Annotated in this window: 65 protein-coding genes (2 of these 65 cut by a window edge); 43 read left to right on the top strand and 22 right to left on the bottom strand. The window is 64.5% G+C overall.

The features are described 5' to 3' along the window. Together mtaB and dapF are read right to left on the bottom strand one after the other, a co-directional pair. On the bottom strand, nt 1-750 hold the 5' portion of the coding sequence (gene mtaB, locus QQK18_RS08355; RefSeq protein WP_284339851.1) for a tRNA (N(6)-L-threonylcarbamoyladenosine(37)-C(2))-methylthiotransferase MtaB. Its footprint begins 516 nt before the window's first position; the window shows 750 of its 1,266 coding nt (coding positions 1-750); its start codon is at nt 748-750; its stop codon lies off the left edge, out of view. Further along, complete coding sequence (gene dapF, locus QQK18_RS08350) at nt 750-1,604, bottom strand: diaminopimelate epimerase (protein WP_284340002.1); 855 nt, start codon at nt 1,602-1,604, stop codon at nt 750-752. Before dapF ends, mtaB begins: the two co-directional genes overlap by 1 nt. A gap of 272 nt (nt 1,605-1,876) precedes the next feature. Here dapF and QQK18_RS08345 point away from each other — a divergent pair, with 272 nt between their 5' ends. The 6 genes from QQK18_RS08345 (at nt 1,877) to trmD (ending at nt 7,613) form a co-directional block, all read left to right on the top strand. Further along, nucleotides 1,877-2,836 (top strand): hypothetical protein, encoded by a 960-nt coding sequence (locus QQK18_RS08345; protein WP_284339850.1) that lies wholly within the window; start codon nt 1,877-1,879, stop codon nt 2,834-2,836. Then, nucleotides 2,833-4,053: a GNAT family N-acetyltransferase gene (locus tag QQK18_RS08340; protein WP_284339849.1), complete on the top strand. Its 1,221-nt coding sequence runs from the start codon at nt 2,833-2,835 to the stop codon at nt 4,051-4,053. The genes QQK18_RS08345 and QQK18_RS08340 overlap by 4 nt, the downstream gene beginning before the upstream one ends. A gap of 207 nt (nt 4,054-4,260) precedes the next feature. Then, nucleotides 4,261-5,859 carry a signal recognition particle protein gene (gene ffh / locus QQK18_RS08335; RefSeq protein ID WP_284339848.1) on the top strand — a complete coding sequence of 533 codons (1,599 nt, stop codon included), beginning with the start codon at nt 4,261-4,263 and terminating at the stop codon, nt 5,857-5,859. A gap of 29 nt (nt 5,860-5,888) precedes the next feature. After that, on the top strand, nt 5,889-6,293 hold the full coding sequence (gene rpsP, locus QQK18_RS08330; protein ID WP_284339847.1) for a 30S ribosomal protein S16: 405 nt from the start codon (nt 5,889-5,891) through the stop codon (nt 6,291-6,293). Nucleotides 6,294-6,399: 106 nt separating this feature from the next. Further along, entirely contained in the window at nt 6,400-6,933 is a 534-nt protein-coding gene (gene rimM / locus QQK18_RS08325; RefSeq protein ID WP_284339846.1) for a ribosome maturation factor RimM, read from the top strand. Next, the gene (gene trmD / locus QQK18_RS08320; RefSeq protein WP_284339845.1) at nt 6,930-7,613 is read left to right on the top strand and encodes a tRNA (guanosine(37)-N1)-methyltransferase TrmD; all 684 of its coding nucleotides are present in this window, start codon (nt 6,930-6,932) and stop codon (nt 7,611-7,613) included. Before rimM ends, trmD begins: the two co-directional genes overlap by 4 nt. 61 nt (nt 7,614-7,674) lie before the next feature. On the opposite strand, the gene QQK18_RS08315 is transcribed toward trmD, so the two are convergent. Genes QQK18_RS08315 through QQK18_RS08305 form a run of 3 tightly spaced genes read right to left on the bottom strand, consistent with a single transcriptional unit; the run spans nt 7,675 to nt 9,261 of the window. Continuing rightward, nucleotides 7,675-8,286 (bottom strand): SCO family protein, encoded by a 612-nt coding sequence (locus QQK18_RS08315; RefSeq protein ID WP_284339844.1) that lies wholly within the window; start codon nt 8,284-8,286, stop codon nt 7,675-7,677. A gap of 9 nt (nt 8,287-8,295) precedes the next feature. Beyond that, nucleotides 8,296-8,838 carry a copper chaperone PCu(A)C gene (locus QQK18_RS08310; protein ID WP_284339843.1) on the bottom strand — a complete coding sequence of 181 codons (543 nt, stop codon included), beginning with the start codon at nt 8,836-8,838 and terminating at the stop codon, nt 8,296-8,298. Nucleotides 8,839-8,895: 57 nt separating this feature from the next. Next, nucleotides 8,896-9,261 (bottom strand): hypothetical protein, encoded by a 366-nt coding sequence (locus tag QQK18_RS08305; RefSeq protein ID WP_284339842.1) that lies wholly within the window; start codon nt 9,259-9,261, stop codon nt 8,896-8,898. Nucleotides 9,262-9,486: 225 nt separating this feature from the next. On the opposite strand from QQK18_RS08305, the gene rplS reads away from it, so the two are divergent. From rplS to QQK18_RS08290, 3 genes are all read left to right on the top strand, one after another. Next, on the top strand, nt 9,487-10,059 hold the full coding sequence (gene rplS / locus QQK18_RS08300) for a 50S ribosomal protein L19 (RefSeq protein WP_284339841.1): 573 nt from the start codon (nt 9,487-9,489) through the stop codon (nt 10,057-10,059). A gap of 128 nt (nt 10,060-10,187) precedes the next feature. Further along, nucleotides 10,188-10,787 (top strand): hypothetical protein, encoded by a 600-nt coding sequence (locus QQK18_RS08295; RefSeq protein ID WP_284339840.1) that lies wholly within the window; start codon nt 10,188-10,190, stop codon nt 10,785-10,787. A gap of 89 nt (nt 10,788-10,876) precedes the next feature. Continuing rightward, nucleotides 10,877-11,599: a PadR family transcriptional regulator gene (locus tag QQK18_RS08290; protein WP_284339839.1), complete on the top strand. Its 723-nt coding sequence runs from the start codon at nt 10,877-10,879 to the stop codon at nt 11,597-11,599. A gap of 118 nt (nt 11,600-11,717) precedes the next feature. Here QQK18_RS08290 and QQK18_RS08285 read toward each other — a convergent pair whose 3' ends face one another. Then, the gene (locus QQK18_RS08285) at nt 11,718-12,359 is read right to left on the bottom strand and encodes a TetR/AcrR family transcriptional regulator (protein ID WP_284339838.1); all 642 of its coding nucleotides are present in this window, start codon (nt 12,357-12,359) and stop codon (nt 11,718-11,720) included. A gap of 106 nt (nt 12,360-12,465) precedes the next feature. On the opposite strand from QQK18_RS08285, the gene QQK18_RS08280 reads away from it, so the two are divergent. Next, nucleotides 12,466-12,891: a DoxX family protein gene (locus tag QQK18_RS08280; RefSeq protein ID WP_284339837.1), complete on the top strand. Its 426-nt coding sequence runs from the start codon at nt 12,466-12,468 to the stop codon at nt 12,889-12,891. A gap of 77 nt (nt 12,892-12,968) precedes the next feature. Beyond that, on the top strand, nt 12,969-15,854 hold the full coding sequence (locus QQK18_RS08275; RefSeq protein WP_284339836.1) for an FAD-binding and (Fe-S)-binding domain-containing protein: 2,886 nt from the start codon (nt 12,969-12,971) through the stop codon (nt 15,852-15,854). Between the two features lie 164 nt (nt 15,855-16,018). Here the strand turns inward: QQK18_RS08275 and QQK18_RS08270 are convergent, their stop codons facing one another. The 7 genes from QQK18_RS08270 to QQK18_RS08240 all read right to left on the bottom strand — a co-directional run bounded on the left by QQK18_RS08270 (nt 16,019) and on the right by QQK18_RS08240 (nt 24,487). Next, entirely contained in the window at nt 16,019-17,962 is a 1,944-nt protein-coding gene (locus QQK18_RS08270; protein WP_284339835.1) for a beta-N-acetylhexosaminidase, read from the bottom strand. A 71-nt stretch (nt 17,963-18,033) separates the two neighbouring features. Further along, a complete protein-coding gene (locus QQK18_RS08265; protein WP_284339834.1) occupies nt 18,034-18,900 on the bottom strand; it encodes a MurR/RpiR family transcriptional regulator in 867 nt (288 codons plus the stop codon). Between the two features lie 78 nt (nt 18,901-18,978). Next, a complete protein-coding gene (locus tag QQK18_RS08260; protein ID WP_284339833.1) occupies nt 18,979-20,058 on the bottom strand; it encodes an ABC transporter ATP-binding protein in 1,080 nt (359 codons plus the stop codon). 70 nt (nt 20,059-20,128) lie between these two features. Continuing rightward, complete coding sequence (locus tag QQK18_RS08255) at nt 20,129-21,349, bottom strand: extracellular solute-binding protein (RefSeq protein ID WP_284339832.1); 1,221 nt, start codon at nt 21,347-21,349, stop codon at nt 20,129-20,131. Between the two features lie 126 nt (nt 21,350-21,475). After that, nucleotides 21,476-22,318, bottom strand: a complete 843-nt coding sequence (locus QQK18_RS08250; protein WP_284340001.1) for a carbohydrate ABC transporter permease — start codon at nt 22,316-22,318, stop codon at nt 21,476-21,478. Nucleotides 22,319-22,428: 110 nt separating this feature from the next. Further along, nucleotides 22,429-23,316, bottom strand: coding sequence for a carbohydrate ABC transporter permease (locus tag QQK18_RS08245; RefSeq protein WP_284339831.1), 888 nt, complete (start codon nt 23,314-23,316; stop codon nt 22,429-22,431). A gap of 10 nt (nt 23,317-23,326) precedes the next feature. Continuing rightward, a complete protein-coding gene (locus QQK18_RS08240; protein WP_284339830.1) occupies nt 23,327-24,487 on the bottom strand; it encodes a Gfo/Idh/MocA family protein in 1,161 nt (386 codons plus the stop codon). A gap of 402 nt (nt 24,488-24,889) precedes the next feature. On the opposite strand from QQK18_RS08240, the gene QQK18_RS08235 reads away from it, so the two are divergent. The 11 genes from QQK18_RS08235 to leuB all read left to right on the top strand — a co-directional run bounded on the left by QQK18_RS08235 (nt 24,890) and on the right by leuB (nt 32,418). Continuing rightward, nucleotides 24,890-26,077, top strand: coding sequence for an MFS transporter (locus tag QQK18_RS08235; protein WP_284339829.1), 1,188 nt, complete (start codon nt 24,890-24,892; stop codon nt 26,075-26,077). Nucleotides 26,078-26,171: 94 nt separating this feature from the next. Continuing rightward, the gene (locus QQK18_RS08230) at nt 26,172-26,522 is read left to right on the top strand and encodes an ArsR/SmtB family transcription factor (protein WP_284339828.1); all 351 of its coding nucleotides are present in this window, start codon (nt 26,172-26,174) and stop codon (nt 26,520-26,522) included. Beyond that, nucleotides 26,515-26,973: an SRPBCC family protein gene (locus tag QQK18_RS08225; RefSeq protein WP_284339827.1), complete on the top strand. Its 459-nt coding sequence runs from the start codon at nt 26,515-26,517 to the stop codon at nt 26,971-26,973. Before QQK18_RS08230 ends, QQK18_RS08225 begins: the two co-directional genes overlap by 8 nt. Continuing rightward, nucleotides 26,970-27,437, top strand: a complete 468-nt coding sequence (locus tag QQK18_RS08220) for an SRPBCC family protein (protein WP_284339826.1) — start codon at nt 26,970-26,972, stop codon at nt 27,435-27,437. Before QQK18_RS08225 ends, QQK18_RS08220 begins: the two co-directional genes overlap by 4 nt. A gap of 6 nt (nt 27,438-27,443) precedes the next feature. After that, nucleotides 27,444-28,040 carry a uridine kinase family protein gene (locus QQK18_RS08215; protein ID WP_284339825.1) on the top strand — a complete coding sequence of 199 codons (597 nt, stop codon included), beginning with the start codon at nt 27,444-27,446 and terminating at the stop codon, nt 28,038-28,040. A gap of 133 nt (nt 28,041-28,173) precedes the next feature. Then, complete coding sequence (argC, locus tag QQK18_RS08210; RefSeq protein WP_284339824.1) at nt 28,174-29,124, top strand: N-acetyl-gamma-glutamyl-phosphate reductase; 951 nt, start codon at nt 28,174-28,176, stop codon at nt 29,122-29,124. 125 nt (nt 29,125-29,249) lie between these two features. Next, complete coding sequence (leuD, locus tag QQK18_RS08205) at nt 29,250-29,855, top strand: 3-isopropylmalate dehydratase small subunit (protein ID WP_284339823.1); 606 nt, start codon at nt 29,250-29,252, stop codon at nt 29,853-29,855. Between the two features lie 83 nt (nt 29,856-29,938). Next, on the top strand, nt 29,939-30,328 hold the full coding sequence (locus QQK18_RS08200; RefSeq protein WP_284339822.1) for a RidA family protein: 390 nt from the start codon (nt 29,939-29,941) through the stop codon (nt 30,326-30,328). A gap of 4 nt (nt 30,329-30,332) precedes the next feature. Continuing rightward, nucleotides 30,333-30,797, top strand: a complete 465-nt coding sequence (locus QQK18_RS08195) for a GNAT family N-acetyltransferase (RefSeq protein WP_284339821.1) — start codon at nt 30,333-30,335, stop codon at nt 30,795-30,797. Next, the gene (locus QQK18_RS08190) at nt 30,787-31,221 is read left to right on the top strand and encodes a GNAT family N-acetyltransferase (protein ID WP_284339820.1); all 435 of its coding nucleotides are present in this window, start codon (nt 30,787-30,789) and stop codon (nt 31,219-31,221) included. Before QQK18_RS08195 ends, QQK18_RS08190 begins: the two co-directional genes overlap by 11 nt. Nucleotides 31,222-31,317: 96 nt before the next feature. After that, nucleotides 31,318-32,418: a 3-isopropylmalate dehydrogenase gene (leuB, locus tag QQK18_RS08185; protein WP_284339819.1), complete on the top strand. Its 1,101-nt coding sequence runs from the start codon at nt 31,318-31,320 to the stop codon at nt 32,416-32,418. Between the two features lie 58 nt (nt 32,419-32,476). On the opposite strand, the gene QQK18_RS08180 is transcribed toward leuB, so the two are convergent. Next, on the bottom strand, nt 32,477-33,481 hold the full coding sequence (locus tag QQK18_RS08180) for an LLM class flavin-dependent oxidoreductase (protein ID WP_284339818.1): 1,005 nt from the start codon (nt 33,479-33,481) through the stop codon (nt 32,477-32,479). Between the two features lie 236 nt (nt 33,482-33,717). Here QQK18_RS08180 and QQK18_RS08175 point away from each other — a divergent pair, with 236 nt between their 5' ends. The 3 genes from QQK18_RS08175 to QQK18_RS08165 all read left to right on the top strand — a co-directional run bounded on the left by QQK18_RS08175 (nt 33,718) and on the right by QQK18_RS08165 (nt 35,428). Next, on the top strand, nt 33,718-34,272 hold the full coding sequence (locus QQK18_RS08175; protein WP_284339817.1) for an acyloxyacyl hydrolase: 555 nt from the start codon (nt 33,718-33,720) through the stop codon (nt 34,270-34,272). A gap of 189 nt (nt 34,273-34,461) precedes the next feature. Continuing rightward, entirely contained in the window at nt 34,462-35,016 is a 555-nt protein-coding gene (locus QQK18_RS08170) for an acyloxyacyl hydrolase (protein WP_284339816.1), read from the top strand. A gap of 16 nt (nt 35,017-35,032) precedes the next feature. Next, complete coding sequence (locus QQK18_RS08165) at nt 35,033-35,428, top strand: glyoxalase superfamily protein (protein WP_284339815.1); 396 nt, start codon at nt 35,033-35,035, stop codon at nt 35,426-35,428. A gap of 161 nt (nt 35,429-35,589) precedes the next feature. Here the strand turns inward: QQK18_RS08165 and QQK18_RS08160 are convergent, their stop codons facing one another. Next, on the bottom strand, nt 35,590-36,780 hold the full coding sequence (locus QQK18_RS08160) for a BaiN/RdsA family NAD(P)/FAD-dependent oxidoreductase (protein ID WP_284339814.1): 1,191 nt from the start codon (nt 36,778-36,780) through the stop codon (nt 35,590-35,592). Nucleotides 36,781-37,101: 321 nt separating this feature from the next. Between QQK18_RS08160 and QQK18_RS08155 the strand changes: the two genes are divergently transcribed. Together QQK18_RS08155 and QQK18_RS08150 are read left to right on the top strand one after the other, a co-directional pair. Continuing rightward, on the top strand, nt 37,102-38,142 hold the full coding sequence (locus QQK18_RS08155) for an aspartate-semialdehyde dehydrogenase (protein ID WP_284339813.1): 1,041 nt from the start codon (nt 37,102-37,104) through the stop codon (nt 38,140-38,142). Further along, nucleotides 38,142-38,438, top strand: coding sequence for a YciI family protein (locus tag QQK18_RS08150; RefSeq protein WP_284339812.1), 297 nt, complete (start codon nt 38,142-38,144; stop codon nt 38,436-38,438). Before QQK18_RS08155 ends, QQK18_RS08150 begins: the two co-directional genes overlap by 1 nt. A 201-nt stretch (nt 38,439-38,639) precedes the next feature. Here the strand turns inward: QQK18_RS08150 and QQK18_RS08145 are convergent, their stop codons facing one another. From QQK18_RS08145 to QQK18_RS08130, 4 genes are all read right to left on the bottom strand, one after another. Next, the gene (locus tag QQK18_RS08145) at nt 38,640-38,978 is read right to left on the bottom strand and encodes an EF-hand domain-containing protein (RefSeq protein WP_284339811.1); all 339 of its coding nucleotides are present in this window, start codon (nt 38,976-38,978) and stop codon (nt 38,640-38,642) included. 355 nt (nt 38,979-39,333) lie between these two features. Then, nucleotides 39,334-39,603, bottom strand: coding sequence for a hypothetical protein (locus QQK18_RS08140; RefSeq protein WP_284339810.1), 270 nt, complete (start codon nt 39,601-39,603; stop codon nt 39,334-39,336). Nucleotides 39,604-39,735: 132 nt separating this feature from the next. After that, complete coding sequence (locus QQK18_RS08135) at nt 39,736-39,972, bottom strand: EF-hand domain-containing protein (RefSeq protein WP_284339808.1); 237 nt, start codon at nt 39,970-39,972, stop codon at nt 39,736-39,738. 361 nt (nt 39,973-40,333) lie between these two features. Further along, nucleotides 40,334-40,975, bottom strand: a complete 642-nt coding sequence (locus QQK18_RS08130; protein WP_284339807.1) for a carbonic anhydrase — start codon at nt 40,973-40,975, stop codon at nt 40,334-40,336. A gap of 74 nt (nt 40,976-41,049) precedes the next feature. Here QQK18_RS08130 and QQK18_RS08125 point away from each other — a divergent pair, with 74 nt between their 5' ends. Next, nucleotides 41,050-41,256 (top strand): DUF1737 domain-containing protein, encoded by a 207-nt coding sequence (locus QQK18_RS08125; protein ID WP_284339806.1) that lies wholly within the window; start codon nt 41,050-41,052, stop codon nt 41,254-41,256. A 36-nt stretch (nt 41,257-41,292) separates the two neighbouring features. Here QQK18_RS08125 and QQK18_RS08120 read toward each other — a convergent pair whose 3' ends face one another. Both QQK18_RS08120 and QQK18_RS08115 read right to left on the bottom strand, forming a co-directional pair. After that, nucleotides 41,293-41,553, bottom strand: coding sequence for a YdeI/OmpD-associated family protein (locus QQK18_RS08120; RefSeq protein ID WP_284339805.1), 261 nt, complete (start codon nt 41,551-41,553; stop codon nt 41,293-41,295). A gap of 8 nt (nt 41,554-41,561) precedes the next feature. After that, nucleotides 41,562-41,966 (bottom strand): VOC family protein, encoded by a 405-nt coding sequence (locus QQK18_RS08115; RefSeq protein WP_284339804.1) that lies wholly within the window; start codon nt 41,964-41,966, stop codon nt 41,562-41,564. A 78-nt stretch (nt 41,967-42,044) separates the two neighbouring features. Here QQK18_RS08115 and QQK18_RS08110 point away from each other — a divergent pair, with 78 nt between their 5' ends. Further along, entirely contained in the window at nt 42,045-42,521 is a 477-nt protein-coding gene (locus QQK18_RS08110; RefSeq protein ID WP_284339803.1) for a MarR family winged helix-turn-helix transcriptional regulator, read from the top strand. Between the two features lie 3 nt (nt 42,522-42,524). Here QQK18_RS08110 and QQK18_RS08105 read toward each other — a convergent pair whose 3' ends face one another. Continuing rightward, the gene (locus QQK18_RS08105) at nt 42,525-43,091 is read right to left on the bottom strand and encodes an NUDIX domain-containing protein (RefSeq protein ID WP_284339802.1); all 567 of its coding nucleotides are present in this window, start codon (nt 43,089-43,091) and stop codon (nt 42,525-42,527) included. Nucleotides 43,092-43,279: 188 nt separating this feature from the next. On the opposite strand from QQK18_RS08105, the gene QQK18_RS08100 reads away from it, so the two are divergent. From QQK18_RS08100 to sucC, 14 genes are all read left to right on the top strand, one after another. Further along, the gene (locus tag QQK18_RS08100; protein WP_284339801.1) at nt 43,280-43,756 is read left to right on the top strand and encodes a hypothetical protein; all 477 of its coding nucleotides are present in this window, start codon (nt 43,280-43,282) and stop codon (nt 43,754-43,756) included. Nucleotides 43,757-43,922: 166 nt separating this feature from the next. Further along, complete coding sequence (sdhC, locus tag QQK18_RS08095; RefSeq protein WP_284339800.1) at nt 43,923-44,309, top strand: succinate dehydrogenase, cytochrome b556 subunit; 387 nt, start codon at nt 43,923-43,925, stop codon at nt 44,307-44,309. Further along, nucleotides 44,309-44,704: a succinate dehydrogenase, hydrophobic membrane anchor protein gene (sdhD, locus tag QQK18_RS08090; RefSeq protein ID WP_284339799.1), complete on the top strand. Its 396-nt coding sequence runs from the start codon at nt 44,309-44,311 to the stop codon at nt 44,702-44,704. Before sdhC ends, sdhD begins: the two co-directional genes overlap by 1 nt. A gap of 5 nt (nt 44,705-44,709) precedes the next feature. Then, nucleotides 44,710-46,521: a succinate dehydrogenase flavoprotein subunit gene (gene sdhA / locus QQK18_RS08085; RefSeq protein WP_284339798.1), complete on the top strand. Its 1,812-nt coding sequence runs from the start codon at nt 44,710-44,712 to the stop codon at nt 46,519-46,521. After that, nucleotides 46,521-46,967, top strand: a complete 447-nt coding sequence (locus QQK18_RS08080; RefSeq protein ID WP_284339797.1) for a hypothetical protein — start codon at nt 46,521-46,523, stop codon at nt 46,965-46,967. The genes sdhA and QQK18_RS08080 overlap by 1 nt, the downstream gene beginning before the upstream one ends. Then, nucleotides 46,964-47,395, top strand: a complete 432-nt coding sequence (locus tag QQK18_RS08075; protein WP_284339796.1) for a DUF3052 domain-containing protein — start codon at nt 46,964-46,966, stop codon at nt 47,393-47,395. The genes QQK18_RS08080 and QQK18_RS08075 overlap by 4 nt, the downstream gene beginning before the upstream one ends. Before the next feature lie 154 nt (nt 47,396-47,549). Beyond that, entirely contained in the window at nt 47,550-47,684 is a 135-nt protein-coding gene (locus QQK18_RS08070; protein WP_284339795.1) for a hypothetical protein, read from the top strand. 49 nt (nt 47,685-47,733) lie between these two features. Continuing rightward, nucleotides 47,734-48,516: a succinate dehydrogenase iron-sulfur subunit gene (locus QQK18_RS08065; RefSeq protein WP_284339793.1), complete on the top strand. Its 783-nt coding sequence runs from the start codon at nt 47,734-47,736 to the stop codon at nt 48,514-48,516. A 166-nt stretch (nt 48,517-48,682) separates the two neighbouring features. Further along, nucleotides 48,683-49,402 (top strand): class I SAM-dependent methyltransferase, encoded by a 720-nt coding sequence (locus tag QQK18_RS08060; RefSeq protein WP_284339792.1) that lies wholly within the window; start codon nt 48,683-48,685, stop codon nt 49,400-49,402. 19 nt (nt 49,403-49,421) lie between these two features. Beyond that, nucleotides 49,422-49,637: a hypothetical protein gene (locus tag QQK18_RS08055; protein ID WP_284339791.1), complete on the top strand. Its 216-nt coding sequence runs from the start codon at nt 49,422-49,424 to the stop codon at nt 49,635-49,637. 171 nt (nt 49,638-49,808) lie between these two features. Beyond that, nucleotides 49,809-50,447, top strand: a complete 639-nt coding sequence (locus QQK18_RS08050; protein WP_284339790.1) for an AprI/Inh family metalloprotease inhibitor — start codon at nt 49,809-49,811, stop codon at nt 50,445-50,447. Between the two features lie 14 nt (nt 50,448-50,461). Continuing rightward, the gene (gene zapE, locus QQK18_RS08045; RefSeq protein WP_284339789.1) at nt 50,462-51,610 is read left to right on the top strand and encodes a cell division protein ZapE; all 1,149 of its coding nucleotides are present in this window, start codon (nt 50,462-50,464) and stop codon (nt 51,608-51,610) included. A gap of 106 nt (nt 51,611-51,716) precedes the next feature. Beyond that, a complete protein-coding gene (gene mdh / locus QQK18_RS08040; protein ID WP_284339788.1) occupies nt 51,717-52,679 on the top strand; it encodes a malate dehydrogenase in 963 nt (320 codons plus the stop codon). Nucleotides 52,680-52,759: 80 nt separating this feature from the next. Next, nucleotides 52,760-53,218: the beginning of an ADP-forming succinate--CoA ligase subunit beta gene (sucC, locus tag QQK18_RS08035; RefSeq protein WP_284339787.1), read on the top strand. 735 nt of this gene lie beyond the right edge of the window; 459 of the gene's 1,194 nt are visible here — the first part of the coding sequence; the start codon lies at nt 52,760-52,762; the stop codon falls past the right edge of the window.

Genomic DNA, 53,218 nt, shown 5'->3' with positions numbered 1-53,218 from the left:
ATGCAGGTGCGGCATCAGCCGCGTCTCGCTTGCTATGGCGTCATAGAGTGCCGGATCTGCCTCGATGGAATCGATCGAGGAGATGCGCAGGCGCGGCAGGTCGGGCACGTGCTTCAATATCGCCTGGGTGAGCTTGCCGAGCGTCGGTGCGCCGGGCAGGTCCCCGCCATAGGAGGTGGTGTCGACACCGGTCAGCACGACTTCCTTGTAGCCGTTGGCGACAAGGCGCTTGACCTGCTCGACGACGGCGCCCATCGGCACCGAGCGCGAGGGGCCTCGGCCAAAGGGGATGATGCAGAAGGTGCAGCGGTGGTCGCACCCGTTCTGCACCTGGACGAAGGCGCGTGCGCGTCCGTCCATGCCTTCGATGAGGTGCCCGGCGGTCTCGCGCACGCTCATGATGTCGTTGACCTGCACCTTGTCGTTGAGGCGTACGCCGAAGACCATCGGCTCGTAGCTCGCGGCCTTCATCTTGTCGGCATTGCCGATGACGAGGTCGACCTCGTCCATGTCGCCGAAGGTACGGGCCTCGGTCTGTGCGGCGCAGCCGGTGACGATGATCCGGGTGTCCGGATTGTCGCGCCGCGCCTTGCGCACGGCTTGCCTGGCCTGCCGCACGGCCTCGGCAGTCACCGCGCAGGTGTTGACGATGATGGCGTCGGAAAGCCCGGCCTTTTCCGCCTCGGCCTTCATCACCTCGCTCTCATAGGCGTTGAGGCGGCAGCCGAAGGTGATGGTCTCGATTGCCATCAGGCAACCTCCAGACCCGTTCGCGACCAGGCGCCGGTTGCCGGATCGAAGGTGCCGGAAAATTCGAGCTCGGCCGGGCCGGTCATCATCACGTGATCGTCGTTGCGCCAATCGACGGCAAGATCGCCCCCGGGCAGGGTCACGGTCACCTGCCGGCCGGTCCGGCCGGTGCGCGCACCGCTGACGGCGGCAGCGCACGCGGCGGTGCCGCAGGCGAGCGTCAGCCCGGCGCCGCGCTCCCAGGTGCGCAGCACGATGGTTTCGCGCGAGGTGACGCGGGCGATCGAGATATTGGCGCGCTCGGGGAAGATCGGATGGTTCTCGAGCATGGGCCCGAAGCGCTCGAGATCGTAGCCCCAGACGTCGTCCTCGACCCAGAAGATGGCGTGCGGATTGCCCATTGAGGCAACAGAGGGCGAATGCAGCACCGGCGCATCGATCGGCCCGATCTGCAGCTCGATGGCGCGGGTGTCGGCGAAGGGTTCGGCCAGCGGAATGTCCTGCCAGGAAAAGCGGGGCTTGCCCATATCGACGGTCAGGAGCCCATCGGGACGCTCCTCGGCCGTCAGGATACCGGCAACCGTCTCGAAGACGAAGTTCCTCTTGCCGGTCTCGGCCGCCAGCATCTGCGTGACGCAGCGCATGCCGTTGCCGCAGGCCTCGGCCAGCGAGCCGTCGGAGTTGAGGATCTCGATGTAGTTGGCGGTGCCGGAGGTCTTGGCGTCGTGGATCGCCATGATCTGGTCGAAGTGCGTGGCGGGGTCCGTATCGAGTGCGATGGCGGCGCCGGCCGTCACCTTGTCGGTGCGACCGCGCATATCGGCAACGATGATCTCGTTGCCCAGCCCGTTCATCTTGAGAAACGGCGCGCCGCTCACGTCTATCGTCCTTTCGGGGTCGGAATGGGCCCTATATGGCGGAAAGATCACGCGAATGCCAGTGCCGCCTGCGGCAGGCGCGTCGGCGTTGCCCTTTATTCAATTTGCGCAGACCGGCGGAAAAACCAATAATATCAGTAGTCAGGGGTCCTTAACCAGCTTTGCATTCGCCAGACCGCAAACCTGCCTTGCCGCGCTATTGTGCGCGGTGAAAAGGTATCCTTTGCCCATTTGCGGACCGGCTCCCCATGAACATGCACCTCATGACCGACCAGATCATTACCGACTGGCAACCCCATTACGAGCGGCTCTTCGGGAAGTTCTCGCTGGAACTCTCCCATCGGCTGGCCGCCTCGCCACTGTTTTCGGACGACGCGCTCGCCATGCTCATCGAAAAGAGCCCCCGCGACGCCTACCACGTCAACTATTCGCAAAAGACCCCGGGCAATCCGCCCAAGCGCCGCGAGGGTGAGATCAAAGGGCTTTCCGGGCGCGACGTGCTCGACGTCGTCAAGAACGGCAATATCTGGATCAATATCGTCAAGCCCGCTGCGGTCGATCCGGCCTATGGCAAGCTGCTCGACGAGGTCTATGGCGAGTTCGAGGCCCGCGTGCCGGGCTTTACGTCCTATAAGCGCAACCTGACGCTGCTCATCTCCTCGCCCAACGTCTCGGTCAAATACCATTCGGATGTGCCCGGCCAGAGCCTCTGGCAGGTGAGAGGCACCAAGACGCTCTATGTCTATCCGAATTCCGCTCCGTTCATTTCGCAGCCCGCGCTCGAAAAGCTGATCCTCGGGCAGCTGCGCGAGACCGACATGCCCTACGAGCCTTGGTTCGACGATTATGCCGAGGTGCACACGCTCGATGCAGGCAAGATGATCCACTGGCCCCTCAACGGCCCGCATCGCGTGGTTAATGGCGACATGCTCAACGTCTCGTTCACCACCGAGCACTGGACCAACGAGCTGCGCCGGCACTACGCCGTTAATTATGCCAACGGCATCCTGCGCTCGAGGGCTAAGCTTTCGCATCTGAGTCAGCAGGTCACCGGGCTCTCCTATTACGCCAAGCTCGCGCTCGCCGGCGCCGTCAAGTTCACCCCGCTCAATCCGCAACGACAGAAAGTCTATACGGTGGATTTCTGCGTCGATCCTGCCGCCCCGGAAGGCGTGCGCGACATCGAGAGCTACCAGTTCGCCAAATGATCGGCCAAGCCGCCCCGTTCGGGGCTTTTGCCAACAGGCCCGAGCCCCTGGCCGCGGTTGAACGCGCACCGACGGCGGAAGCCACGGCCTGCGATGTGACGGTGGTGCGCACCCGCGAGGGACTCGACGAGCTGGCGCCCGGCTGGCAGGCGCTGGAGTCGGAGGCGCGGGGAGCGATCTTCTTCCAGAGCCTGGCCTGGTGTCGGGCCGTGTTCGACTTCGAGGCGGCGCGCGGCAACACCCGCTTCGAACCCGTCATCGCTACCCTTGCCGAGGGTGGCAGGTTGAAGGCGGTGCTGCCGCTCGAGCGGATCAAGACAATGGCGCGCCGCGTGCTGGTGCCGCTCGGTCACAGCTTCGCGCAATATTCCGATCTGATCGTCGCGGCGGATGTCGATCCCGCGGCGGCCGTGATGGCGCTGATGGCAGCGGCGGTCGCGGCCGTGCCCGCCGACGGCGCGAACTTCCTCAAGGTGCGCTCCGGGAGTGTCCTCGCCGCCGGCATGCCACCCGACAACATCGTCACCGGCACCGCCCAGGGGGCACCCTATGTCGCGCTCGCCGACTTCCCGGACTTTCCCGCCTATTTCCAGACCATCAAGTCCAAGACGCGCAAGAACATGCGCAACGCCCGCAACCGGCTGGAGCGGGAAGGGCCGGTCGTTCATCGGATGGCCGAGACCGAAGAGGATATCCTCAGCGTCATCGAGCGCACCCATGCCGGTCGCGCCGATCGGCTCAAGGACCAGGGGCTGACCTCGCGCGCCTTTGCCGATACGGGCTTTCTCGATTTCTGCCGGCGCCTGCCGGGAGCCGGCGACATCGATCTTCTCGCCATGTCCCTCACCCACAACGGCCAGCCGATCGCCGAGCAATGGGGGTTCGTGCACAACAAGCGCTACTATGCGTTCGTTGCCAGCCGCGATTTCTCCAACAGCGAGGAAAGCCCGGGAAAGCTGCATCTGGGCGAAGTCATCCGCGCCTGCGCCGACCGCGGGCTCGAAGGCGCCGACCTGATGGTGCCGGTCATGCCTTATAAACTCACCTGGGCCACCGAAGTTGTCGAGGTTACCGACCATGCCCTGGCGCTGACCTGGCGCGGGCGGCTCGTCACCCGCCTCTGGGACCAGTTGCTGCGCCCGATCTTGAAGCACGCGCTGCTGACGAGCCCACCATGGCTGCGTCCGGCGTTCATGCGGGTGCTGGGCCGCGCCTGACCGCCGGAAGGTTGACTCCTGCGCGCCAACGCGCCTATACACGCGCCGTTCTCTGCCCATTGCGATGAGCCGAGCCACTGGCTTTCCCGGGAGGAAAGCGGTCAACATCCGTCAGCGCGTTGCGCCCGCGGGTGCTTTCGGGCTTTGCGCATCGGGGGTCGGGGACCCATATCTCGACGGATACCCCGGAGAGACAAGGACGGATCAATGTTCGAGAGCTTAAGCGACCGGCTCGGTAAAATCTTCGACGGCCTCAAGGGCCGCGGCGCCCTTTCCGAGGGCGACGTCGATGCTGCGCTGCGCGAAGTGCGCCGGGCGCTGATCGAGGCGGACGTTTCGCTCGAAGTGGTCCGCGCCTTCGTCGAGCAAGTGCGCGACCGCGCCGTCGGCCAGGAGGTCACCCGTTCGGTGACGCCCGGCCAGCAGGTGGTCAAGATCGTCCATGACCAGCTGGTTGCGGTTCTGGGCGAGGACGCGGTGCCGGTCAGCCTCAACGCGCCGGCGCCGGTACCGATCCTGATGGTGGGTCTCCAGGGCGCTGGCAAGACCACCGTCTCGGCCAAGATCGCCAAACGCCTCAAGGAGAGGCAGGGCAAGAAGGTCCTGCTCGCTTCCCTCGACACGCGTCGTCCAGCGGCCATGGAACAACTGGCCGTGCTCGGCCAGCAGGTGGGGGTGGAGAGCCTGCCGATCGTCAAGACCGAGACCGCGGTCGAGATTTCCCGGCGCGCGGTGCGCGAAGCCAGGCTCGGCGGGTTCGACGTCGTCATCCTCGATACGGCCGGCCGCACGCATATCGACGAAGAACTGATGGCCGAAACCGCCGAGATCAAGGCGGTCACCAATCCTCACGAAGTGCTGCTGGTCGCCGATGCGCTGACCGGCCAGGACGCGGTCAACCTTGCCCGTTCCTTCGACCAGAGGGTCGACATCACCGGTATCGTCCTGACCCGCGTCGACGGCGACGGACGCGGCGGCGCGGCGCTCTCGATGCGTGCTGCGACCGGCAAGCCGATCAAGCTGATCGGCGTCGGCGAGAAGATGGACGCGATCGAGGACTTCCACCCCGGCCGTATCGCCGACCGCATCCTGGGCATGGGCGACATCGTTTCTCTGGTCGAGAAGGCGCGCGAGCACGTCACGGCCGAAGACGCGGCCAAGATGGCCAAGAAGCTGAAGAAAGGCGTGTTCGACCTCGAGGACCTGCGCGCCCAGCTCATCCAGATGAAGAAGATGGGTGGCATGGGCGGGCTCATGGGCCTGATGCCGGGGGCCGGACAGCTCAAGAAAGCCATGGCCGGCGCCAATATCGACGAGAAGGTGTTCGACCGGCAGATCGCCATCATCAACTCGATGACCAGGAAGGAACGGGCCAGCCCTGACCTGCTCAACGCCTCGCGCCGCAAGCGCATCGCCGCGGGCTCGGGCACTGAGGTGTCCGACATCAACAAGCTGATGAAGCAGCACCGCCAGATGGCGGACATGATGAAGAAGGTCAGCAAGGGCGGCCCCAGTGCGCTCGCCGGCATGTTCGGCGGCAAGATGGGCGGCATGGGTGGCATGGGCGGCATGCCGGACCTCTCGAAGATGGATCCCAAGCAGCTCGAGCAGATGGCCCGACAGGCCGGCATCGATCCCAAGCAACTCGAGCAGATGACCGGCGGCAGCGCTCCGGCGCCCGACCTTTCCCAGAAACTGCCGACCGACGTCGGCAGCCTGCTCAAATCCGCGCCCGGCGGCCTGCCGGGCCTGGGTGGTGCACCCCGCTTCCCTGGCCTGCCGGGCCTTGGCGGCAAGAAGAAATAACCCGTTCAGTTCAAAGACAAGGAAACCAGATGTCCCTCAAGCTTCGCCTCGCCCGCGCCGGTACCAAGAAGCGCCCGTTCTACCATATTGTCGTCGCCGACGCCCGCTCGCCGCGTGACGGCCGCTTCATCGAAAAGCTCGGCACCTACAATCCGCTGCTGGCCAAGGACAACGAAGGCCGCATCGTGCTCAACACCGAGCGCGCCCAGCACTGGCTGTCGGTTGGCGCCCAGGCGACCGATCGCGTCGAGCGTTTCCTCGACTCAGCTGGCTTGCTGAAGCGCGCACCGCGCAGCAATCCGGAGAAGGCCAAGCCCGGCCAGAAGGCCACCGAGCGCGCCGAGGAGCGTGCCGCCAAGGCCGCCGAGATCGAGGCTGCCAAGAACGCGCCGGCCGAAGAGGCTCCCGCCGCCGAGGAAGCGACCGCCGAATAAGCGCGTCTGCCGCCAAGCTTGCGGAAGGCCTCGATACGCCCGTATCGGGGCCTTCATCGTCTTGCGGCGGAAATTCCAGCTGATCCCAATGAGGCTTTATTGAGCCATGGCCAACGAGAACCACATCCTCATCGGCAAGATCGGCGCCGCCCACGGCGTCAAGGGCGAGGTGCGGATCACGCCCTATACCCAGTTTGCCGAGGATATCGCCGCCTATGGTCCGCTGATCACCGACCGGCCGGGCCTGACGGTGACCATCACGGACCTGCGGGTCCAGAAGACCGTGGCCGTTGCCCGCATAGAGGGCGTCACTGACCGTAACGCAGCGGAAACACTCAACGGCGTCTCGCTCTATGTCGAGCGCGAAGTGCTGCCCGAGCCCGAGGAGGAGGACGAGTTCTACCACGCCGATCTCATCGGACTTGAAGCACGGCTGGAGGACGGCACGGTGCTGGGCAAAGTCTCGGCTCTGCCCAATTTCGGGGCGGGCGACCTCATCGAGGTGCGCGATCCCCGCTCGGGCGACACCTACCTCTATCCCTTCACCCGCGCGGTGGTGCCCGAGGTCAACCTTGCAGACGGGTATGTGATCATCGTTGTTCCACTCGATGCCGAGATCGGCGAGGAAGAACCCGATTGAGCTTTTCGGCTGACGTCATCACGCTCTTTCCTGAACTCTTTCCCGGTCCGCTCGGCGCCTCGGTGCTGGGGCGTGGCCTTGCCGAAGGCCTGTGGTCGCTGAAGGCCACGCACCTGCGCGATTTCGCGACCGACCGGCACCGCACCGTCGACGACACGCCCTCGGGCGGCGGCGCCGGCATGGTGCTGAAGCCCGACATCCTTGCCCGCGCCATCGATGCGGTCTCGCCCGCGGACGATCCGCGCCCGCGCCTGTTGATGTCGCCGCGCGGTGTGCCGCTGACGCAGCGCAAAGTGCGCGAATTGGCGGCCGGTCCCGGCGCGGTGATCGTCTGCGGGCGCTTCGAAGGGGTCGACCAGCGGGTCATCGACGCGCGCGGGCTCGAGGAGGTCTCGATCGGCGACTATGTTCTGGCCGGCGGGGAAGTGGCGGCCATGGTGCTGCTCGAGGCCGTGGTGCGGCTGATCCCCGGCGTCTTGGGTGCTGCCGAAAGCCATGCCGAGGAGAGCTTTGAAGGCGGGCTGCTCGAATATCCGCACTATACCCGCCCGCACGTGTTCGAAGGCCGGGAGATTCCTACCGTGCTGGTCTCTGGCGATCACGCGAAAATCGAGAAATGGCGGCGCGAGCAGGCGGAGGCTTTGACGCGGGCGCGGCGGCCGGATTTGCTTGAGAAGTAGTAGCAGGAAGGCCCCTCACTCGGTCCCGTAAAGACCGGTGAGGGGCGCCTTCCTCCGTCTGTCAGCTCTTTGCCAAGAGATTGCGGATCTTGCCCAGCGCAGTGTCGCTCGCCTCGCGGTAGGCGATGGTGCCTTGGAACTCGCCCTGAGGTCCGACGAGGAAGACCGAGGCGGTGTGGTCCATGGTGTAGTCGCCGTTCTCGAGCGCGACCCGTTCGGCATGGACATGCCAGGCGGAGACGATCTTGTCGATCTCGGCCTTTTCGCCGGTTACGCCGGTGACCCGATCGGTCGGCGCCGTCACATAGGCCTTGAGCATTTCGGGCGTATCACGCTCTGGATCAACCGTGACGAAGAAGGCGTTAAGGTCATTGCCCTCCGGCCCCAGCGCTTCGAGCCAGGTCGCCATCTCGTAGAGCGTGGTCGGGCAGACCTCCGGGCAGTGGGTGAAGCCGAAGAAGACGAGGCTCGGCTTTCCGCTGGCGAAGGTCGCCTGGGTCACGGACAAGCCGTCATGGTCGACAAGGGTGTAGTCGCCCGCCCCATAGGCTTCGACCGGTTCGGCCGAAACGCGCGGCAGCAGCAGGGCGGCGAGCCCGGTGCCCACGGCCAGTACGCCGATGGCGATCCAGAGACCGAGGCGCAGGCTCTTCAATCCGGGATTATTGGCCATTGCCGCCTCCTAATGGCTGCCATGGGACGAATGGTCCGCCCCGTTGGCGGCCACCGCCGCGACGGGCATGCAGAAACCGACTTCACCGGCCTTCTCGAATGTCAGCCTCACCTCGACGCATTCGCCTTCGACGAAAGGTTGCTCGATCCCCATGAACATGATGTGGAGGCCGCCCGGAGCCAGGGTCACGGTCTCGCCGGCGGGCAGGGCAATGCCGTCTTCGAGCGCACGCATTTTCATGATGTCGCCGTCGAGCGCCATCTCGTGGATCTGAGCGTCGCCGGCGACATCGGCTGCCGCGCCGATCAGACGGTCGTCCTCGGCGCCGGTGTTGGTGATGGTCATGAAGCCGCCGCCGACCGGGGCGTTGGGGAGCGTAGCGCGGGCGAAGGCGTTGGCGATCTCGATATCGCCGAGGACGAGGATGTCGTGCTGGGCAGTCTCGCCGGAATGGTCGATGCCCTCATGGGCATGGGCGCGGGGGGCGAAGTGGATGAAGAGGTAGAGAACGGCAAAGAGCGCCATGACGGCGCGGATGATGATCTTCTTCATGTGTCTGAACCTTTTAAAAGGCGTCGGGTCCGGCAGGCCGGAGGCGAAAGCAAGAGTTCAGACGGCAGGCGGAGCCCTCGGTTCTCCCGAATGCGGCAGGACCGCGCGCACCAGGTGGTCGGTGCGAACCGAGTAGGCGACGATGCCGGCCATGCGTGGGGCGGAAAGGCAGGAGCCGGGCGCCGGCGGCAGGTTGGCGGCTCCACCGATGCGGCAGGCATGGCAGGGCGCGTGGGCAGGACCATCGTCCTCGACGTCGCCACAGTCGACGAAGGCGGCGCCCGCCGGCAGGAGATAGGGCTGGAGTTGCGTGTCGTAGCCGACAGCGGACGAGACCGGTGCGTGGGCGAAGTTGAACAAGACGAGGGCGAGCACCAGCAGCGCCTGCATTGCATCCTTCACCATTGTCCCGGTCACGCTCATCACGACACCACCTCTCTCGCCTTGTTTAGCCGAGACCGGTTCGCCCGTCATGCGGCAAAAGCACCGCACCCTTGCATGCGCTGGGAATTGGCGGTTTTGCGGTGGACTTCATGGCCTCATTGCTATATAGCGCGCCAATCCAAATCTCCGTGCAACCAAGACCGGGCGATCGGCGTGGACGAGTCCACCGAGACCGCCCCTTTGAAAAGATCAGGACGGACAGTCATGAACATTATCCAAGAGCTCGAGCGCGAACAGCTCGAAGCCCGCTCGGCCAAAGCCAATATTCCCGAATTCACCCATGGCGACACCGTCAAGGTGTGGGTCAAGATCCGCGAAGGCGACAAGGAACGCCTGCAGGCCTATGAGGGCGTCGTGATCGCACGCACCGGCGGTGGCCTGATGGAGAGCTTCACCGTTCGCAAGATCTCCTATGGAGAGGGCGTCGAACGCGTCTTTCCGCTCTATTCGCCCAACATCGACCGCATCGAGGTGGTGCGCCGCGGCAAGGTGCGCCGCGCCAAGCTCTACTATCTGCGCGACCGGCGCGGTAAGTCCGCCCGTATCTTTGAATCGACCAGCGCCCGCACCCGCAAGATCGAGGCCGGCGAGCGCGTTGCCGCCCAGGCCGCCCGCGAGGCGCGTGAGGCTGAAAAGATCGCCGCCGCCGAGGCTTTCGCTGCCGAGCAGGCCGCTAAGGAGGCCGAAGCGGCTGCAGCAGCTGCCGAAGCTGCTGCTGCCGAGGCTGCTGCCGCCGAGCAGGAGGCGCCCGCTGCCGAGGAAGCCAAGAGCGAATAGTTTCGCATCCCGCTAGAGGCGACATACCCGCCCTTGCTTCCAGACAAGTTTTGGAAAGCCCGGCCCCGCAAGGTGTCGGGCTTTTTGTTTGGCTACCGTTTTTGCGCATGGAAAAGGAGAAGATCACGATGAGCGATGCTCAATCCCGCGCCAACACGGCGCAAGCGCTCGAGACCGAGGCACGCGAGGTCCTTGAGCGCCTCGACTTGCTCGGCCTGCTGGCCGCCCGCTTCGGCGAGGTCGCAACCACCGGCAGCCTCTCCTATGGCCTGATGGTCTGGCGCGACATGGATATCCACATGCCCGTCGCACCCGAGGCACGGCTCGACTGGGTGCGGTTCGGGCTCGAGCTTGCCCAGCACATGGAGGCGGTCGGAATGCGCCTGCACAAAGGCCACTATCTCGACGACTATGTCGACCCTCACCCCCTGGGCGCCGGGCTCTACTGGGGCATCGAGTTCCGTGATCATCAGGACCGCGCCTGGAAGGCCGACCTCTGGGGTTGGGCACCCGACGATTTCGTTCGCCGCTGCGCCAGGGACGAAGCGCTGATGGCCGACCTTGCCCGAGCTGATAGCGACCTGATCCTTCGCCTCAAGACCGAGGCGCGAGCGCGGCCCGACTATTACGGTCGGATCGTTACCAGCTTCGACGTCTACGGCTTCGCCATCGCACGGGCGGGTGAAAGCCTCGACGAACTCGAAGCCTGGGTGGCGGAGCAGCGTTGAAAAAATATCGTACGATATATCTTGAATCGCCACAATCGCGGTCCAACCTCTCTGTTCAGGACTGAACCCGATATATCGGAGAGATGAACATGGGACGTTATTTCCGCGACGGCGAGCCGGACTGGCGGCGGCTCGAGGCCATGGCGCGCCGTAACTGGCACAAATTTGCGCGCATGGCTGGCGACGAAAGCTTCGGCAACTGGGGCGGCGGCTGGCGCATCGGGCGCATGCTCGCCTCGGGCGATCTGCGGCTCGTTGCCCTTTACCTCATCGACGAGCAGCCGCGCCACGGCTACGACCTTATCAAGGCGATCGAGGAGAAGTCGGAAGGCTTCTATTCGCCGAGCCCAGGCGTCGTCTATCCTGCCCTGACCTATCTCGAGGAAGCCGGGTTCGTCACCTCCGAAGCGGACGGCAACAAGAAGCTCTATACCATTACCGAAGAGGGCCGGGCGCACCTTGCCGACAACCGCGAAGCGATCGAGAAGACGCTCGAGTTCCTCGCCCGTGCCGGTGATCAGATGCGGCGCTTCCGCGAGTTCGCGCGCGGCGAATGGGCTTCGGGCCGCGAGCGTGACGAGGACGTCTATGAGGGCTTCAGGCGCTGGCGCGGCGAGGCGCCGCCGCGTCCGGACCGCGACATTGCCGACGTGCTGCCCGAGGTCAACGAGGCGCGCCGGGAGCTGAAGGCGGCCATCGTCAAGGCCGTTCGAGGCAATGAAGAGCACCAGCGGCGCCTCGCCGAGATCCTGCGCAAGGCTGCCGCCGACATCCGCGTCATCGATGCGGGCGACGAGGACATCGACCTTTAGGGCGCGTAGACCCTGAGCTAGGCAAAGTTGATCGAGGCCCGCCCCCGCCGCACTGGGCGGGCCTTTCGCGTTGCCACAAGTGCCGGACTCTCGGGGGGCTGGCGCCGTGTACCACAACTCAACGTTTGAGCGTTTCGAGCTCGCGCAGGATATCGTCGCGCGCGCGCTCGGCGCGGGCCCGTTGCTCGCTGGTCGAGGGCGCCGCCATCCCCAGCAGAACCCGCAGCATATCGGCGCCGACGATGCGGTCGACGAAGAGCCTGCCGAGCCTTTCCCTCTCGGCCTGCGCCAGGCCACCGGCTTCCGGGGTGTGCGCGAGAATCTGCGCCACGATTGCCTCGAGCCGCACGATGAAGCCCCGATAGGCGAGCTCGGCCAGATGCGGAAAGCGCGACGCTTCCGCCATCACCACCCGCATCAGCGCAACCGTATCCGGTCGGGTGAGGATCTTTTGCATATAGAGCGCGGATTCGGTCAGGAGATCGGCAAAGGAAAGTTCCGCCATGCGCGCAAACTCGGCCTGCTCGCGGGGGTCGTCCGGATCGCAGGCGTTGGCGATCACCGCGGAAAACAGGTCGTCCTTGCTTTGCGCGTGCCGGTAGAGCGTCATGATGGAGACGTCAGCGGCCTTGGCGATGCTTTCCATGCTGGTCCCGCCATATCCGCTGGTGAGGAAGGCGGTCTTGGCAGAAGCGAGAATTCCGGCACGCTTGCGCGCCATCAGCTTTGCCTTGGGATGATCGCCAGACCACTCTTTCATACCGGATTGACTCCTAAACGATAGTAGAGCATATCGTATCACACAACGATAATGTAGGTTATCGTACCATTTGGTGCCAGGGATGCTCAATGTGAAGGAGACGGCAATGGCGACGGATACGGTAGAGGTCAACCGGATCAGGTGGTGGAACATTACCCTCTGGCTGGTCCAGGGGTTGCTGGCGGTCTTCTTTCTCTATGCCGGCATCATGAAGGTTACCCAGCCGCCGCAGGCGCTTGCCGAGATGGGCTGGGCCTGGGCGCTGGCCATGCCGCCGGCCTTTATCCAGTTCCTGGGCGTGATGGAGGTTCTCGGAGCCATCGGCATCATCGCGCCCGCAGCAATGCGCATCCTGCCGTTCCTGACGCCGCTCGCGGTCGTCGGCATGGCGTTCGTCCAGGTTTCGGCTATTGTCCTGCACGGCATTCGGGGCGAAACGGCTTTCACATTGCCACTCAATCTCGTTGTGCTGGCGCTGGCGCTGTTCGTTATTTGGGGACGCTGGCGCAAGGCGTCGGTCGCCGCCCGATAGGCTGCCAGAGTGACCGAAGGCGGGTGAATGCGAGAAGTCGTTTGCCCGCGAGCCAACTAACATGTTAGTTAGGAGGCATGCAGCAAGCTCTCGTTTCTTCCCAGACCCGCCCCCTTCAACCCCTTGACCGGCAGGCCGCCGGCGAGCGGGTTGTCGACCGACTCAAGAGCGTCATCGACCCCAAACGGATGATGACTGATCCGTTGATGACCTATGCCTGGAGTGGGGACGCCTCGTCCTACCGGCTGATCCCGGCAGCGGTGGTGTTCGTCGACAGTGAGGACCATGTGCGCGCGGTCTTCGAGGCGGCGAGGGCCGAGGGGTTGCCGCTCACTTTCCGCGCCGCCGGCACGTCGCTTTCTGGCCAGGCGGTGACCGACGGGGTGCTCGCCGTCCTCGGCGACGGCTGGCGCAAGATGAGCGTCCATCCCGGCGCCGACCAGATCACGCTGGGGCCGGCGATCATCGTCGCCGAGGCCAACCGGGCACTGAAGCCCTTCAACCGCAAGATCGGGCCGGATCCGGCAAGCCAGGCGACCTGCAAGATCGGCGGGGTCGTCTCCAACAATTCCTCTGGCATGTGCTGCGGCGTGGCGCAGAACACCTACCACACCATGACGCGGCTGCGGATGGTGCTGACCGACGGGACCATGCTCGATTCCGGCGATGCGGAAAGCTGCGCGCGTTTCCGCCGGACCCATGCCGCCATGCTCGCCGCGCTCCACGACCTCCATCACGAAGTCATGGCCGACGAGGAGCTCGTTGCGCTCATCAGGCGCAAATACGCCATCAAGAATACGGTCGGCTATTCGCTCAACGCCCTCGTCGATTACCACGACCCGCTCGACATCCTCATCCACTTGATGGTCGGATCCGAAGGCACGCTGGGGTTCGTGTCCGAGGTCACCTACAACACGGTGCCTGAGCACCCGTTCAAGTCGACGGCGCTGGTGCCGTTTCCCGATCCGCAATCGGCCGGTCGGGCGATCATCAAGCTCGCCAACAATGGCGTGCAGGTGACGACCGGGGTGACGGCGGCCGAATATATCGAGCGGCGGGCGCTGGCGACGGTCGAGCACCTGCCGCCGATGGCGCCGCTCCTGCCCTACCTCACCGATAATTCGCCGGCTGTGCTTATCGACGTGACGGCGCCGACGGAAGAGGAACTGGCCGTCGAGGTCGAAAAGGCCGTGGCGATCCTCGCCGGCGAAAACGCCACCCATATCGACTTTTCGACCGACGAGACGCGCTCGCACGCGCTCTGGGACATCCGCAAGGGGTTCTTCGCCTCGGGCGGAGCCATGCGCCCCAAGGGCACCTCCATGCTGACCGAGGACGTTGCCGCGCCGATCGACCGGCTCGCCGACTTCGTCATCGAGATGCGCCAGCTGCTCGACGACCATGGCTATGAGGATGCCATCATCTTCGGCCATGCGCTTGCCGGCAATTTGCATTTCCAGATGAGCGACGACTTTTCGGCGCCGGGCGCAGACGTCAAGTTCGACCGCTTCTCGCATGACCTGTCGCAACTGGTTTCGGTCAAGTATCAGGGATCGCTCAAGGCCGAGCACGGCACCGGCCGGGCCATTGCGCCTTTTGTCGAAGCCGAGTGGGGCCCCAAGGCCTATGGCCTGATGCACCGCATCAAGGCCCTGTTCGATCCCGAGGGATTGCTCAATCCGGGCGTGCTGCTCAACGCAGACCAGCATATCCATATCAAGAACCTCAAGGTAATGCCGCTCGCCGACGACCTTGTCGACATGTGCATCGAGTGCGGCTTTTGCGAACCGGCCTGTCCCAGCCATCATATGACCCTGTCGCCGCGTCAGCGCATAGCAGTCACCCGCGAGCGGGCACGGCTCAAGCGAAGCGGCGAGGACCCGGAGCGCCTGAAACGGCTCGACGAAGATTTCCGGTTTGCCGGCATGGACACGTGCGCGGGCTGCAATCTCTGCTCGCTGCGCTGCCCGGTCGGCATCGAGACCGGCACGATGATCCTCGGCGAACGGGCGCGCCGGCGGGGCGGCCTTTCGCAGCGGATCGCGCACATTGCTGCCGACCACACCGGTGCCATCGAGACGGCGATGCGCCTCGGCGTCGGGGTGGCCGATGCGGCCAAGGCGGTGGTCTCGGCGCCGGTCGTTGAAGCGGCGACCGAGACGGCGCGGCGTCTTTCGGGCAAGCGCGTGCCGCGCGTCTATGAGGCGCTGAAGCCAGGCCCGAGCGTGCCGAGGCCCGCGGCGCCCGCGGCCGCGCCGCGAGGTCCCGTCGTCTACTTCCCTTCCTGCGCCACGCGCATGTTCGGCGCGCCCAAATCTGCCTATGACCTGCTCCCGACGCCCGAGGCGATGATCGCGCTGCTGTCGCGGGCGGGCTATGCGGTGAGCGTACCCGAGCACCTTTCCGGCCAGTGCTGCGGCCAGCCCTTCCATTCCAAGGGGTTCCCGGAGGAAGCGCGCCGGGTCGGCGGGCGGCTGAAGGACGGGCTTTCGGCGCTCTCGCATCGCGGCGAGGTGCCGGTCCTGACCGACGCCTCGACCTGCGCCAAGCATCTGCGCGAGTTCCCGGGCGAGGCTCACGTTGCCGATTCCAGCGAATTCCTGCTGGCCGAGGTGCTGCCACATCTTGCCATAACGCGGCGTTTGCCGACCGTTGCCGTCCACCACAACTGTTCGGCCCAGCGCATGCGCGAGCAGGGGGCGACGGAAGCGATCGCCAGGGCCTGCGCCGGGGAGATCGCGGTCATTTCCTCGGTCACCTGCTGCGGCTATGGAGGGGACAAGGGCCTGTTCGTTCCCGAGCTCAATGAGCATGCGACCCGGTTTGTCAGGGGCGATATTCCGCAAGGGTGCGATCTTGGCGTGTCGACGGTTTCGACCTGCGCCTCGGGATTGTCGGAACAGGCGGGGATCCCGTTCGTGTCGCTGGTGAGTTTGCTGGAGTATACGAGCCGGCCGAACTAGCGGTGTATAACGCGATCCCGTCCACCCCCTCCCTGCCCTCCCCACAAGGGGGAGGGTGAACGCTGTGGTCCTGGCAAGATCGTGCCAAGCACACCAGACCGACACCTCCCCCATGATGGGGGAGGTTGGGAGGGGGTGGTCCGAGCTCTCAGATCTCCCCTGAGTTACTCGCTCCAATAGCCATAAAGGTTGGGCAGCAGCCCGGCCATCGACTTGAACCGCTCCCAGGACTTCTTGTCCTTGGCCGTCCAGCCGGTCTCAGCGATGGCCGAGAGGCGCGGGAAGACCAGGCGGTCGAAGATGGCGCGGTCGGTCAGGTGCTCGGACCAGATGCAGGCCTGGACGCCCCAGAGGTGCTCTCTCTGCGCCTCGGTCCAGCCTTCGCCCGGTTCGAAGGTATAGGTCTCCTCGGGGCCCGACCAGCCGGCCCAGGAGGCGCCGGGCTCGGACCATTGGGCGCCATTGGCCATGTCGAGATAGTAGCGTTGGCCCGGAGCCATGACGATGTCATAGCCTTCCCCGGCGAGCTCGGCCGAGACCTCGACCGATTTCCAGCCGACGAGATAGGCGTGCGCCTTGTCGATGCCGCCGCCGAGCGCGGCCTCTTCCCAGGCGCCGGTGATGCGCCCGTTCTGCGTCAAGAACGCCTGCACACGCCGCAGGAATGCCGCCTGCAGCTTTTCCGGACCTACGCCCCCGATCTTCTCGTTCATGGCGCGGGCGAGGGGCGAGCCTTCCCAGGCCCCCTCGGGCACTTCGTCGGCGCCCACATGGAACGTCTTTGAAGGGAAGAGCTCCAGAAGCTCGCCGAACATCTTCTCGACGAACTCGTAGACCGGCTCGTAGGCCGGGTTGAGACAGGCATTGGGGAAGTTGTCGTGGAAATAGTAGGCGCCGGTCTCGTCGGGGTCCGAGAGCCAGGGCAGCGCGACGATGGCGGCGAAGGAATGGCCGGGTACGTCGATCTCGGGCACGACGTCGATGGCGAGCGTCTCGGCGAGGCTGACCGTCTGCCGGATCGCCTCCTTGGTGTAATAGCCGCCATTGCGGGCCGCGCCCGTACCGAAGAGCGGAGGTAGAGGCAGGCCATGGCCGCGCCAGGCGCCGATATCGGTCAACTCCGGATAGGCGTCGATCTCGACGCGCCAGCCCTCGTCATCGGTCAGGTGCCAGTGGAAGCGGTTGAGCTTGTTCCAGGCCATGATCTTGAGGAACTGCTGCACTTCGGCGGTGGAATAGAACTGGCGCGAGACGTCGAGGTGGCTGCCGCGCCAGCCGAAAGCCGGCGCATCGGTAATCTCTCCGGATGTCGGGAAGCCGAAAGTCAGTGGGTGCCGGCGGGCGCCGCGCAGGATCTGGCCGAGGGTGACGAGCCCGTAGAGCCAGCCGGCGTGGCCGCCGGCGTGGACGGTGACATGGTCGGCGGCAAAGGCGATGCGGTAGGCCTCGGGCTTTTGGCCGGCATCGGTCGCGAGCGAAACCGGCAGGCCGCCTTCGGCCACCGGACGGATGAGCCCGTCGGCGGGAAAGAGCGATTGGGCGAGATCGGCAAAGACCGACGCGGCCTTTGCCGCTTCTCCCGTCGCTTGGACGGCGAGGCCGGCGGGCGTGTCGCCGATGGACTCGATGGCGACCAGATTGGGCCAGGGCACGACGGAAATGGGCGCGGGCGCCTTGCCGGGTCCGGGCACGGGGAAAGGTTCAGTGCCACGCTTCAGCGGCGCATTGTCGCCGGTCAGCGTGGTAGGAACGCTTTCTATGGGCACTGTCGAGCCGTCGGCGAAGGCGAGATAGGCGGCGTTGGCGCCATCGCTCCAGTGCTGAAGGTCGCGTCCGAGGCTCGCGGTCGCGGTCTTCCAGCGCCCGCCAGGCTCGAGCACGAACCCGTCGGGCGGTGCGATCTCGACGAAGTTGGAGGAGCGGCGCTTGAGGGTGGCGTTGTCGAACGTCGCTTCGAGGTCGACGCGGGTCGGGGCGATAAAGCAGAGGGTGAAATCGCTGACGGTCGTGTCCGACTGGTTGGTCAACTCGAGCCCGTAGGTTGCGGGCTTGCCGTCGGCGGCTTTGGTGAACGTGGTCGCAAGGGTGAGGGCGGGCCGGATAGCCATGGCTTGTTTACCTTGAGGTTGAAAGGTGGTGGGCGATAGCGATCGCGCTGGCGCGCGGCCGCCTGAAATGGTCAGTCGCCCAGTGGCTGGGTGTCGTCGCCGTCGCGATTGATCACGAGCTGGTGCTTGATCCGGCGCATGGCATTGACGGCCGGCGCGCCAAGGCGGGTGGCGACGGTCTGGGCGAGGATGTCGATGAGGGCAAGATAGGCATAGCGGGTCGTCGAAGGCTTGAGGATGTCGGTGTGCTCGGTCCGGTCGACGGTCAGCAGGATATCGGCGTGCTCGGCAACCGGTGAATCGGAACGGGTCACGACGATGCGCTTGTGGCCATATTCGCCGGCGATGGTCAGCGCCTTGTCGAGCGGCAGGTTGTTGCCGGACATGGAAAAGGCGAGAACCACAGTGCCGGGCGGGGCGCCGGCCGCGCGCATCATCTGGGCCTGATGGTCGAGGGTCGAGGAGACCTTGAGGCCGAGGCGGAAGAGGCGGGTCTCGGCTTCGCTCGCCATCATCGACGAGCCGCCGCCCGAGCCGAAGGCGACGATGTAGCTGGCCCTAACGATCGCTTCGGCCGCCGCCTCGAGGGCGGCGATGTCGATGCGGTCGAAGGTGTCGTAGATGGTGGACTGTATGTCGTTGATCACCCCCTGGGCGATGTCGCGGGCGGTCTGCGGGCCGGCGGGCGGCACCAGATAGCGCGAACCAATGAAGCGCGACTGGGCAAGCCGGACCCGGAACTCGGCATAGCTCTTGCACCCGAGGCGCCGGCAGAAGCGGGTGACGGTGGGCGGCGAGACGTCGGCGATGCGGGCAAGGTCGACGATCGACATGTTGAGCACCGCATCGACATCGGCGAGCACGATGTCGGTCAGGATCTGCTCGGAACGGGTGAATTCGTCCCTTTCGTTGTGCAGGAGGCCGACGAGGTCAGACATGGAACCGTTCTTGGCTTGCCCCTAGCGGGGGTTTCACTGGGGACGGGCACCGACCATCGGCACCCGGCGCATCCCGCTCTAGCGGACCGCTTGGCCGGCGGCGTCGAAAAGGTGCACGTCCGCGCGGGCAAAGCCGATGTCGACAGGCCTGCCCTCGGCGACGTCCGGGTCGCCCTCGAAGAGTGCGATGAAAGATCTGGCGCCCGGCACCTGCGCATAGAGTACCGTGTGGATGCCGAGGTGCTCGATGAGGGTCGGGGTGATCGACATGGTAAAATCGCCCCCGGCGAGCTCCAGGTGCTCGGGCCTGATGCCGACGGTTACAGTCTCGCCGGCAAGGTGTGGCGCGTCGCGGTCGAGCTCAAGGGTGCCGAGCGGCCCGAGGTCGATGGCGACCTTGCCATTGGCGGCGCTTGTGCAGGTGCCCTCGATGAAGTTCATTTTGGGCGAACCGATGAAGCCGGCAACGAAGAGATTATCGGGCTTGTGGTAGAGCTCGAGCGGCGAGCCCACCTGCTCGATTTCCCCTGCCGAGAGCACGACGATCTTGTCGGCCATGGTCATGGCCTCGATCTGGTCGTGGGTGACATAAATCATGGTCGAGCCGAGGCGCTTGTGCAGCTCCATAAGCTCGACGCGCATCTCCGAGCGCAGCGCCGCATCGAGGTTGGAAAGCGGCTCGTCGAAGAGGAAGATCTTGGGTTCGCGAACGATGGCGCGGCCGATGGCGACGCGCTGACGCTGGCCGCCCGAAAGCATGCCGGGCCGATGCTGCAGGCGGCTTTCGAGCTGCAGGACGCGGGCGGCGCCGTGGACGCGGGTGTCGACCTCGCTGTTAGGGAGCTTCTCGACCCGCAGCGGAAACGCGATGTTCTCAAAGACGCTCATATGCGGATAGAGCGCGTAGCTCTGGAACACCATAGCGATGCCGCGCTTGACCGGCGGCAGCTCGTTGACGCGGTTGCCAGCGATGACGATGTCGCCGGAGGTGACTTCCTCGAGGCCGGCAATCATGCGCAGGAGCGTCGATTTCCCGCAGCCAGAGGGTCCAACGAAGACGATGAACTCGCCCTGCGCGACGTCGAGATTGACGCCCTTGATGATCTCGGCGTTGACGAACGACTTCCTGACATTGGCAAGGGTTAGGGCGCTGGCCAAGGTGACCTCCGGATCGGGTTGCAGGCGCCGCCGCCCGACTCTTCAGGGCGACGGCGCGGTTCGGTTGGGCTTACTTGTACTGCTCGAGCTCGGACGCAGCCCTTTCGAGGGCGGCGGCGGGTTCGGCCTGGCCGGTCACCACCGACTGGACCAGCTCGATCATCACGTTCTGCAGGCCCTGGTAGTCGGTGAACAGCGGCTCGGGACCACCATACTCGATGCCGTCGATGAACGGCTTCCAGGTCGGATTCTCGGCGACCATCTCCTCGACCTCGGGCAGCGGGCGCAGCGGAGTGAGGCCGGCTTCCTTCTCATAAGCCCACTGCCGCTCGGGAGTGGTCATGAACTTGGCGAGTTCGATGGCCTTCTCCTCGACGCCGCTGCCCTTGAAGACGGCGAGCGAGTCGGTGATCAGCAGCGTTCCCGGGCCTTGCGCGTCGGGGCCAAGCGGGAGAGGAGCAACGCCCCAGTTGATGCCGGCTTCCGTTGCAAGATTGCCCGTCGAAATGGCGCCCTGCACCATGCCGAGCTTGCCGTCGAGGAAGATGGCGCGTACTTCGTTCTGCTCGTAAGCGGTCGGGCCTTCTTCCGAGTAGGCGGTGATTTCCTTCAGCGCCTCGAGGGCGGCCAGCACCTGCGGCGAGTTGAAGGTGATGTTGCCCTCGGCGTCGATCACCTGGCCGTTGTTGGTGTACACCCAGTGCAGGAACTGGTGCATGGTGTTGTCGAAGGTCTTAGCGACGAGACCGAAGCCGTCGGCGTCGGTGTTCTCCTCGATCTGCTTGGCAAAAGCGATCTCTTCTTCCCAGGTCTTGGGCGCGACCTCGGGATCGAGGCCGGCTTCTTCGAAGAGGTCCTTGTTCCAGAACAGCGCCTTGGTCGAGAAGGCGACCGGGATGCCCCACTGGGTGCCATCGAAGGTCACAGTCTCGGGCACGTAGTTGTAGTAGCTTGCCTTTTCTTCCTCGGTCATCGGGATTTCGACGATGAGGTCGTTGAGGGCGAGCTGCTTTAAAGTACGCGAGCCGACATAGGCGAGAGCGACCGGGCTGCCGGCGGCGGCAAGCGTCGTCACCTTATCCTGGCATTGACCCCAGCCCACGACTTCCGGAGCGACCGGCCAATCCGGATTGGCCGCGTTCCACTCCTCGAAATATCCCGACCAGCTTGGTTGAACCTCGTCACCGCACACGATGAAGCTGATCTCTTCGGCCTGGATGGCAGTGGTGAGGCCGGTGGTGCCGGCCAGCGCCACAAGCGAGGCGAGAAGCACTTTGCTCGTTTTTTTCACGTTTTTAGTCTCCCTTGATTTGCGAACCCCGACTGGGTGCGCTCCCCGGACCGCAATCCTGAACTGCGGTCCAAACCTTTGTTCTGCCGCGCCGGACAACGTTTCCCTCTTGCCGCCCGACACGGTTCATTGCTTGACGGCACCGGCCGTCAGGCCGGCGACGAGATAGCGCTGCAGGAACACGATGACGATCATGACCGGCAGGATACCGACGAAGCTTGCCGCCATCAGCTCGTTCCAGAGCACTTCCTGGCGCCCGAAGAAGCCGAAGAGGCCGACGGGCAGGGGCATGAACTCGGTCTTGGAGTTGAAGGTCAGCGCGAAGATGAACTGCTGGGCGTAGGCGCCGATGAAGGTCATGATCGAGATCACCACGATGCCGGGCATGGCCAGCGGCAGGATCACGCGGCGCAGCGTGTAGAGGCGGCTGGCGCCGTCTGCCCAGGCCGCCTCGTCGAGCTCGCGCGGGATGCGCATGAGATAAGTACGCAGCAGCCAGATCGAGGAGGGGATGAGGAAGGCTGCGCCCGGTACGATCATCGCCCAATAGGTATTGAGGAATCCGACCGCCCGCATCAGGCGGAAGAGCGGGATCAAAAGTACGGCGCCCGAGAACATGTTAACCGCCAGGAACGCGCCGAGCAGCAGGCCTGATCCGGCGAACTCGAAGCGGGCGAAGGCATAAGAGGCCGGCACCACAATGACGATGACGATGAGGGTGACGACGCTCGAGATGAAGATCGAATTGAAGATGTGGATGCCAAGGGCGGGAACGCTTCGCCACATGTCGAAATAGGCCTGGAAGGAGCCGTTCTTGGGCAAGAAGCTGTAAGGAGAGGAAAACAGCTGGCTCAGAGGCTTTAAGGAGACAAGGAAGCCCTCGATGAAGGGCGCGAGCACGAAGAAGAGGAAGACCGCGATGCCGGCATAGAGGGCGACGACCTCGTACCAGCGGTAGCGGTCGATCATCGCCTTGTCGGCGCGCGGCTTCGCCCTTGCCTTGGTCGGCGCTGCGGTGGTTTCAGTCTCGGCACCCTCGGCTATGGCTCCGGATGCCGCGGCGGTGCGGGCAAGATGACTCATCTCACGGCTCCCTTGGAAAGCTGGCGCACCGCGCGGAAGTAGACGATGCAGAAGAGCGAGACGAAGATGCAGATCACCACCGCCCGGGCGGCACCCTCGCCGTATTTGTAGGAGCCGATGGCGGTCTTGTAGGTGTCGATGATCATGGTGGTGGTCGAGCCCGAGGGACCGCCCTGGGTGAGGATCCAGATGATGTCGAAGGAATTGAAGGTTGCGATCAGCGACAGCAGCGACATGGTCAGCATTGCCGGCACCATCAGTGGCAGGGTGATGCGGCGGAAGCGGTAAAAGCGTCCGGCCCCGTCGGTCCAGGCGGCCTCATAGAGGTCCTTGGGGATCGATTGGATGGCGGCCAGGAGATAGATCGTCACCATCGGCACGCCGATCCACACGTCCGTGACGATGGTCGCCCAGAAGGCGGAGTTGCCATAGGCAAGGAACGGGAAAGGCTTGCTGAGAATGCCGAAGTTCTGCAGGAGCCCGGAAATCATGCCGAACTGGCCGTTGTACATCCAACCCCACATGAAGATGCCGATGGCCATGGGCACCACCCATGGCGGCATGGTCAGAATGCGGAAGACCGTCTGGCCGGGGATGGTGGCATTGAGGAGCACTGCGCCGCAGGTGCCGATGACCATCTTGGTCGCCACCGAAAAGAACGTCCAGATGAAGGTGCGAACGATCACTTCGTTGAAGTTGCCGGCCCCGAAAATGCGCTCGTAGTTGGCCCAGCCGACCCAGTCGTAGGTGGGGCGCAACGCTGCATTGGTGAACGAGAGGATGATGGTGTCGACCAGCGGATAGGCGACGATGCCGATGATGTAGAGTGTAGCCGGAGCCAGAAGACCGAGGGCGAAGAGGGTGGCACTTTGCGTCCTGGTCATGGCGGTCTCCTCAGGCGGCCTTGGAGCGGGCGAGGGCGGCGTCGAACCGCTGCCAGATCGGCGCCATGTCGACGACGCTCCTTAAGCGCCGGGCCTCGTCCATGGCCAGCGCCAGGAGCCCGGCCTCCAGCGCGTCGACAACCGAAACGGGGAGCGGCGCGCCGCGCTCGATGTGCTTGCCGATATCGGCGGCCATCTGCTCGTCGGCGCCATAATGCTGGGAGAGATCGGAGGATTTATAGGTGGTCTCGACGAGACGCTTGCTGGTGCGCGCGTCGGTAACCCTAAAGAAGTTGCGGATGAAATCGCCCTCCGCCTGACCCTTGGCGCCCATCACGGCAAAGCGCCGGAAGTCGTCGGGCACGTTCATGTTGGTGTGGAAGGTGAGCGCGGCGCCGTTCTCGTATTCGACGATGGCGGTCTGGAAGTCGATGATGTCGCCGTCGCCGTCGAATACCCGGTCGCTGCCCTGCCAGCCCGAGGGCTTGCGGTGGTAGACCTCGAGGTCGTTGATGCCGGCTTTCTCGGGCGCGTTCTTCGGGACGAAGGCCTTGCGGCCGCCAAAGCTTGCAACGAAGGCCGGCCGGCAGCCCATGACGCCGTTGTAGAGGTCGAGGTCGTGGCAGCACTTCTCGAGCATGAACGAGCCGGCATACTTCTCGTAGCGCCGCCAGTCGCGCTGGAAGAAGGCGCCGTGATAGGGCGGGATGTGCTCGCTGGCCTCGATCGAGACGATGTCGCCCAAAAGCCCCTCCGCCTGGGCCTTCCTCAGGTCCACATAGAGCGGGGCATAGCGCAGTACCAGCCCGACCATGATCTGGTCGGCCGGGTGCCGGCCGATGAGTTCGGCGAGCGCGATGGTCTCCTCGATGCTGGTGACCACCGGTTTCTCGGAAAAGATCTTCTTGCCGTAGGCAAGGCCGGTCTTGATGTGATCGAGATGCAGGTGGTTGGGCGAGCCGATCATCAGGAGATCGATGTCCTCGGCCTCGAGCAGCGCCTCTGGCGTGTCATAAGCATTGCCGAGGTCGACGCCGCGATCCTCTGCATACGCCCGCCCGGCCGGGGCCGGGTCCACGAAGCCGGCAACCTCAAAGTCCTTGACCATCAGGTTGAAGACATGGGCAAGATAGCCGAGACGGTAGCCGAGCCCGACAATTCCGACGCGCATCAATTTCCTCCGGTGCCCTGACACCACCGATGCGACCCGTCCCCTACAAACGGCCTCGCATCGTGTAAACGATTTTCAAGGTTAGGATTGTCTGGCGGCGTCTGTCAACAGCAAATCGCGGCCTCGGCAATACCAATCTAAGCCGGGTCATGTGATCGGAAATTGGGCTGAAGCCGCTCAATTTCTGGGCCAATTGCGCGCTTTTGAAGCACGTAGCTCAGAAGGCGCGATGACGCGTTCGAGCCGGTCAGGCTTTACTTTGGTATGCAACTGGCGTTTACATAAACGCATGGCACTGCTGTCAGAAATGTAAATCCTGAACATTTATTCACAGACGATACAAACCCTGCGGTCCCCCGCCCTCCACGCCGCGCGCCCGCCCAACCCAGAGGGTCAACTCCCATGGCGCCTTCCGCCTCCCAGCGTCTCGTCATGCTGGTGTTTTTCCTGCAGCCACTGGCCTTTGGCAGCTGGCTGCCGCGCATTCCGGACGTCCAGGAGGCGTTGGGGTTGGGTCCCGCCGGCCTTGCCGGAGCGCTCATCGGCCTGCCGGTCGGCACGTTGCTGACGCTGCCTTTCGCCGGACCGCTTGTCGGGCGGATCGGGGCACGTCACGCCATCGTTTTCGGCTTCTTCTATTATGCGCTGGCAGTCAGCCTGCCGGCGTTCACGGGCGATGCCGTGTGGCTCTTCATCTCGCTGATGCTGACGGGCTCGGCGATCTCGTTCCTCGAGCTCGGCCTCAACGTCAAGGCGGACCGGGTGGAGAAGGCGACGGGAAAGCTGTTGATGAACACCGCCCATGGCTGCTGGTCGCTCGGCATCATGGCGGGCAGCCTTATCGGGGCGGGCATAGCGCTCGCGGGGCTCGAGGCGCGCTGGGCTGTGCTGCTCATGGCTTTGGTCACGCTTCCGCTCGGTGTTGCCGCAGGACTTGCGCTGCCGCGCTATCCAGCTGAAGCGAGGCCTGAGGGCGCGGTTGGCGAGCGCTCGGTCAAGCGCTCATCATGGAGCCTGCCGGGCTGGCCGCTCCTCGGCATCTGCCTCTTCGTCTTCGGCATCACCATGACCGAGGGAGCAATGGCCGACTGGTCGGCGGTGTTCCTGCGCGACGTGTTCAACGCGCAGGGATTGGCCGGCATCGGCTATACGGTCTTCGCGCTGATGGTGGCTGCCGGTCGCTTCGGGGGCGACGGCCTCAAGGCCCGGTTCGGTGCGGTGGCGCTGGCGCGCACGGCAAGTGCCCTTGCGCTTGCCGGCATCGCTGTTCTCTTCCTGTCGCCGTCCATGCCCGTCGCCCTTATCGGCTTCGCCATCGCTGGGCTCGGGGCTTCGGTCGGGTTCCCGCTGGCGGTCACGGCGGCGGCAAGCCTTGCCGACCGCCCGGCCTCGGCCAATGTGGCGGTGCTCTCGTTCGTGGCGCTCGTCGGGTTCCTCGTCGGTCCACCGCTCATCGGATTCGTCGCCGAATACGTCGACATGCGCGCCGGGCTCGCTGCGCTGGTGCCGGTGCTGATTGTCAGCTTCGCACTCGCCGGACGGCTCGCGCAGTCGTCCGCCTTGCCTTCGCCGCAGGAAAGCCCGGCCTGATCTCCAGCAGGACCGACGGTCTTGCTGCCCGCCCAAGGGCGGGTCGCTTGACTCAGGTTGCATCGCGGTTCATCATTCATCCAAAAGGATGAATATGCGCGCGATCGAAAATCCACAACTCGATCACACTCTCATTGCCCTTGCCGATCCCACACGGCGGGCGATCCTCAGGCGGCTGGCGGAGGGCGAGGCGCGGGTGACGGATCTTGCCGCCCCGTTCGCCATCTCGCTCAATTCCGTATCCAAGCACATCAAGCTTCTGGAACGGGCCGAACTGGTCGAGCGCCGCCGCGAGGGGCGCGAGCACATCCTGAGGTTCCGCCCGGAGCCGCTGACCGCGGCGCAGGCATGGATCGAAAGTCAGCAGACCTATTGGACCGGACGGCTCAGGGCGCTCGATGCGCTGCTGACAGCCGAGGGCGGAAAGGAGCGCGAGGATGAATGAGACCACACAGGCGCGCGCGAGCCATCGCTTCCGGGCCAGCGCCGGGCGGGGGTTCGATGCCTGGATCGACCCGAACCTCATCGGCAGGTGGCTGTTCGTCACCAGCCCTGCAGGCCTTGCGCAGGTGCATGTCGATGCCCGCGAGAACGGGCAATACATCCTTGTCGACCGGCGGGACGGCAAAGATGTGATCCATTGCGGCGCTTATCTGGTCATCGAGCGGCCGCGCCGCCTGGTGCTGACCGTCTTCGTACCGGAACATTCCCGTTTTACCGTGCGCGTCGAGGTCACCATCACGCCAGCCGAAGACGGATGCGTCGTCGATCTCGTCTCTGAGGTGGGCAATGATCAGCTCGAGCTCCGCGATCAGCTTGCCGAGGGCTGGCGCGACATGCTCGCTCATCTTGATACCGTCATCCCGGCCGCAGCCGTACAAGGAGATCCGCAATGACGAGCGAGAAGATCGAAGCCAAGGTCACCCATCATTTCCGTGCGAGCCCCGAGCGCGTCTATGATGCGATGACCGACCCCGAGAAGGCCCGGCTCTGGCAGGAGGCCTGGATGGTGCAGGCGGGGCTAAAGGGGCCGATCGTGCGCTTCGAGATGGACGTGCGCGAGGGCGGGAGTTTCTTTTATTCGGACATGCGCGACGGGGAGGAGGCCAAGCACTGGGGCACATTCCTCGTCCTCCACCGGCCGACCAAGATCCAGCATACCTGGTTCGTCGACGAGAGCGAGGAGGACCAACTCTCCCTCGTCACCATCATCATCGAGCCTGCGCCGGACGGACAAGGGTCGACGGTCACGCTCTACCACGAGATGAATGCCGAGTGGGAAGAGTATCTGGAGCGCACCGAGCAGGGTTGGATGAAAATGCTTCTGGCGGTCGAGGGACTGCTCGAGGCTGAGGGTTAGGGACCGGTGCCGGGCCAACGTCCCCTGGTCAGTATGGACGAGGCGATCCGCCGCGTTCTTTCCCACGGATCGGATCGGCTGATCGCCATCGATGGCTTGCCGTGCGCCGGCAAATCGACCCTGGTTGACCGCCTGGAGGCACTTGCCGGCGCACAATGCATCTATCTCGACGATTTCGTTCTGCCGCGGGGCGACTGGCGAAGCGAAGCGGCCGGTTTTCCGTTCGGCTACATCCGCTACGACGAGTTCGCCCAAGCTATTGCGGAGGTTGCGGCCAATGGCTCAACCCGCTACCGGCCCTTCGACTGGGCAACCGGCAAGGTCGGCGCTGAGTTCAAGGAAATCACCCGCAGCGCACAGGTCATCGTCGAGGGTGTATCCGCGCTCAATCCGGAATTCTGCACGCACTACGATGAGAAGGTGTTCGTCGAGAGCGATCCGGCAACCCTGCCCTCCGCGCTTGCCGAGCGCGGATACGGCCCATGGGAGGAGGAGTGGCAGACGATCTTCCTGCCCAGCGTCGAAATCTACATGCAGACGCGACCCAGGGATCGTGCCGAACTCCTGGTCGCCGGGCGCGGGATCGGAGCGCATCCGTCTTGACCTTGCCGCATGCCGGGTCCATCTAGCGGTGCCAGAAGGGCCGCCGTTCCGACGGAACAGGCGCTCCAGTTATACCGCGTTTGCGCAGGACGGTTGCCGCTCTTGCCGAGAACGCCCCGGACGGAGACGGGCGATGGTCGCGAAGGTTTTCATCGATGGCGAGGTCGGCACCACGGGCCTGCAGATCCGCGAGCGGCTCGCTGGCCGGCGCGATATTGAGGTTGTTTCGATCTCGCCCGACAAGCGCAAGGATCTCACCGAGCGCAAGCGCCTGCTGAACGCGGCGGACGTCGCGATCCTGTGTCTGCCTGACGATGCGGCCAGGGAGAGCGTTTCGTTGATCGAGAACGAGGCGACGCGGGTGATCGATGCCTCGAGCGCCCATCGCGTGGCCGATGGCTGGGCCTATGGCTTTGCCGAGATGGACGGGGCGCAGGCCGGCGCAATCGCTGCGGCTCGGCTCGTCTCCAATCCCGGCTGCTGGCCGCAGGGCATGATCGCAACACTGCGTCCGCTGATTCGCGCCGGACTCGTACCAGCCGATCATCCGGTCACCGTCAACGGAATCTCGGGCTATTCGGGGGGCGGGCGTGCAATGATCGAGGACTATCAGAGCAAGGGCGAAGCGGCGAGCAAGTTCATGCCCTATTCGCTCGGTTTCAATCACAAGCACCTGCCGGAGATGGCGAAATACGCCGGTCTTGCCGAGGCGCCGCTCTTCCAGCCGGCAGTCGGCAATTTCGCGCAGGGCATGGTGGTTGCCGTGCCGCTATGGCTTGGCACCCTGCCGAGAGTCCCGAAGGGCGCGGACCTGCATGCCGCCATCGCCGACCATTATGCCGGCATTGCCGGCGGCTTCGTCGAGGTGGCACCGTTCGAGGCCGTCGAGAAGACGCCCGAGCTCGATCCCGAGCGCCTCAACGACACCAACCGGATGCGGCTCCACGTCTTTGCCAACGACGCGCGGGCGCAGGCGGTCCTCGTCGCCATCTACGACAATCTCGGCAAGGGCGCTTCGGGCGCGGCGGTGCAGAACCTCAACCTGATGTTGGGGGTCGACGCTGCAACGAGCCTGGCGGCCTGAGGCAGGCTGTCGGCACCGCGGCGCCCCCGCTGATGTTCTGTGAGCGCATTTGCGGTCGCCGGACTTGACCCAAACCCGGCATTTGCGGCATTGAGACGCCAGCTTCAGGAAGGCGCAAAAGCGACATGGAAAAGTTCACGACGTTGACGGGTGTGGCAGCTCCCCTGCCGATCATCAATATCGACACGGACATGATCATCCCCAAGCAGTACCTCAAGACCATCAAGCGGACGGGTCTTGGCACGGCGCTGTTTTCGGAAATGCGCTACAACGAGGACGGTTCGGAGAACCCGGATTTTGTGCTCAACAAGCCTGGCTACCGGCAAGCCAAGATCATCGTTGCCGGCGACAATTTCGGCTGCGGGTCCTCGCGCGAGCATGCACCCTGGGCGCTTCTCGATTTCGGCATCCGCTGCGTGATCTCGACGAGCTTTGCCGACATCTTCTACAACAACTGCTTCAAGAACGGCATCCTGCCGATCGTCGTCACCCCCGATCAGCTCAAGCTCCTCATCGACGATGCCGAGCGCGGGTCGAACGCGACGCTGACGGTCGACCTGGAGAGCCAGACCATCTCGGGTCCTGACGGCGGCACCATCCATTTCGACATCGATCCGGCCCGCAAACATATCCTCCTCGAAGGCCTCGACGACATCGCCTCGACCTTGAAGCAGGATGCTTCCATCGGTGGCTTTGAATCGAAGATGGCCGCCGAGCGGCCTTGGCTCTAATTTTCACTGTAGCGGGATCCGGTTCCCACTGTTTCGCATCCCGCTCAGCCTGAAGCCGCATCGAGCCGCCTGAGGGAGGGATCATGGTCAAGCGCATTTCATCGGGTTCGCCGTTCGAGGCCAGGATCGGCTATTCGCGCGCGGTGGTCGACCGCGACATGGTCTATGTCTCGGGCACCACGGGCTACGACTATGCCAGGATGGAGATGCCCGAGGCCATCGGGGATCAGGTGCGCAATGCCGTCGGCACGGTCGAGAAGGTCTTGAAGGAAGCGGGCAGCGACCTCCACGACATCGTGCGCGTCGTCTATTACCTGGCCGACATTGCCGATTACGAGGCGCTGGTCGACGCGCTGGGGCCGATCTTCAAGGACATACGTCCGGCCGCCACCATGGTGGTTGCCACCCTCACCCGGCCCGAGATGAAGGTCGAGATAGAGGTCACCGCCCGTATCGGCGCGCATCAGAGCTGAAGCGATGCAGATCGCGCTCAAGACCGAGTACGGTGCCGAGGATGTCGACGTCGTCCGCCGCGGCCTGATCGCGGCCAACCGCGAATTGTCGGGGCGAGGGGCCGGCTACCATCCCTTCGTGCTTCACCTCGTCGACCCGGAGAGCGGCACTCCCGTCGGGGGCGCCGTCGGATATGGCGCGTTCGACTGGGTCTATGTCGAGCTCCTCTATGTGCCTGCAGAGCTGCGTGGGCAGGGCCACGGCACGCGCCTGATGCAGGCGGTCGAGGACTTCGCTCGCGCCCGAAACCTCGTCGGCATCCGGCTCGATACCTTCGACTTCCAGGCGCGGCCGTTCTACGAGAAGCTCGGCTTTACCGTTTTCGGCACGATAGAGGATCATCCCCGCGGCGGCGGCCGTCGTTATTTCATGAGCAAGCGTCTCGCGGACGCCGGCTCATCGGCACCGGAGAACATCGATGGCGCATGAACGACCGACCGACATCCGGTTCACCCTCGAGCCCACGGATGCCGACAACGACGTGCTCGTCCAGATCATCCGCTCCGCCAACACCGCCGCCGGGTCGGGGCCGGACGGCTACCAGCCGGTCGGGTTCCTCATCACCGGTCCCGAGGGCGAAACGATCGGCGGCCTCAGCGGCTACGTGCTCTTCGACTGGCTCTTCATCCAGTTCCTTGCGGTGCCCGAAAGCCTGCGCGGAGAGGGCGTCGGCACCGAGCTCCTCGAGCGGGCTGAGAGCTGGGCGCGCGAGCGGGGGCTCGTTGGCATGTGGCTCGACACCTTCGCCTTCGGCGCGCCGGAGTTCTACAGAACCCACGGGTTCACGCAATTCGCCGCGATCGAAGATCATCCTCGGGGATCGCGGCGACATTTCTTTCTGAAACGCTTGTAAGTCGGGCGAGCACCCCAAGCGCCAGTGCCTTGCCTTTAACCGGCAAATGACGATAAGTGCGGTCCAACCGTAACCACCAGTACGCAGGACCGCGAAATGGCGACGCATACACTCTTCCTCATCCCCGGCGACGGCATCGGTACCGAGATCATGGCCGAGGTCGAAAAGATCATCGCCTGGACCAATAGCGAGGGGTTGACCGATTTCGCCACCGACCAGGGTCTTGCCGGCGGAGCCGCCTATGACCGGCATCAGGTCGCCATCACCGAGGAGGACGTCGCCAAAGCCAAGGCGGCGGACGCGGTGATCTTCGGAGCGGTCGGGGGACCGAAATGGGACGACGTGCCCTATGAGCACCGGCCGGAGGCGGCGCTTTTACGTCTGCGCAAGGAACTGTCGGTCTTTGCCAACCTGCGGCCGGCCATCTGCTACCCGGCCCTCGCAGGCGCCTCGGCGCTGAAGCGCGAGCTCGTCGAGGGGCTCGACATCCTGATCGTGCGGGAATTGACCGGCGGGGTCTATTTCGGCGAGCCCAAGGAGATCGTCGATCTGCCCAACGGCCAGAAGCGCGCGGTCGACACCCAGGTCTACGAGACCTACGAGATCGATCGCATCGCACGGGTCGCCTTCGATCTTGCCCGCACGCGCAAGGGTCTGGTGCATTCGGCCGACAAGAAGAACGTAATGAAGTCGGGTGTGCTCTGGGACGAGGTAGTCCGTAGCGTCGCCAAGGACTATCCGGACGTCCAGTTCCAGCACATCCTCGCCGACAACGCGGCCATGCAGCTGGTCAGGAACCCCAAGCAGTTCGACGTGATGGTCACCGACAACCTCTTCGGCGACATCCTCTCGGACGCCGCCGCCATGCTCACTGGATCCCTCGGCATGCTGCCCTCGGCCTCGCTCGGGGCGCCCGATCCGGCGACGGGCAAGCGCAAGGCTTTCTACGAGCCGGTGCACGGCTCGGCGCCGGACATCGCTGGCAAGGGCGTCGCCAATCCCATCGCCATGATCGCGAGCTTTGCCATGGCGCTGCGCTATTCGTTCGGTATGACGGAACTGGCGGGGAAGGTCGAGGCGGCGATTGCCGGCGTGCTCGGCGACGGACTGCGCACGGCCGATATCGGCGAGGACAACCGCAGGACCGTCGGTACGCAGGAGATGGGCGCGGCGATTCTCGGCAAGCTCAGGGCGTAGACGCCGACGAGCTTCGGCTCCTTCGCCTCCCGCTCTGTTGGGGGGAGACAAGCACGCTCTACGGCTCCAGGCCGAACGCCTCCGCGATCAGCCGGTAGGATTCGCGCCGCTTGTCGTAGGCGTGCATCTGCGTGGTGATCATCACTTCGTCGGCGCCGGTCTCGGCTCGCTTTTCTTCGATCCGAGCCTTGACCGTTGCCGGGCTGCCGATGATCCACAGTGGGCGCTGGTTCTCGATGATGGCCTTTTCGCGCTCGCTGTAGTCGTGGGCCGTCGCTTCCTCGGGCGAGACGAGCTTCCTCTGCTGACCTGAGTGGAAGAGCGCCCAGGAGAGCGCCTGCGACCGGCTGAGGAACTCGGCCTCCTCGTCGCTCTCGGCACAGATCACCGACACGCAGACGACGGTCCTGGGTTCCGGAAAGGCGGGGCTGGCAACGAACGCGTCGCGATAGGCGGCGATCGCCGGGCCGCCCGGGGCCGGGCTGAAATGGGCGGCGAACGCATAGCCCACGCCAAGCTCGCCGGCTGCGGCCGCGCTCGCGCCCGAGGAGCCGAGCAGCCAGAGCGGCGGCAGACGGACGCCGCCCGGCGCCACCGCCACGCGCGAAAGCGGGTGATCGGATGGAAAGGTGCCGTCTTCGAATGCCAGGAGTTCGGCGAGGTAATGGGAGAACTCCTCGCTACCACCGGTGCGCAGCGCCCGCATGGCATAGCCGTCGCCGCCCGGCGCGCGCCCGAGGCCGAGATCGATGCGGCCGGGATTGAGCGCCTCGAGCGTGCGGAACGCCTCGACGATGCGCAGCGGCGCGTGGTTGAGGAGCATGACGCCGCCCGAGCCGACGCGGATGGTGCGCGTCGCAGCGGCAGCGCTGGCAATCAACACCTCGGGCGAGGCCGAGCCGATCGAGGGCATGCCGTGATGCTCGGCGAACCACAGCCGGGTATAGCCCAGCGCTTCGCCCGTCTGGGCAAGCCGGACCGTCTCGGCGAATGCCTCCTGCGTCGAGACGCCTTCGGGGATGGGGGCAAGGTCGAGGATGGAGAGGGGAAAGGGGCTGGTCATCGGGAAAAGCTTTCGGAGGACAAGGTCAGGCAATCAGGCGACACTGCCTGCTTTTATCGGTATTCGACGATGAAGGCGAGGCCTGCCGCCCCTGCACTCCCAAGCCGGGCTGTCACCCAGTGACCACACGAGCAGGGAATTTGCCCTCGCTGCATTGACTCGGCCAGCATCTGCAAGGCTTTATCTGGCCTTCGAAAAACGCCGTTGGGTTGCATATGCGTCGGACAAGCCTTGCATTGATCCTTGGGCTCCTCGGCGCAAATGTGGCCGAGGCGCAGGAAAGCTTCGTGCTGTCCGACATCATCGACGAAGTGCGTGTGGGCGTCCACGCGCACAATGCGCACTATTCGCTTTGGCCGGTCTATGTCGGCGAATGGGATCTCGGCAACATTCACGACGTCAGCTTCGACGTGCTGTTCCACTCCCCGCAGGTCGATGCCTTCCGCTGGATCGGCTCGCCGCGTCCCGAGCTTGGCACGACGATCAATTTCTCCGGCCTCGAGAGCACCTTCCATGCGGGCCTGACCTGGCAGGTGCCGGTCTTCGAGACGCCGTTCTTCCTTGAAGGCACGTTCGGTGCGGCGCTCCACAACGGCTATTTGACCAGCGCGCCGGAGGGACGCAAGAACCTCGGTTGCCGGATCAATTTCTACGAGCGCTTCGGCGTCGGGGTGAACATCACAGAGAACGCTACAGCGCTCCTGACCTATGAGCACATGTCAAATGCGGAGCTGTGCGAGGCAAACGGGGGCTATTCGAATTTTGGCCTGCGGGTCGGCATGAAGTTCTAGAGTTTCCCGTTCTAACGGACTCAGAAGGAGTCTCGATTATCGAATTGTTGCGCTTTCGAACCGCAAAATGGTTCCATCCCCGGATGCAAGTCCGGGAAAGGCTTTGCTGAAGGCGCTTTCGGCAGGACGTGACGGCGACCGGCTTTGAGGTTATGGAGGGTGCCGCCAATGCGAGCGGGGTGGGCGAAGATGTTGCGTAATCTGACAATTCTCATTCTGGCGGCGGTGCTCGCCGGCGCGGCGGCCGCGGGCGCGCAGGCGCAGCCGATCGTCTTTGACGAGATCCGCGGCGGGCTCTATGCGCACAGTGTCGACGAGGGCTCATTCGATGCGAGCCGCATTGAGGACGCCAATGTCGAACTGCTCTTTGCCATACCCTCGCTCGACGAGATCACCAATCTCGGCCAGCTGCGCCCGCATGTGGGCGCTACCGTCAATCTCGGCGGGCTCGAAAGCATGATCTACGCCGGCATGAGCTGGACCATTCCCCTGGGCGACACGCCGCTCTTCATCGAAGCCGCCTTCGGCGGTGCGGTCCATAACGGCGATCTCGACGGCGCCGCCTATCCGAGGCGCGACCTCGGCTGCCGGATCATCTTCCACGAGTCGGTAAGCCTTGGTGTCAACATCACAGAACAGGCGAGCATCATGGCGACCGCCGAGCACGCCTCGCACGCCTCGATGTGCGACGGCGACAATCGCGGGCTGACCAATTTGGGCGTACGCGTCGGCTGGAAGTTCTGACACGAAGGAGGCCGGCATGTCCCTCTCTTATCTGCGCACGGTACCGGTGCTGCGCAGCTTCGATGAAGTCAAGGCGCGCGAGTTCTACTGCGGTTTCCTCGGCTTTACCGTCGATTGGGAGCACCGCTACGAACTGGATCTGCCGCTTTACATGCAGGTCAGCCGCGCCGGCATCAACCTGCACATCTCCGAACATCACGGCGACGCCACCCCGGGCAGCGCCGTGCGGTTCGAGGTGAAAGGGCTTGAAGCGTTCCACGCCGAACTCCTTGCCAAGAGCTACAAGAACATGCGGCCGGGCATCGAGCGGCAGGAGTACGGCGCGTGGGAGGTCTGCGTCATCGATCCGGCGGGCAACAAGCTGATCTTTTGCGAATACGACGAGGGGCGCAAAGCCGGCGACAGCCGCTAGAGCTTTCCCGTTCTGACTGAATCAGAACGTGAGCTCTCTCATTGAACTGTGCGTTTTCGAGCCGCAAAAGTGGTATCCATCCCGGATCGTGTCCGGGACAGGCTTTTTGCTGAAAACGCTCTAACTTCCGAGACGGAGGGATGGCGCAACCCAGGCGACAATCAGATCGCCTGGCCTGCCGCCCAGCCGGAGGCCCAGGCCCATTGGAAATTGTAACCGCCGAGCCAGCCGGTCACGTCCACCACTTCGCCGATGAAATACAGGCCCGGCACCTTGCGGGTCTCGAAGGTTTTCGCGTCGAGCTCGCGCGTGTCGATGCCGCCCAGGGTTACCTCTGCGGTACGATAGCCCTCTGAGCCTACGGGCTTGAGAGTCCAGCCTTTGATGAACGTCGCCACTTTTTCGAGTTTTTTATCGGAAAAGTCGCCGACCATCCCGGGAAGGTCGAGCTCATCGCCCAGCATCTGAGCCAGGCGCTTGGGCAGGTGCTGGGCGAGCACCGTCTGGATGGCGAGCCTGGGGGTCTTCGCGCGCGCTTCGCGCAGCAGGTCCATGGCATCCCCGCCCGGCAGCAGGTCGACGACGATGGCGTCGCCCTCGCGCCAATAGGAGGAGATCTGCAGGATGGCGGGGCCGGAGAGCCCGCGATGGGTAAAGAGCAGCGCCTCCTCGAACCGCGTCCTGCCATGGCCGACGACGGCATCGGTCGAGATGCCGGCCATGGGCTTGAGCTTTTCGAGCGCTCCCGGCTCGAAGGTGAGCGGCACCAGCGCCGGACGGGTCTGCGTAACCGCGAGGCCGAACTGTTCGGCAATCTTATAGCCCAGGCCGGTCGCGCCCATCTTGGGGATCGACTTGCCGCCGGTCGCGATCACCAGCCTTTCACAGGTCACCCGTCCCGAGGAGAGGCGCACGGCAAAGCCGTCCTCTGTCTTCTCGACGGCCTCGAGGCTCGTTGAGAGCGCCACTGTCACCCGGGCACGCTTCAGTTCGGTCATCAGCATGTTGATGATCTCGAGCGCCGAACCGTCGCAAAAGAGCTGGCCGAGGGTCTTCTCGTGATGGGCGATCGTGTGCCTGTCGACCAGCTTGATGAAATCGGCGGGCGTATAGCGTGACAGCGCCGACAGGGCGAAGCGCGGGTTCTGGCTGAGGAACCGTTCGCGGGCCGTCTCGACGGTTGCGTTGGTGTTGGTGAAGTTGCAGCGCCCGCCGCCCGAGATGCGGATCTTCTCGCCGGGGCTGTTCGCGTGGTCGACGAGCAGTACCTGACGCCCGCGCCGGCCGGCTTCAATGGCGGCCATCATGCCGGCAGCGCCGGCGCCGAGGACGATGGCGTCGTAATGGGTCATCTATATTCTTTCGCTTGGGGCCGCTCCCATAGCGCGAACGCCGACGCCAGGCAAATTCATTGACTCTTTGCCATTTGGGCGTAAGAGAAACCCCGGTTGATCTTACGGATCGCAATCGATGCGCAGCGCCTTTTCGAGCTTTATGCTTGCCAGCGGCCTTCCGGGCCTGCCCGGTGCTGCCTCAATGACCACCAAAACGACCAAAACCGCCTGAGGCTTTCCCCGGGTCGTCTCCCGCCGGGGAGAGGCCTCAAAACGAGCCAGACCACGGCCAAGCGCCGTGCGGGAGCGGATCAGGTCAAAGGGACGGAGTTCCTCAAAATGGGTTATCGCGTAGCTGTCGTCGGCGCCACGGGCAATGTGGGCCGGGAAGTCCTCAACATCCTCGCCGAGCGCAAGTTTTCGGCCGACGAGGTGGTGGCGCTCGCCTCATCGCGCTCGGTCGGGCGGGAGGTGAGCTGGGGCGACAAGATCCTCAAGGTCAAGAACCTCGAGGACTACGACTTTACCGGCATCGACTTCGCCATCATGTCGGCGGGTGGGACGACTTCGAAGGAATGGGCGCCGCGGATTGCGGCCAAGGGCGCTGTCGTCATCGACAATTCGAGCTACTGGCGCTACCACTCCGACGTGCCGCTGGTTGTGCCCGAGGTCAACGCCCACGTCCTCGATGCCTTCATGGCCAACCCCCGGCGCACCAACATCATCGCCAATCCCAACTGCTCGACGGCCCAGCTCGTCCTGGCGCTGAAGCCCCTGCATGATGCGGCGACCATAAGGCGCGTGGTGGTCTCGACCTATCAGTCGGTCTCGGGCGCCGGCAAGGAGGGGATGGACGAGCTCTGGGGCCAGACCAAGGGTATCTTCGTCAACGACAGGCCGGCCCCGGCCAAGTTCTCAAAGCAGATCGCCTTCAACGTCATACCGCACATCGACGCCTTCATGGAGGACGGCTACACCAAGGAAGAGTGGAAGGTGCTGGCCGAGACCAAGAAGATCCTCGATCCCAAGATCAAGGTCACCTGCACAGCCGTGCGCGTGCCGGTGTTCGTCGGGCATTCGGAAGCGGTCAATATCGAGTTCGCGAACCCGATTTCGCCGGACGAGGCGCGCGATATCCTGCGCGAGGCGCCAGGCATCTCGGTCATCGACAAGCGCGAGCCGGGCGGCTACGCGACCCCGGTCGAGGCGGTCGGCGAATACGACACGTTCGTCTCGCGCATCCGCGAGGACGTGACGGTCGAGAATGGCCTTGCCATGTGGGTGGTCTCGGACAATTTGCGCAAGGGCGCAGCGCTCAACACCATCCAGATCGCCGAGACGCTGATCGAGCGTGGCCTGATGGAACGCAGGGCCGCCTGATGCGCTATATCGCCCTCTTCGAGGACATTGCCGACGGCTCGGCCATCCGCACCGATCTGACCGAGGCGCATGTCGCCTACCTCAATGCGCATCGCGGCAAGCTGCGGCTCGCCGGGGCGGTGCGCGAGGAGCACGGCGGCACACCGGTCGGGGGTGCCTGGGTGTTCGATACGGCGACCCGCGAGGAAGCCGACGCCATCGTTCGGGCCGACCCGTTCTTCGTTGCAGGCCTTCGGGCCTCCTACAAACTTCTCGCCTGGGGCACCGCCCCAGGTTACGAGGACGTCATTCTTTAAAAGCGCGATTTGACGGAATCAAAGCGCGCGCTCTGACTTTTGTCGTCGCGGGCCTTTTCGCGAACAATCGCTGGCGGGATCACGACCGTCGACATCGCCGGCGGCGCGGTCATCCTCGCGGGTCTTGCGCTGATCGTCGTGCGGCTCGGTTCGCGGCCGCAAAAGCAAAACTCCGGCCAAGGGCCGGAGCAAAGCTGAAGGCTATAGAGATTCGGAAGGCACTTCGTCGACGGGGGGCGCCACGTCTTCAGGGGCGGTCGTCGGGGGAGCCGCCGGGTCCGTCGGCGCTTCTTCGGGGGCCGGCGTAGCCGCCGCACCCTGCATGGTTGCCACTTCGTCGCCGGAAAGCCCGCCGCTTACATCGAGGTCGGCTGCGGAGAATTCTTCCTGGGTCAGTTGTGGCCACGCGACGGTGATCTCCTCGAACGAGAGCTCGCCATTGGCATCGGTGTCGAGCGAAGCAAAGCTCGTTTGCTCCTGGGCATAGACGGCGCCGGCGGCAAGGCCGACGGCGGCGAGGGAGAGCATAAATTTCTTCATTTGCAAAGTTACCTGTTGGGAGAGACGGGTCGCGCCGGCGTCAATGTCCGCCGGCGCTTGGGTTCAACACTCGGTTCAAACCCCGGGTTCAGCATATGGCTGAACGCTTGGCTAACGCCTGACTCACCACAGAGGTTTCAACACTCAGGTTCGACGCACGAGACGCCGCCGCGGGCGGTTGTCCACCGTGATCATGAAAACGGGTCTACATCGCCGCGGCGAGATCTAGAATGCGCTGCACACTTTCGGTCCGATGTTCCCGATTGCGATCCGGAACCGCAGATCAAAGAAGAACGAGCCCCGGCCTGAGGCCGGGGCAAACCATCGCTATACGGTCAGCCTCTCAGGGCACCTCCTATTGGGCGGGTGCGGCATCGGCCGGAGCCGTTGCTGCTGCCGCACTCTGCACGGCCGCGACTTCCTCGCCGGAAAGACCAGCGCTCACATCGAGATCGGCTGCGGTGAACTGTTCCTGGGTCAGTTGCGGCCAAATGACGGTGATCTCCTCGAAGGAGAGCTCGCCATTGGCATCGGCGTCGAGCGAAGCAAAGCTCGTCTGGTCCTGGGCATAGGCGGCGCCGGCGGCAAGACCAAGGGCGGCGAGGGAGAGCATCAATTTGTTCATCTGCATAATTACCTGTTGGGAGGGAATGGGGCGCCGGCGCGGATCGCCCGCCGACGCGCAGGTTCAACTAAGGGAGGTGGGCAGCAGGGACGGCCGCGCGAGCGGTCGTCCGCCGTGGCTATGAAGATGCACCTACATCGCAGGAGCGAGCGTGGCGTATTCCTCCTCCGAGAGCTCGCCGCTGACATCGGCATCGGCGGTGGCGAAGGCTTCGGCGGTGACATCCGGCATCGCCGCCTGCACTTCGGTCAGGCTCAGCCCGCCGCTGGCGTCAGCGTCGAGTGTGGCGAAGTCGGTCGCCGCGTCTTGAGCCATGGCCGCGCTCGAGAGACCGAGGGCGACGAGGACGGACAGGACAGTCTTCTTCATAGGATTATCTCCGGTTGTTAGACGCGACCCAGCAGCAGCCGGGCCGGCAGCCCGCTTCCTGCGGTCCGCACACAGGACCGTGATGGGCGTTTGTGACCCGTGAGAGCCGGAAAGCGGGTATTATTCTGGAGATTTGCAGGCAGCAGTGGCCCGACATCCTTGCAGGTATATCGCCAGTCAAACGCGGCGACCGGGCGTCACCCGGCAGTCGAAGCGATTGTGTGGCGCAGCCGCAAACTTGGCGACAAATCGCAAAGGGTACATTATTCAGGCATCGCAGTATTGCGGCGAGAAGCGGCGCCGCACGGATTGCCAGCTTTCGTCAAAGATGAAGTAATGGCCATCGGTGGTCGATCAAAGATCAGACTTGCGGGCGCACGAAGTCTCCGGTTTCGGCGTCCATCAGCCAGAGTTCGCCCGTCGAAATGTCGAACCACGCCCCATGTAAGGCAAGCTTTCCTTCCTCCTCGAGCCGGGTGACATAGGGGAACGTGCGAAGATTGCCGATCGAGTGGCGAATCGAGATGCGCTCGAGAGCGGTCTGGCGCTCGCCGGCGGTCATCAGGTTGTTGGAGCCGACCTGCGCGGAGACCGGAGCCAGCATGCTCATCCACTTGCCGATGAAATCGCCGGCATCCAGCGGCTTGGCGTTGGGTGAGAGCGCGGCATGGATGCCGCCGCAGCGCCCGTGACCCATGACGACGATGTTGGAAACCTCGAGCGAATTGACGGCGAACTCGATGGCGGCCGAGGTGCCGTGCTGGCCGCCGTCCGGCTGGTAAACGGGCACTAGGTTGGCAACGTTTCTCAAGACGAAGAGCTCGCCGGGGCCTGTGTCGAAGATCGTCTCCGGCGCAGCCCGGCTGTCACAGCAGGCGATGATCATCGTGGTCGGGCTCTGCCCGGTTTTGGCGAGCTCGCTGTAGCGGCTCTGCTCGCGGGCGAACCGGCCGGCGAGAAAATTTGCATAACCTTGCAGGAGGTGTTCAGGAAACCGGTGCATACGGCATCGAATAGCTGTAAGCAGCGGAGAGTTCAACATATCCCGGTTCACGGGAAAAGAGATTGGGGGTCTCTATGCTGATCTACCGGTTCCTCTCGGGGGAGGACGATTCGGCCTTCTGCCACAAGGTTACCAAGGCGCTCACGGAGGGCTGGCAGCTCTACGGCTCGCCCACCTACGCCTATGACGCGGTGACCAAGAAGATGCGCTGTGGCCAAGCGGTGACCAAGACCGTGAGCGAACAGCCTTACGATCCGGAAAAGAAGCTGGTCGATTATTAGCGACGCCGGGCGGCGCGTGCAGGCGACAGTCTTTCGTCACTCTCGCGGCCCGTCATAGGCCATGCGCATATAGGCATCGCCACGCTCGAGTTCGTCGAGCATCTGATCGATATGCTTTTGGCGCGTGTCCGGGCGCCTGGCCCGCGCGATCCAGCCGAGATAATCGTTGCGCTGGTAGGCCGGCCGCACGGCATAGGCACGCTCGAGGCCGCGCTCGGCAATCAGCCGGGCGATGTCGTCAGGCATCGGCTGGAGTGGGCGCTTGAGGTTCTCGGCCGAAGGGCTTTGCGTCGTCATGTCATGCCTCACCGGGGTGTGACGACCACGTCGGGCGCGCTGCGCGTCGACGGGCCATGATAGACAGCCTCGATATTGTTGCCGTCAGGGTCGAGGACGAACGCGGCATAGTAGCCGGGGTGGTACGGGCGTTCGCCCGGCTTGCCGTTGTCGCGCCCGCCATTGGCAAGCGCAGTCTCATGGAAGCGGCCGACAGTCTCTGGGTCGTCCGCCTGGAAGGCGAGATGCACGCGCGTCACGTAGTCGTCGGCCTTGTCGACGAAGAGTTCGTCCGAGGCAAAGGCGCCGTCGAATTCATGGGTGATCTCGCGCCCGAGCGTTCCGAGAACGGCGCTATAGAAGCGCTTGCTGCGCTCAACGTCCTCGACCCGCAGATGCACATGGTCCAAGAGCCGTCCCCGGTGAAATTCCATTGCCGCTCCTCCTTGGCAAAACAATATAGCTTTGCTAATTATGAGCTGTGCTAATTAATTGAGTCAAGAGGGAGAGCCATGCTCAGCAACGCGGATCGGCGCACCCTGCAGGTCTTCCATCGCATCGTCGTGCCGCTCGACCGCGCCGTGCAGGTTGCCGACCGCAAGAGCGGCTGCAGCGGTGCGCAGCTGCAGGCTCTCTCGGCCGTCGTCTTCTTCGGTGCAACGACCCTCTCGGCGCTCGCCACCCATGAGCGCATCGCCGTGCCCACCGCCTCGCGCATCGTCGAGAGCCTCGTGCAGGCCGGACTCGTCGAGCGGTCGCCGGCGCCGCGCGACCGGCGCGCCAGCCGGCTCGTTGCAACGCCCAGCGGACACGCGGCGCTGGGCGTTGCGTGCGACGCGCGCGTCGATGTGCTCGAGGCGGCCCTTGGTGAGCTCAGCGGCGAGGAGTGGGCGGCGCTGGCGGTCACGGCGCGCGCGCTCAACCGCGTATTCGGGCTAGAGCGCTCCATCACCCGAACCGGCGCGCCGGTGGACATGCAGACTGTCTGAAAGCTAGCCCTGCCGGTTGAGCGCCAGCCATTGCAGCATCAGGATGGTCTTGGCGTCGATGATCTCGCCGCGCCCGATCATGGCGTAGGCGGCCTCGAAGTCGAGTTCGATCACCTCGATGTCCTCGCCTTCATGGGCAAGGCCACCGCCGTCGGTGAGGCGGTCGTTGGGACTGTAGTAGCCGATGAAGCAGGCGCATTTCTCGGTCACCGAGCCCGGACTCGTGTAGACATTGAAGAGAAACGTCAGTGAGGAGGGGCGCACGCCCACTTCTTCCTCGGCCTCACGCCGGGCGCAGGTTTCGGGATCATCGCCGTCGAGTAGGCCGGCGCAGGCTTCGATCAGATGTGCCGGATCGCCGTTGAGGTGAGCGGGCAGGCGGAACTGGCGGGCGAGCACAACCTTGGCGTCCACCGGATCGTAGAGCAGGACCGCGGCGGCGCTGCCGTGGTCGTAGACTTCGCGGATCACGGTCTGGCGGGTGCCGTCGCGCCGGGGATGGCTCACCTCGAACTCAGTGAGGCTCCCCCAGCTCTCCGCCAGGGTACGGCGTTCGTGAATGGTCACCATGTCGCGGCTCCCGATGCGGTCCTTGGCGCTTGTGGCCCAATTCGCCGCCATCCGCCAGTGGGTGCGATGGTGACCGCCTGGCTGAATCGAATGTGAACGCGACCTTCAGCACCGGTTCGAAGGCGGGTCCTTATCTCCCCGCTCCATCAGCGGCGAGGGTCGCCGCCCAAAAAAAGATGGAGACAGAAGTGCACAACATTTCGCGTATTGCTTTCACCCTCATCGCCGGCCTCGGCCTCGCGCTTCCCGCCCATGCGGCGAGCCGCACCGTCCAGATCAACGCCGACATCTTCGCCAGCCGCTGCGCCGCGCAGGGCGGCATGCTGCAGTCCGACGGAGCGACCTATTTCTGTCAGACGCCCGCTGTCGAGATGCTCTGCAAGTTCGTTGCGCCGTCGACCGCCCGGTGCGCCTGGCCAGGCATCGACAATACCCGTGCGGTGGTGCGCCTCATCGGCATGAATACCAACAGCGCTCCTCCCTCGAGCGGCGCCGGGGCCGCCTACAAGCCCGACAATGGTGGCGGCGGCATCGACGTGCCGGATCTGCCCATCGACAATGGCGGTGGCGGCGGCGGGATCGATCTTCCCGATCTGCCGATCGACAACGGCAATGGCGGTGGTGGCGGTATCGACGTACCGGACCTGCCGGTCAACAACAACTGATCCGTCGGTCATTCCATCCTTGCGGTCGGGCCTTCACGCCCGGCCGCAATGCTGCAAAAGTTTAATTGCCGTCAACCTTTCCGCCTTTGACGCGACGCATTCACGACGCTAGAAGTCTCGAACCATTCCAAACTGGCGCGGCACCCCCCGCGTGGCAGGAAGGCTCATGTCAGCGCGTCCCAGACCCACATCCCCACATCTTTCGATCTACCGCTTCACCATCACCATGACGATGTCGATCGTCCACCGCGCCACGGGCATTGCGCTCTATTGCGGTACGGTGTTGTTGGTTGCCTGGCTTGCCGCCGCGGCGTGGGGCGGAGAACCCTTCGCCGTCGTCAACGCCATCTACAGCAGCTGGTTCGGTCTTCTCGTCCTCTTCGGCTACACCTGGGCGCTCTTCCACCATTTGCTCGGGGGGCTGCGCCACTTCGTCTGGGATTTCGGTTATGGCTTCGAGCCGGGCCAGCGCGAAGGGCTCGCCTGGGCCAACGTCATCGCCTCGGTGGCGTTGACCCTTATTGCATGGACACTTTTCGTGTGGGTGGCCTGATGCGTGAACCCGTCGTCACCCGCGAAATGATCGCTGATCCCAAGACCAAGTACGGCGACGCCAGGGCGTCCACCCGCCACTTCTTCCTGCAGCGCCTCAGCGGTGCGTCCAACATTCTCTTTACCGCCTTCCTCATCTTCATCGTGGTGCGGTTGGCGGGCGCCGGCCGGGCCGATGTCGTCGGGCTCATCGGCAATCCCTTCGTCGGCATCCCCTTCGCTATCCTTTTTGCCATTGTCTGCTTCCACATGAGCATCGGCATGAACGAGGTGATCGAGGACTATGTCGGCGAAGCGCGCAGCAACCGGCTCGCCGTGTCGCTCAACGCCTTCTTCGCCCTCGCCGTCGGCGTGGTCGGGGCCGTGTCCATTCTCAAGATCGTCTTCTGGGGTTAAGCCTGATGGCCAGCGCATACGAACTCATCGACCACGAATTCGACGTGGTGGTCGTCGGCGCGGGCGGCGCGGGGCTGCGGGCTACGCTCGGCATGGCCGAGCAGGGCTTCAACACCGCGTGCGTCACCAAGGTCTTCCCCACCCGCTCGCATACCGTGGCGGCCCAGGGCGGCATTGCCGGTTCGCTCGGCAATATGGGCCCCGATTCCTGGCAGTGGCACATGTACGACACCGTCAAAGGGTCGGACTGGCTGGGCGACAACGACGCCATGGAATATCTCGCCCGTGAGGCCCCGGCGGCGATCTACGAGCTCGAGCACTATGGCGTGCCATTCAGCCGCACCGAGAGCGGCAAGATCTACCAGCGCCCATTCGGCGGCCACATGACCGAGTTCGGCGAAGGCCCGCCGGTCCAGCGCACATGCGCGGCTGCCGACCGTACGGGCCACGCCATCCTCCACACGCTCTACGGCCAGTCGGTCAAGCACAACGCCCAGTTCTTCATCGAGTACTTCGCCATCGACCTGATCATGGGCGAGGACGGGTCCTGCCAGGGCATCATCGCCTGGAAGCTCGATGACGGCACGCTGCATCGCTTCCGTGCCAAGCTGGTGGTGCTGGCGACGGGCGGCTATGGACGCTCCTATTTCTCGGCAACCTCGGCCCATACCTGCACCGGCGACGGCAACGGCATGGTGGCGCGCGCCGGGCTCCCCTTGCAGGACATGGAGTTCGTCCAGTTCCACCCGACCGGCATCTATGGTGCGGGCGTGCTCATCACTGAAGGCGCGCGGGGCGAGGGCGGGTACCTCACCAATTCCGAGGGCGAGCGCTTCATGGAGCGTTATGCCCCCAATGCCAAGGATCTCGCCAGCCGCGACGTCGTCTCGCGCTGCATGACGCTCGAGATCCGCGAAGGCAGGGGTGTCGGTCCCAAGAAGGACCACATCTATCTCCACCTCGACCATCTCGACCCGAAGGTCCTGCACGAGCGCCTGCCGGGCATCACCGAATCGGCAAAGATCTTTGCCGGTGTCGATCTCACCCGCGAGCCGATCCCGGTGCTGCCGACGGTGCACTACAACATGGGCGGCATTCCGGCGAACTACCACGGCGAGGTGTTGAACCCGACCGAAACCGAGCCGGATCGCGTGGTCCACGGCCTGATGGCGGTGGGGGAAGCGGCCTGTGCCTCGGTGCATGGAGCCAACCGCCTCGGTTCGAATTCGCTGACAGACCTCGTGGTGTTCGGGCGCGCGGCAGCCCTGCGCGCCGGCAAGGTCCTCGACCGCCAGGCGCCGGTACCGGGCATCAACCGCTCGCAGGACGACAAGATCCTCGCCCACTTCGACCGACTGCGGAACGCCAACGGCAGCAGGCCGACGGCGGATTTGCGCGATGCCATGCAGCGCACCATGCAGGAGGACGCCGCCGTGTTCCGCACCGGCGAGACGCTGGCCTCCGGGGTTGAGCGCATGAGCGCCGTCCATGCACAGTTTGCCGACGTCAAGGTCACCGACCGCTCGATGATCTGGAATTCCGATCTCGTCGAGACGCTGGAACTGGAAAACCTGATGATCAATGCGCTGGCGACGGTGGTTTGCGCCGAAGCCCGCCACGAGAGCCGCGGCGCGCATGCGCGTGAGGATTTCCCCAATCGCGACGACGAAAACTGGCGCAAGCATTCGCTCGCGCGGGTGACGGCGGACGGCGAGGTGACCCTCGGCTACCGGCCGGTGCATGTCGATCCGCTGACGCCGGAAAGCGAGGGTGGGATCGCATTGAAAAAGATCGCGCCCAAGGCGCGCGTCTACTGATGCGCAGGGCCGCCGTGATCCTGCTGGCCCTCATCGCCGGCCTGCCGGCTGGAGCCGCGGGCGCGTCCATCTCGTCGGTGGAATTAGCGGCGGTCATGCAGGGGTGTTGGTTCCGTGTCAACTGGCCCGAGCGGCCGCCGGGCAGTGATCCTTTGGCCTACGATGCGCTGCAGCTTTGTCTCGACGGCGGAGTTGACGGCAGCGCGGACTATTTCGAATGCCACGGCTTCGCCAATATCGAATGTCGGGAGATTGCTGCCACCTACGCCTTTCGCGACGAAAAGCTCTGGTTCGATTACGGCGCCGAGGTGAACGATGGCCAGTTGAGCAATTGCGACGTGACGCTCAACTCGGACCTGCGCTTTACGCTGCACAATTGCCAGTGGATCGTGCCGACGGTCTATTCCAGCCCCATCGATGACATCGTCTACGAGAAGGCGCGATGAGCGACCCTGCGGGATACTCCGGCACACCTCTGGCGCAAAAGCTCGGCCTCAAGGACGGGCAGCGCGTGCTGTTTGTCGACCTGCCGGCGACGCTTGCCGATCTTGCGTCCTCGCGCGCCTTTACCGAGGCGGGGCGGGTGACGCTCTCGCAGCTGGGCGATGCCGGGCAAGGGTACGACGTCATCCATGTCTTCACGGCCGCCCGCGCCGGGCTCGAGGATACGCTCGCGCGCCTTATGCAGATGATCGCGCGCGACGGCACGATCTGGGTGTCGTGGCCCAAGAAAGCTGCAAGGATCGCAACCGACGTCACCGAGGACGTCATCCGCGACGTTTGCCTGCCGCTCGGTCTCGTCGACGTCAAGGTCTGCGCGGTCGACGCCGTCTGGTCGGGCCTGAAGCTCGTCATCCGCAAGGAATTGAGATGATCCAACGTTCCGCCGCGTTGCCTTCTGCGCCGTCGCGTTCACCGGGCCGACGCTCGCCGCTGCTCCGACCCAGGCGCAAAAGGCCGAGTTCTACTCGGTCTGCGTCGGGATCAGTGGCGACGAAGAGCTCTGCACCTGCAAGGCCGACGCGGCAATGAAGCTCATCGACGAACGGTTCATGGGTGTGGTGATATCTTCGATGAAGGGCGGATCGCCGGCCGCCTCGGACGCCGCGGCCTATGACACCTACGTCCGCGGATCGAACCAGGTCTGCAAGCCGAACTATTAAGACCAGGCGCGGCACGCAAGGCGGCGTCAGCCAAGAGGACAAGCGAACCATGGCCCAACTGGTGCTTCCCAAGAACTCCCGCCCCGGCAAGGGCAAGACCTGGCCGAGGGCCGAGGGCGCCAAGCATGTGCGCGAGTTCCACGTCTACCGCTACGACCCGGACACGGCCGACAATCCGCGCATCGACACCTATTTCGTCGACCTCGACGATTGTGGGCCGATGATCCTCGACGCGCTTTTGTGGATCAAGAACAAGGTCGATCCGACCCTGACGCTGCGGCGGTCCTGCCGCGAGGGCATCTGCGGGTCGTGCTCGATGAACATCAATGGGCTCAATACGCTGGCGTGCACCAAGGGCATGGACGACAGCGAAGGGGCGATCAAGGTCTACCCGCTTCCGCACATGCCGGTGGTCAAGGATCTGGTGCCGGACCTGTCCAATTTCTATGCCCAGCACCGGGCGATCGAGCCGTGGCTGAAGACGGTCAGCGAAACCCCCAAGACCGAATGGACGCAGTCGATCGAGGACCGGGCCAAGCTCGACGGGCTCTATGAATGCATCCTTTGCGCCTGCTGCTCGACCTCGTGCCCGTCCTATTGGTGGAACGGGGAGAAGTACCTGGGGCCCGCCGCGCTCCTCCAGGCCTATCGCTGGTTGATCGACAGCCGCGACGAGACGCAGAAGGAGCGCCTCGATGACCTCGAGGACCCGTTCAAGCTCTATCGCTGCCACACCATCATGAACTGCGCTAAGGTCTGCCCCAAGGGGTTGAACCCGGCCAAGGCCATCGCCGCCATCAAGAAGATGATGGTCGAGCGCAAGGCGGCTTAGTGGACTTCAGCCGCACGGGATCACCCCCTCCCGGCCTCCCCCATCAAGGGGGAGGTGGACTCCTGTGTTTTTGGCCAGATCGTGCCGGATGCACAATCTGGCACCTCCCCCCTTGTGGGGAAGGTTGGGAGGGGGGTAGCGCAGTTCATCACCTGAGGCCAAGCTTATGACCGGCCTCTATCCCGACGGGTTCTATGACAATCGCCGCGCCCACACCGCCCATGCAGCGCGCACGGTGCTCGGCATCGTCTTTCCGCACATTCTGCCCAACCGCGTCCTCGACATCGGTTGCGGCACGGGCACCTGGCTGGCGGCGGCGCTGGAATTGGGCGCAGGTGAGGTGCAGGGCATCGAGGGCGATTGGGTCGAGCCGCAGATGCTCGACGATCCCCGCATTGTGTTCGCCGCGCAGGACCTCGAGCAATCTTTCGCCTTTCCCGCGTCCTTCGATCTCGCCATTTCGCTCGAAGTCGCCGAACATCTTTCACCCGGCCGCGCCGAAGGGTTCGTTGCCGATCTCGTCGCGGCGGCGCCGGCAATCCTGTTCTCGGCGGCCGTTCCGGGCCAGGGTGGAGTCAACCATTTCAACGAGCAGTGGCAGAGCTGGTGGGCGGCAAAGTTCGGTGCACTGGGCTTTAGCGCCTACGACCTCGTCCGCCCTGCCATCTGGGGGGATGACGCGATCCCCGCCTGGTACCGGCAGAACATCCTTGTCTATCTTGCCGACGGTCACCCGGCGGCCGGGCAGTTGACAGCGGTCCATCGGCTTGAAACCCTCGACATCGTCCATCCGCGCTTCTGGGAGCGGGCCAATCGAGAGCTCGTCTACGCCGGAGCGCTCCCGGAATCCGAGGTGCTCGCCCGCCGGGCGCGCGGCGAGAGCTAATAGGAAAGGGGTTTCGGCAATGGCGTTCCAGACCATCGCCCACGTCCGGGACATTTCGACGGCCCGCGTGCTTGTCGCGGCACTCAAGGCTCACGGCTTCCACCCGCTCGAGGGCGGGGAGGGCGGATTGCCGGGCGTTGTCGGGCTCAAGGGCACGGCCGTTGCTGTCCCGGAGGAAGAGGCGCGCGACGCGGCGGTCCTCGCCGAGGACCTGTTGCGCGAGATGGAACGGTAGGGTGCCTGTCAAGCGTTGCGTATGAGTTGGCGTGCGTACCCCCAAAAACCGCCACATTGCTGCGCGTCCATGCCCATTGCGGGCGGGGCGATTGAACAGGGAGCGGTCATTGGCTATAAGCGCGACCGATCCCTTAACCTTCGTTAAGCCCTCACGGGCAGGAGCAAATCCATGACGGTTCGGATGCACGGCTCGGCGTCCATCTTCGGTTTTGCGGCAGCGGCCATCGTGCTCGCCGGCTGCTCTTCGACGGGCGATACCCGCAATCTCAATGTGGTGGGCCAGGCCCAGCCGCAGCAACTGGCCCCGGTACAGGGCTCGACGGTCGCCCAGAACACCCTGCCGCCGCTCGGCGGCGTGCAGGGCCAGCCGGCCCCAGGCCTTTCCGGCCAGCCCACGCTGGGCGGCGTGCAGGCCCAGCAGGCGGCTCCCGGGCTTTCCGGCCAACCGACCCTCGGCGGCGCCTCCACCACCACACAGACCGCCGCAACCGGCGGCTCCTCCGTCAGCCTTGATCCTCTGGCCGCCAATATCGGCACTGGACCGGAAGGCGTGTGGACGGTCGTTTCCGGCCAGTCGCAGTGCCGGCTGAACCTGCCGCTCACGGCAGGCACCGCTCCCGGCTATTACCGTGCCTCGGCACCCGGTTGTACCCTGCCGGGCCTTGCCAGCGTCAGTGGTTGGCGCCCCGCCGGCAGCCAGATCCAGCTCGTCGACAGCAACAACGCCATCATCGCGTTCCTCGCGCCGAGCGGCGGCAGCTATATCGGCACACTCGCCGGGGGCCAGCCGATCACCATGCAGCGCTAACCCCGGTTCGTCCGGTGCGCGCCTCCACCGCCAAGGCCGAAACCGGCGGTCCGGTCACCCGCGCCTATATGGCGCGCGCCGGGAGCGGCGCGCTCGTCCCCGACCCTGCCCAGCGGGAGGCGGCGGGGCTGCTCGATACGATCGCGGCAGCGCTGGCGACGCGGGAGAAATCGAGGGGCCTTCTCAAGCGCTTCACCGACCGCACGCCGGTCAAGGGCGCCTACATCTGGGGCGAGGTCGGGCGCGGCAAGACCATGCTGATGGACCTCTTCTTTGCCGCCGTGCCGATCAAGGCCAAGCGGCGCGTGCATTTCCACGCCTTCATGGACGAGGTGCATGCCGGCATCGCCGCCTTCCGCAAGAAGGCCAAGGCCAAGGGTGACGACAGCGATCCGGTCGAGGCGGTGGTCAGGCCCATCGCCAGGTCGACGCGGCTCCTCTGCCTCGACGAGTTCCACGTCCATGACATCACCAACGCGATGCTGCTCTATCGGCTGTTCGACAAGCTGTTCGCACGGGGCGTGGTGCTGGTCGCGACGTCGAACGTCGTGCCGGACAAGCTTTACGAGAACGGGCTCAACCGGGATCTCTTCGTGCCCTTCATCGCGCTTTTGAAGGAACACGCCACCATCGAGGCCCTGCCTGCAACGAGGGACTACAGGCTCGCGAAGTTCTCCGGCAGCGAGGTTTATGCGTTCGGCACTGGCGCTAAGGTGCGCCAGAGGATGGACGCGCTCTGGCTGGCCATCACCGGCGGCGAGCCGGGCGAGCCGGACAGCATAGAGAACATCGGCCGGCGGATCGCCGTGCCGCGCGCGGCCATGGGCGCGGCACGCTTCGATTTTGCCGATCTTTGCGAAAAGCCGCTGGGTTCGCGCGATTTCGTGCGGTTGGCGCACGCGTTCGACTCGATCGTCATCGACGGGGTGCCACAGTTCGACCGCACCAAATCCGACGCGGCCAAGCGCTTCATCCTTCTCGTCGATAATCTCTACGATCGCGGGGTGAAGCTTGCGGCGAGCTTTGCCGTGCCGCTCGAGGAGCTGGCAAAAGACGACAGGACCGCGTTCGAATTCGCGCGCACGGTATCGCGCCTTATCGAGATGCAGTCGAACGATTATCTTAGCGCGCCGCTGCGCGAGCCGGAAGAACAATCTCGCTAAGAGCCAGGACCGAGACGAGACCGGTTTAGACGAAGGGTTCACTTGCACCTCTCCGGGGCTGGGGGTAAGAGGTGCGCCAATTCAACGCAGTCGGGGATGAAGCTCTATGGCGCGCAGAAAGATCGCTCTCATCGGGTCGGGCCAGATCGGTGGCACTCTTGCTCATCTGGCGGCCCTCAAGGAACTGGGCGACATCGTTCTCTTCGACATCGTCGACGGCGTACCGCAGGGCAAGGCGCTCGACATCGCCCAATCGGCTCCGGTGGAGGGATATGACGCGGTCATCAAGGGCACCTCGCAATATGCCGACATCGAAGGCGCCGACGTCGTCATCGTCACCGCGGGCGTGCCGAGAAAGCCGGGCATGAGCCGTGATGATCTCCTGGAGATCAACCTCAAGGTGATGGAGCAGGTGGGCGCGGGCATTGCCAAATACGCCAAAGACGCCTTCGTCATCTGCATCACCAACCCGCTCGACGCCATGGTCTGGGCGCTGCAGAAGTTCTCGGGGCTGCCGGCCAACAAGGTGGTCGGGATGGCCGGTGTCCTCGATAGCTCGCGCTTCTGTCATTTCATCGCTGACGAGCTCAACGTCTCGATCGAGGACGTCAATGCGTTTGTGCTCGGCGGCCACGGCGACAGCATGGTGCCGCTGGCCCGCTACTCGACCGTTGCCGGCATTCCGCTGACCGACATCGTCAAGATGGGTTGGATGAGCAAGGAAAAACTCGACGCCATCATCCAGCGCACCCGGGACGGCGGCGCCGAGATCGTCGGGCTCCTGAAGACCGGCTCGGCGTTCTACGCTCCCGCGACCTCTGCAATCGCCATGGCCGAGAGCTATCTCAAGGACAAGAAGCGCGTGCTGCCGGCTGCCGCTTTCCTCAACGGCGAATACGGCGTCAAGGGCGCTTATGTGGGCGTCCCGATCGTCATCGGCGCCAATGGGGCCGAGAAGGTCATCGAGATTTCACTCAACAGTGCTGAACAGAAGGCGTTCGACAAATCGGTCGCCGCCGTCGAAGGGCTCGTTGCCGCCTGTAAGACCATCGCCCCCAAGCTCGCCTAGAGCATGATCCCGAAAAGCTTTGAGGCTTTTCGGACGAAGGTCATGTGGTACGAAAACTTCCCCCAACCCGGGACAGACAGATGAATATCCACGAACACCAGGCCAAGGCGCTCCTCAAGACCTATGGTGCGCCGGTCGCCGAGGGCGTCGCGATCTTTTCGGCCGATGAGGCGGAAGCGGCGGCCAGGTCCCTGCCGGGACCTCTCTATGTGGTCAAGAGCCAGATCCATGCCGGCGGGCGTGGCAAGGGCAAGTTCAAGGAACTGGCCCCCGACGCCAAGGGCGGCGTGCGGCTTGCCCGGTCGGTGGAAGACGTCGTCACCAACGCCCGCGAGATGCTGGGCAACACGCTGGTGACCAAGCAGACCGGGGACGCGGGCAAGCAGGTCAACCGGCTCTATATCGAGGACGGCGCCGATATCGCGCGCGAGCTCTATTGCTCGCTGCTCGTCGATCGTGGCACCGGCCAGGTTTCCTTCGTCGTCTCGACCGAGGGCGGCATGGACATCGAGGCGGTTGCGGCCGAAACCCCCGACAAG

It is taken from the genome of Devosia nitrariae, assembly GCF_030160115.1.
In the GTDB taxonomy this organism is placed as follows: Bacteria; Pseudomonadota; Alphaproteobacteria; order Rhizobiales; family Devosiaceae; genus Devosia; species Devosia nitrariae.
Note: the sequence above shows the minus strand (reverse complement) of the source record. Positions and strands in the feature narration are given on the sequence as shown.

Coding starts and splice junctions, on each gene's coding strand:
- QQK18_RS08105 (WP_284339802.1), bottom strand. CDS start 43,091: ATGGTGACCATTCACGAACGCCGTACCCTGGCGGAGAGCTGGGGGAGC.
- QQK18_RS08170 (WP_284339816.1), top strand. CDS start 34,462: ATGTTGCGTAATCTGACAATTCTCATTCTGGCGGCGGTGCTCGCCGGC.
- QQK18_RS08290 (WP_284339839.1), top strand. CDS start 10,877: ATGGGACGTTATTTCCGCGACGGCGAGCCGGACTGGCGGCGGCTCGAG.
- QQK18_RS08230 (WP_284339828.1), top strand. CDS start 26,172: ATGCGCGCGATCGAAAATCCACAACTCGATCACACTCTCATTGCCCTT.
- argC (WP_284339824.1), top strand. CDS start 28,174: ATGGTCGCGAAGGTTTTCATCGATGGCGAGGTCGGCACCACGGGCCTG.
- QQK18_RS08345 (WP_284339850.1), top strand. CDS start 1,877: ATGAACATGCACCTCATGACCGACCAGATCATTACCGACTGGCAACCC.
- QQK18_RS08050 (WP_284339790.1), top strand. CDS start 49,809: ATGACGGTTCGGATGCACGGCTCGGCGTCCATCTTCGGTTTTGCGGCA.
- QQK18_RS08145 (WP_284339811.1), bottom strand. CDS start 38,978: ATGAAGAAATTTATGCTCTCCCTCGCCGCCGTCGGCCTTGCCGCCGGC.
- QQK18_RS08140 (WP_284339810.1), bottom strand. CDS start 39,603: ATGAACAAATTGATGCTCTCCCTCGCCGCCCTTGGTCTTGCCGCCGGC.
- dapF (WP_284340002.1), bottom strand. CDS start 1,604: ATGAACGGGCTGGGCAACGAGATCATCGTTGCCGATATGCGCGGTCGC.
- sdhA (WP_284339798.1), top strand. CDS start 44,710: ATGGCCAGCGCATACGAACTCATCGACCACGAATTCGACGTGGTGGTC.
- sdhD (WP_284339799.1), top strand. CDS start 44,309: ATGCGTGAACCCGTCGTCACCCGCGAAATGATCGCTGATCCCAAGACC.
- QQK18_RS08270 (WP_284339835.1), bottom strand. CDS start 17,962: ATGGCTATCCGGCCCGCCCTCACCCTTGCGACCACGTTCACCAAAGCC.
- rplS (WP_284339841.1), top strand. CDS start 9,487: ATGAACATTATCCAAGAGCTCGAGCGCGAACAGCTCGAAGCCCGCTCG.
- QQK18_RS08295 (WP_284339840.1), top strand. CDS start 10,188: ATGAGCGATGCTCAATCCCGCGCCAACACGGCGCAAGCGCTCGAGACC.
- QQK18_RS08310 (WP_284339843.1), bottom strand. CDS start 8,838: ATGAAGAAGATCATCATCCGCGCCGTCATGGCGCTCTTTGCCGTTCTC.
- QQK18_RS08065 (WP_284339793.1), top strand. CDS start 47,734: ATGGCCCAACTGGTGCTTCCCAAGAACTCCCGCCCCGGCAAGGGCAAG.
- QQK18_RS08285 (WP_284339838.1), bottom strand. CDS start 12,359: ATGAAAGAGTGGTCTGGCGATCATCCCAAGGCAAAGCTGATGGCGCGC.
- QQK18_RS08240 (WP_284339830.1), bottom strand. CDS start 24,487: ATGCGCGTCGGAATTGTCGGGCTCGGCTACCGTCTCGGCTATCTTGCC.
- QQK18_RS08235 (WP_284339829.1), top strand. CDS start 24,890: ATGGCGCCTTCCGCCTCCCAGCGTCTCGTCATGCTGGTGTTTTTCCTG.
- QQK18_RS08195 (WP_284339821.1), top strand. CDS start 30,333: ATGCAGATCGCGCTCAAGACCGAGTACGGTGCCGAGGATGTCGACGTC.
- QQK18_RS08280 (WP_284339837.1), top strand. CDS start 12,466: ATGGCGACGGATACGGTAGAGGTCAACCGGATCAGGTGGTGGAACATT.
- QQK18_RS08245 (WP_284339831.1), bottom strand. CDS start 23,316: ATGACCAGGACGCAAAGTGCCACCCTCTTCGCCCTCGGTCTTCTGGCT.
- QQK18_RS08115 (WP_284339804.1), bottom strand. CDS start 41,966: ATGGAATTTCACCGGGGACGGCTCTTGGACCATGTGCATCTGCGGGTC.
- leuD (WP_284339823.1), top strand. CDS start 29,250: ATGGAAAAGTTCACGACGTTGACGGGTGTGGCAGCTCCCCTGCCGATC.
- QQK18_RS08130 (WP_284339807.1), bottom strand. CDS start 40,975: ATGCACCGGTTTCCTGAACACCTCCTGCAAGGTTATGCAAATTTTCTC.
- QQK18_RS08220 (WP_284339826.1), top strand. CDS start 26,970: ATGACGAGCGAGAAGATCGAAGCCAAGGTCACCCATCATTTCCGTGCG.
- rimM (WP_284339846.1), top strand. CDS start 6,400: ATGGCCAACGAGAACCACATCCTCATCGGCAAGATCGGCGCCGCCCAC.
- QQK18_RS08165 (WP_284339815.1), top strand. CDS start 35,033: ATGTCCCTCTCTTATCTGCGCACGGTACCGGTGCTGCGCAGCTTCGAT.
- QQK18_RS08250 (WP_284340001.1), bottom strand. CDS start 22,318: ATGATCGACCGCTACCGCTGGTACGAGGTCGTCGCCCTCTATGCCGGC.
- QQK18_RS08135 (WP_284339808.1), bottom strand. CDS start 39,972: ATGAAGAAGACTGTCCTGTCCGTCCTCGTCGCCCTCGGTCTCTCGAGC.
- QQK18_RS08315 (WP_284339844.1), bottom strand. CDS start 8,286: ATGGCCAATAATCCCGGATTGAAGAGCCTGCGCCTCGGTCTCTGGATC.
- QQK18_RS08075 (WP_284339796.1), top strand. CDS start 46,964: ATGAGCGACCCTGCGGGATACTCCGGCACACCTCTGGCGCAAAAGCTC.
- QQK18_RS08190 (WP_284339820.1), top strand. CDS start 30,787: ATGGCGCATGAACGACCGACCGACATCCGGTTCACCCTCGAGCCCACG.
- QQK18_RS08120 (WP_284339805.1), bottom strand. CDS start 41,553: ATGACGACGCAAAGCCCTTCGGCCGAGAACCTCAAGCGCCCACTCCAG.
- QQK18_RS08060 (WP_284339792.1), top strand. CDS start 48,683: ATGACCGGCCTCTATCCCGACGGGTTCTATGACAATCGCCGCGCCCAC.
- ffh (WP_284339848.1), top strand. CDS start 4,261: ATGTTCGAGAGCTTAAGCGACCGGCTCGGTAAAATCTTCGACGGCCTC.
- QQK18_RS08160 (WP_284339814.1), bottom strand. CDS start 36,780: ATGACCCATTACGACGCCATCGTCCTCGGCGCCGGCGCTGCCGGCATG.
- QQK18_RS08155 (WP_284339813.1), top strand. CDS start 37,102: ATGGGTTATCGCGTAGCTGTCGTCGGCGCCACGGGCAATGTGGGCCGG.
- QQK18_RS08125 (WP_284339806.1), top strand. CDS start 41,050: ATGCTGATCTACCGGTTCCTCTCGGGGGAGGACGATTCGGCCTTCTGC.
- mdh (WP_284339788.1), top strand. CDS start 51,717: ATGGCGCGCAGAAAGATCGCTCTCATCGGGTCGGGCCAGATCGGTGGC.
- QQK18_RS08080 (WP_284339797.1), top strand. CDS start 46,521: ATGCGCAGGGCCGCCGTGATCCTGCTGGCCCTCATCGCCGGCCTGCCG.
- QQK18_RS08265 (WP_284339834.1), bottom strand. CDS start 18,900: ATGTCTGACCTCGTCGGCCTCCTGCACAACGAAAGGGACGAATTCACC.
- rpsP (WP_284339847.1), top strand. CDS start 5,889: ATGTCCCTCAAGCTTCGCCTCGCCCGCGCCGGTACCAAGAAGCGCCCG.
- QQK18_RS08055 (WP_284339791.1), top strand. CDS start 49,422: ATGGCGTTCCAGACCATCGCCCACGTCCGGGACATTTCGACGGCCCGC.
- QQK18_RS08340 (WP_284339849.1), top strand. CDS start 2,833: ATGATCGGCCAAGCCGCCCCGTTCGGGGCTTTTGCCAACAGGCCCGAG.
- QQK18_RS08305 (WP_284339842.1), bottom strand. CDS start 9,261: ATGAGCGTGACCGGGACAATGGTGAAGGATGCAATGCAGGCGCTGCTG.
- leuB (WP_284339819.1), top strand. CDS start 31,318: ATGGCGACGCATACACTCTTCCTCATCCCCGGCGACGGCATCGGTACC.
- QQK18_RS08200 (WP_284339822.1), top strand. CDS start 29,939: ATGGTCAAGCGCATTTCATCGGGTTCGCCGTTCGAGGCCAGGATCGGC.
- sdhC (WP_284339800.1), top strand. CDS start 43,923: ATGTCAGCGCGTCCCAGACCCACATCCCCACATCTTTCGATCTACCGC.
- QQK18_RS08180 (WP_284339818.1), bottom strand. CDS start 33,481: ATGACCAGCCCCTTTCCCCTCTCCATCCTCGACCTTGCCCCCATCCCC.
- QQK18_RS08110 (WP_284339803.1), top strand. CDS start 42,045: ATGCTCAGCAACGCGGATCGGCGCACCCTGCAGGTCTTCCATCGCATC.
- QQK18_RS08150 (WP_284339812.1), top strand. CDS start 38,142: ATGCGCTATATCGCCCTCTTCGAGGACATTGCCGACGGCTCGGCCATC.
- QQK18_RS08070 (WP_284339795.1), top strand. CDS start 47,550: ATGAAGCTCATCGACGAACGGTTCATGGGTGTGGTGATATCTTCGATG.
- QQK18_RS08275 (WP_284339836.1), top strand. CDS start 12,969: ATGCAGCAAGCTCTCGTTTCTTCCCAGACCCGCCCCCTTCAACCCCTT.
- QQK18_RS08225 (WP_284339827.1), top strand. CDS start 26,515: ATGAATGAGACCACACAGGCGCGCGCGAGCCATCGCTTCCGGGCCAGC.